Genomic DNA, 55930 nt, shown 5'->3' with positions numbered 1-55930 from the left:
TATCCCGACGTACCGCCCAACGCGCACGCCGATCCCGCTGGTGAAAGTCGACGACCGCATCGGCAGCACCGCGATTCCGATTCCGCCGGAGAAGATTGTCGCCATCGTCATCACCCAGCAGGCCGATTCGCCGTCCACCGTGTCGTCGCCGGACGTCGACACCAACGCCATCGCCGATCACCTGATTACCTTCTTCAAGCAGGAAGTCGACGCCGGGCGCATGACCAACAAGCTCGGCCCGTTGCAGGCCGGGATCGGCAACATTGCCAACGCGGTGATGTGCGGCCTGATCGATTCGCCGTTCGAAGACCTGACCATGTACTCCGAAGTGCTGCAGGATTCGACGTTCGACCTGATCGATGCCGGCAAGCTGAGTTTTGCTTCGGGCAGCTCGATCACCCTGTCGGAGCGCCGCAACAGCGACGTGTTCGGCAATCTGGAGAAGTACAAGGACAAACTGGTGCTGCGGCCGCAGGAGATCTCCAACCATCCGGAGGTGGTGCGGCGCCTGGGCATCATCGGCATCAACACGGCGCTGGAGTTCGACATCTACGGCAACGTCAACTCCACGCACGTCTGTGGCACGCGGATGATGAATGGCATCGGCGGTTCTGGCGATTTCGCGCGTAACGCGCACCTGGCGGTGTTCGTGACCAAGTCGATCGCCAAGGGCGGCGCGATTTCCAGTGTGGTGCCGATGGTTAGCCACGTTGACCATACCGAGCATGATGTCGACATTCTGGTGACTGAAGTTGGGCTGGCCGACTTGCGCGGCTTGGCGCCACGGGAACGGGCGCGAGTGATCATCGATAACTGTGTTCACCCTGATTTCCGTCAGGCATTGAACGATTACTTCACGGCGGCCTGTGCAATCGGTGGTCACACCCCGCACATCCTGCGTGAAGCCCTGAGCTGGCACATGAATCTGGAAGAAACCGGGCGCATGCTCGCTGTCTGATTCACACAGATAAACCGCCGACGCAAATACAGTTTGCGTCGGCGGATTTTTTAAGCCTCCCTACCTGACAAAAACTGTACTGCTGTACCGGTCATTTCCTACAGGCTTTACCTACTTTTCCGAGTGAATCGAGCAAAAATGCACCACTTGAGTGCGGACAAGTACAGTTTGCTCAATTTTGACCCGTACACCCCCTATAAACAGTTAACTGGTCACTCACAATACAGTTGAACTGTATCTAGAGAGACTAGGCAAACGAGAGGATCATGGGCACCAGTCAAACCACTACCTGATCCCGCCACAAGCGGAAGGATGTCAACCATGGAACGTACACTCAGTTCCGAACTGTTCTTCGAAGACAAAGCTGTAAACACCCAGGCTTCCCTGCCTCTGCGCGTTATCGCCAACCTGATGTTGTGGCAGCGCCGCATCTCCAGCCGCCACCAACTGGCTCGTCTGGATTCGCGTCTGCTGGCTGACGCCGGCATCAGCGAAGCACAACGCTACGAAGAGCTGAGCAAGCCGTTCTGGCGCTAAGTAGCGTCGCTGGCTCTGGTCGTTAGACCCACCGCCAGCAACCCGAATTGAACAAACAAAACCCGTCGTGGGAAACCGCGACGGGTTTTGTCGTTTTTGGCTCTAAAAAAGCCATACCAGTACAGTTCACATCATTCGAAATAAGACCATTACAATTGTAGGAGCTGCCGAAGGCTGCGATCTTTTGATCTTGAAAATCCAAAGCAAAAGATCGCAGCCTTCGGCAGCTCCTACAGTTTTTCGTCTGGATGCTGGTTAGGTATCGGGTTCTGCGCCTAATATCCACGCAGAACGTGGCGAATGCTGTGTCACTGGCGTCTGACTCCTCAGATACCGAGCCACCTCTCTCTACGGTTTATCCAAAGGAGTTACACCATGTCCCGTCTTCGCCTGCTCAGTGCCGCCGCCCTGTTGGCCGTGGCTGCCAACGCCAGCGCCACCAGCTTCATCGTGACCACCGACGCCGTTGTCGGCGCTCTGAAATCCTCGTCCGACGCCACGTCCGATGTGACTTCATCCTTCCGTGACGACAAAATCGTCCTCGCCGCCCGTGACGACGCTGCCAGCTTCGTGGCCAGCGAAGGTGAAATCCGTGGGGTGAAACTGGAAAGCGCACTGGATCACATCCGTCACCATGCGCCACAGTTGCAAGCCACTGACGCACAACTGGCGCAGGCCATCCTGACGATCTAAGCGCCAGGTACCCATCGGGACACGCCGGTCGTGTCCCGATGTTTCGGCGCTGGCTCTGGCCCGGGCATTGCGCTAGCCTTTGGGCTCACCAAAAATTACCGAGTCCGATGCGCTTTCTTCCAAATCTACTGATTCCCTCCGTATTGTTCACCGCCTGCTGGACGGCGCCGGTCAATGCCTTTGATGCTTTCAACGCGTCGACCCAAGGCACCGTCGTCAGTGGTTACGCCACCAGCATGGTGTCTTCCGCACCGTTCGACCGTAAACTGCTGCTCGCCGCCCATGATGACGCGGCTGCATTTGTTGCCAGTGACGGTGAATGGCGAGGTGCTCGTCTGGAATCTGCGTTGCATTACCTGCGCAAAACCCGGCCGAAACTTCATGTCAGCGACCTTGAACTGGCAGAAGCAATTCTCGTCCAATAGTTATCCTGTACCCCAGTTATCCTTGCCCTTCCGGAGTCGTTCCATGCGTAGCCCGCTGATTGCTGCCGCCCTTGGCCTGTTTTTGTTGGCCGACGTGGCCCAGGCGCACACCCTGGTAGCCACCAGTAACATCATCGTTCGTGCCTCCCAGCGCACCATCGATTTCACCTCCGACACCACCACGTCGATTCGCGATTCGAAAATCATCCGCGAAGCCCACGACGACGCTGCCAGTTTCGTTGCCACTAACGGTGATATCCGTGGCGCGCATCTGGAAGCCGCGCTCAATACCCTGCGCACCCGTGTGCCGGAAGCGCGCGACGCCAGTGATCAGGTTCTCGCCGAAGCCATCCTCGCACTGTGAAGTCACTCGGCACCTGGCTGCTGGCCGGGGCGTTGTTGCTGCTTGGCAACAACGCCCACGCCGGCCTGCAACTGCGGCTCAAGACCGACGGTCTGAGTCCCGCCCAACAACAGGCCAGCCAGGCGCTGATCGATGAGGCAATGCAAAAGTTGCCGCCGAGCTTTATCGAGCGGCTGGATCGGCGCATCGATGTCGGCTGGACCGACGACATGCCGAGCAACGCCTATGGCCAGGCCACGCTGGTGGCCGAACTCGATCTGAATCGCAAACTGCTCGCCAGCCTGACTGACGGCAGCGCAGCCAAAGAAAAAACCAATCGCCCCCACGGCACTGTGCGTCAGGAACTGCTCGCCACGGTGCTGCATGAAATCACCCACATTTATGATCGCGCGCGCCTGTGGCCGAGTGCCGAGCGCACGCTGATCCAGCGTTGCACTCGACGGTTCAACAGCGCCGGGCTGATCGGCATCCCCGATGAATGCCGTGGCCAGAACGGCCGTCGCTTCACCCTCAGCGATGATCCGCGCCTGCTCGACCTCGCCGGTTGGCAGCAATACGTCGGTCGTCGTGGTGAACGCGAACAACACAACCGGCAGATCGCTCGTAGCCCGGACCTGTACGAAATCTCCAGCCCGAAGGAGTTCGTCGCGGTCAACATGGAGTACTTCCTCCTCGATCCGAGCTATGCCTGCCGTCGCCCGGCGCTGTATCGCTATTACCAGGAGCACTTCGGCTGGGCGCCGCCGGCCAAAGACGCCTGCAGCAAAACTTTCTCGTTCCTCAATGCCGGCAACGACTTCGCCAAGCAACCCTTGGGGCAGGTCGATCCCGAGCGGGTGTATGCCGTCGACTATCTGCTGGCCGAGGCCAATCAGAACTGGGTCAGCCGTTGGGGCCACAGCATGTTGCGTCTGGTGATCTGCGCACCGGGCCGCCCGCGCGGGCCGGATTGCCGACTCGATCTGGACCAGCATCTGGTGTTGTCCTACCGCGCCTTCGTCGGCGATGTGCAGCTGTCGAGCTGGGATGGACTGGTCGGCAAATACCCATCACGGCTGTTCGTACTGCCGCTCGCGCAGGTCATCGACGAATACACCAAGACCGAATTGCGCAGCCTCGCCTCGGTGCCGCTGAACCTGTCCCGCGACGAGATCGAAGGCGTAGTCGAGCATGCGGCCGAGATGCACTGGAGCTATGACGGCAACTACTTCTTCCTCTCCAACAACTGTGCAGTGGAAGGTTTGAAACTGTTGCGCAGCGGCAGTAACAACAACCAGTTCGTGGGTCTGGACAGCATCATGCCCAACGGTTTGCTGGAAGTGATGAAGGGCCGTGGTCTGGCGGACACCAGTGTGCTGGATGATCCGAAAGAAGCCTTGCGTCTGGGCTATCGCTTCGACTCGTTCCGCGATCGCTATCAGGCGATGTTCGATGTGCTGAAGAAGCAATTGCCGATCAAGCAGAACACCGTCGAAGAATGGCTTTCACTGACAGCCGAAGAACGCCGTGAGTGGTTTGAGCGCGCCGACTTGCGCACCAGCGCCGCGTTATTGTTGCTAGAGCAGGCGAGTTATCGCCGCCAGTTGTTGCTGGCTCAGGATGAGGTCAAGCAACGCTACCTCGGCGCGCGGGAGCTGGAAAACGGCGGCATGGACAAGGCCAACGCGACCTTGCAGGAAATCCTCGCCAATAGCGGGTTCCTCAGCCGTCCGGCGGAATTGCTCGACGCCAAGGGTTACGGATTGCCACAGCCGACCGAGTTCACTCGACTGGAAGCGGAGAGCAGTCAGCGGCAGAAGAAGCTGCTGGCACTGTCGGGTGATCTCGACGCCGAAGTGCGCAAGTTGCTGGAGCCCAAGCGGGCTGCGGAGATTGCGGCCAGCGAAGAGAACGTGAAGCAGATTGGCGCGCATCTGCGCAAACTGCACAAGGCCTCCGGCGGACTGGAACTGCCCTGAAAAAAAGACCGCAGCCATTGGCTGCGGTCTTTTTTATTGCCTGCGGATCAATACAAAACGCCATCGAGAATTTCGTAGACGATCCCGGTGCCCACCGCGATCAGCACGATATCGCCCCCCGCCCGACGCCATTCGTAGCCCGGATACACCGGCAAACGACCTAACGCCCGATTATCCAGACGCTCGCCGTAATAGCCATGCGGCAACGGTCGCCCACGCTCCAGATGAATCCCCGGAGGTGGCGGCGCACCGCGGACAAAGTAGCCATGATTGTCACGAATGGTCTGGCGTAAAGGCCCGAAGTCGTGAGGCGGCGGACCACCACGGTGATCATTCTGTGGGCCACGGTGGTCGTCACCGTGATTGTCGCCGCGGTTATCGTGCTGGCCCTGCTGTGGGCCGCCGTGGTCGTGATCGTCGCGCTGATCAGCGCTGGCCAGCAGCGGAGTCGCACTGATCAACAGCACGCCCAGTCCGGCTATCAGACATTTCGGCATTTTCATCGGGTCTTTCCTCACGGCACAAACAGCAAAAAGGGACTCAGAACCTGGTTCTGAATCCCTCGGTCTTGCTCATTTAGTCTGTGCCTCGAAGCGCTAATTCCTCTGTATCAGGAACTTTACCTTCAGCTGACGCGGGCCTTACGCACGCCTTCCGACAGTGCCGAGCACAAGCTCAATACGCCGTCGACGGCTTGAGCAGGCGTGGTCGCATTGGCGATGTGATCGATCAACGCCGAGCCCACCACCACGCCGTCGGCCAGACGTGCGATGGACGCTGCTTGCTCCGGCGTACGGATACCAAAACCGATGCTGATCGGCAGATCGGTATGCCGACGCAGACGGGTCACCGCTTCCTCAACGTGTTCCAGCGTTGCGGCGCCAGCACCGGTGACACCGGCCACCGACACGTAGTAAACGAAACCGGAGCTGCCATTGAGCACCTTCGGCAGACGTGCGTCGTCAGTGGTCGGCGTGGTCAGACGGATGAAGTCCAGACCGGCAGCCTGCGCCGGATCGCACAGCTCAGCGTTGTGCTCAGGCGGCATGTCGACCACGATCAGGCCATCGACGCCGGCCTCTTTCGCGTCAGCGATGAAGCGTTCAACGCCATACATGTGGATCGGATTGAAGTAGCCCATCAGTACCAGCGGCGTATCGCTGTTGCCTTCGCGGAACTCGCGAACCATTTGCAGGGTTTTCACCAGGTTCTGCTTGGCGCCCAAGGCACGGATGTTCGCCAGTTGAATCGCCGGGCCGTCGGCCATCGGGTCGGTAAACGGCATGCCCAGCTCGATCACATCGGCGCCAGCACCCGGCAAGCCTTTGAGGATCGCCAGCGAAGTGTCGTAGTCCGGATCACCGGCAGTGACGAAGGTCACCAGCGCGGCGCGGTTCTGTTCTTTGAGGTCGGCAAAACGGGTTTGCAGGCGGCTCATCAGTGTTTCTCCTGCTTGGATGGCTCTTGTTGAGAGTTTTCCATATGGTGCATGACGGTCTGCATGTCTTTGTCGCCACGGCCCGACAGGTTGACCACCATCAGGTGATCCTTCGGCAGCTTCGGTGCACGTTTGAACACTTCAGCCAGAGCGTGAGCGCTTTCCAGGGCAGGAATGATCCCTTCGAGGCGGCAGCATTTGTGGAACGCGTCGAGGGCTTCGTCGTCGGTCACCGAGGTGTATTGAACGCGGCCGATGTCATGCAACCAGGCGTGCTCAGGACCAATGCCGGGGTAATCGAGGCCAGCGGAGATCGAGTGAGCGTCGATGATCTGGCCATCGTCGTCCTGCAGCAGGAAGGTGCGGTTACCGTGCAACACACCCGGAACACCGCCATTCAGGCTGGCTGCATGCTTACCGGTTTCGATGCCGTAACCGGCGGCTTCAACGCCGATGATCTCAACGCTCTTGTCGTCGAGGAACGGGTGGAACAGGCCCATCGCGTTGGAACCGCCACCGATGCACGCCACCAGGCTGTCCGGCAGACGGCCTTCCTGAGCCTGCAACTGATCACGGGTTTCCTTGCCGATCACGGCCTGGAAGTCGCGAACCATCGCCGGGTAAGGATGCGGGCCGGCCACGGTGCCGATCAGGTAGAAGGTGTTGTCGACGTTGGTTACCCAGTCACGCAGGGCTTCGTTCATCGCGTCTTTCAGGGTGCCGGTACCGGCCACCACAGGAATCACTTCAGCGCCCAGCAGCTTCATGCGGAAGACGTTGGCCTGCTGACGTTCGATGTCAGTGGTGCCCATGTAGATCACGCAATCCAGACCGAAACGCGCAGCGACGGTGGCGGTGGCCACGCCGTGCATGCCAGCGCCGGTCTCGGCGATGATGCGTTTCTTGCCCATCCGCCGCGCCAGCAGGATCTGGCCGATGCAGTTGTTAATCTTGTGCGCGCCGGTGTGGTTCAGCTCTTCGCGCTTGAGGTAGATCTTGGCGCCGCCGCAGAACTCGGTCAGACGTTCAGCGAAATACAGCGGACTCGGACGGCCGACGTAATCACGCTGGAAGTAGGCCAATTCTTCTTTGAATGCCGGATCTTCCTTGGCCGCTTCGTATTCGCGGGCCAGATCGAGGATCAACGGCATCAGGGTTTCCGCCACGTAGCGGCCACCGAACGAGCCGAACAGGCCGTTATCGTCCGGGCCGTTACGCAGATCAGAGGTGTTCGAAGTCTGGGTCATGAGTCGCTCCAGGTGAATTCGGGTCAAAAGACAATGACGACCACTCTACCCCTGACGTTCCAGACTGAAAACCGATAAGATCGCCACAACCTGTCAGGAAAACTCACAGATACCATGAGCCACGACCTTCCTCCGCTGAACGCATTGCGTGCGTTCGAAGCGACCGCCCGATTGAACAGCGTCAGCCAGGCTGCCGAGCAGTTGCACGTCACGCATGGCGCGGTCAGTCGTCAGCTCAAAGTGCTGGAAGAGCACTTGGGCGTCAGTCTGTTCGTCAAGGATGGGCGCGGCTTGAAACTCACAGATGCCGGCATGCGTTTGCGCGATGCCAGTGGCGAGGCGTTTGACCGGTTGCGCAGTGTTTGCGCGGAATTGACGCAAAGCACGGCGGATGCGCCTTTCGTACTGGGTTGCTCGGGAAGTCTGCTGGCGCGCTGGTTTATCCCGCGCTTGGGGCGATTGAATGCCGATCTGCCGGATTTGCGCCTGCATCTGTCGGCGGGTGAAGGCGATCTCGATCCACGACGTCCGGGACTGGATGCTTTGCTGCTGTTCGCCGAGCCACCATGGCCTGCGGACATGCAGGTCTATGAACTGGCCGCAGAACGCATCGGTCCGGTCATGAGTCCGCTGTTCAGCGGTTATCAGCGCTTGGAAACCGCGCCAGCCTCGGCGCTGCTCAATGAACCACTGCTGCACACCACTTCGCGTCCGCAAGCCTGGCCGAGTTGGGCGCAGCAGAACGCACTCGACGCAAAAGCGTTGAAGCTGGGGCAAGGTTTCGAGCATTTGTATTACTTGCTGGAAGCAGCAGTGGCAGGCCTTGGCGTGGCCATCGCGCCGGAGCCGCTGGTAACAGAAGATTTGAAGGCCGGTCGCCTGGTTGCACCATGGGGCTTCTGTGAAACCCCGGCGCAACTGGCGTTGTGGCTACCCAAGCGCGCCGCAGACGGGCGCGCCCGGCAACTGGCGCAATGGCTCAAGAACGAGCTGCGCCAGAGCGATCACTCGCCGCGCTTGAACAGCAAGTAAGCCGCGAGCAGACCGATTGCACCGACCGCCACACCGGCCGTCGTCCACGGATGTTCCTGCGCGTAATCACGGGTGGCGATCCCGGTTTCACGGGTTTTAACCTTGACTTCTTCATAGGCATCGCTGAGCAGGTGACGCGAATGTTTCAGCGCACTTTCGGCATTGCTTTTCAGCGCCTTGAGGGTCTTGCGCGACTCGTCCGAAGCGTCGTCCTTCAAGCTTTCCAACGATTTGAGCAGACTCTCGATCTCGGCTTCCATGCTTTGCAACGAGGCTTTACGTAAAGAGGTGTTGGCCATGGTGGCTCTCCTGCATTGGTGATGAGTGGCGTGTGTTGGTTGGGACTTCAGCGGTTTGAGAAAGTGCAGAAAATCTGAACTTCGCTTGCGCAAAGCCGCCGAAATCAACAGTGCAGATTCACTGCTAGTCTCAATTCCACACGCCAAGGAGATCGTTATGAGTGACCATCACACGTACAAGAAAGTCGAGCTGGTCGGTTCGTCCGCCAGCAGCATCGAAGACGCCATCAACAACGCGCTGGCCGAAGCCAACAAGAGCATCAAGCATCTTGAGTGGTTTGAAGTGGTCGATACCCGTGGCCACATCAAGGACGGCAAGGCTGCGCACTTTCAGGTGACGCTGAAAGTCGGCTTCCGCATTGCCAGCAGCTGAGTTTGGTCTAGTCTTCTGAACTTGCGCGCTGGCCGAGTGCCATAGGAATGGCAAAGCGCTACAGGGTGAGTGCATCGGGTGGATGACCTGATGCCCGCCTCTTTCAATCCGACCAGGGAGTGCGACCGATGAAGAAGTTCATGTTGGCAGTAGGTTTGTTGAGCCTTGCGGGTGGTGCGTTTGCTGCCGGTAAGCCATGTGAAGAGCTGAAAAGCGAGATTGCGGCGAAGCTGGATGCCAAGGGCGTTTCCGGGTATTCGCTGGAGATTGTTGATAAGGGCGCAGCGTCTGACGGCAAAGTCGTTGGCTCCTGCGAGGGCGGCGCCAAGGAAATCGTCTACAAGCGCGGTTGATCGTGACTGAAATGCAAAAGCCGACGTGAAGGCGTCGGCTTTTTTGTGTCCGGGATTTGGGATTTTTGGTGGATTTGAAATCGAACCCCCTCACCCCAGCCCTCTCCCCCCAGGGGGGCGAGGGGGAAAGGGAGCAGATCGGGGGTTGTTCAGAGCCTGAGTACGACTGGATTTTTCAGGTCGGCGTATCTCGAACAGTCAACCCGGTCAGTCCCCTCTCCCTCCGGGAGAGGGTTAGGGTGAGGGGCTTTTCAGCCCTTCATCACCTGCGCCAACAACTCGTACGAATGCACTCGATCAGCGTGTTCGTAGAGATCACTGGTGAAAATCAGCTCGTCGGCCTGCGTCTGCTCAACCAGCACCTCAAGCTTGGCGCGGATCTTCTGCGGGCTCCCCACCATCGCCAGCCCCAGGAAATCCCCCACCGCCTCACGCTCATGCGGTAGCCACAGCCCGTCCATGGTCTTCACCGGCGGACGCTGCACCAGACTCTGCCCACGCATCAACGCAAGAATGCGCTGGTACACCGAAGTCGCCAGGTAATCGGCTTGTTCATCGGTATCGGCGGCCACCAGCGGCACGCCGAGCATCACGTACGGTTTGTCGAGCACCGCCGAAGGCTTGAAGTGATTGCGATAAACGCGGATCGCCTCATGCATGAAGCGCGGAGCGAAATGCGAGGCGAAGGCGTAAGGCAAGCCGCGCTCACCAGCCAATTGCGCGCTGAACAGGCTGGAACCCAGCAGCCAGATCGGCACATTGGTGCCGGTGCCCGGCATCGCGATCACCCGCTGATCCGGAGTACGCGGACCGAGGTAGCGCACCAGTTCGGCGACGTCCTCGGGGAAATCATCAGCGCTACCAGAGCGCTCACGGCGCAAGGCACGAGCGGTCATCTGATCGGAACCGGGAGCACGGCCCAGGCCGAGGTCAATCCGGCCCGGGTACAGACTTTCCAGTGTGCCGAACTGCTCGGCAATCACCAGCGGCGCATGGTTGGGCAGCATCACGCCGCCGGAGCCGACACGAATCGTCGACGTACCGCCAGCCAGATAGCCGAGCAGAACAGACGTCGCAGAACTGGCGATGCCGTCCATGTTGTGGTGTTCGGCCACCCAGAACCGCGTGTAGCCGAATTTCTCGACGTGCTGCGCCAGATCCAGCGAATTGCGCAGCGATTGCGCCGGGCTGCCGTTCTCGCGTACCGGTACCAGATCGAGGGTGGAAAATTTTACGTCGGACAGTTGCTTCATAAACCTGCGTCTCCGAGTGAGGAGGCAGGCTTTTCTTGCGAACGAAAACCTGCCAAATCCATAAGCGTGTTTTGTGCAATGAGGGCATATACCCGAGTTTCAATAGCAGCGATGAAATTTCCTACTAAAAAAGTCAACGATTCAGCCGGGCTGAACTTTGCTGCGGCGTCTATCCTCAGAAGCCTTGCAAGCAAAACCACGACGGCGCGGCGTTTCCGCGCCAGATATTGAGGAGGCAGACATGGCTATCGTGAAGAAAGCATCCGCACATTGGGCTGGTGATCTGAAAACCGGTATCGGCTCGATTTCCACCGAAACCGGTGTCCTCAGAGAAGCGCCCTACGGCTTCAAGGCCCGCTTCGAGGGCGGCAAAGGTACCAACCCGGAGGAACTGATCGGCGCCGCGCATGCCGGCTGCTTCTCCATGGCGTTTTCGATGATTCTGGGCGATGCGGGCCTGAAGGCCGACAGCATTGATACTCAGGCTGAAGTGACTCTGGATCAGGTGGATGGCGGGTTCGCGATTACCGCGGTGAAGCTGATTCTCAAGGCGAAAATCCCGGGGGCGACGCAGGAGCAGTTTGAAGAGCTGAGCAACAAGGCCAAGGAAGGGTGCCCGGTGTCGAAAGTGCTGAATGCGAAGATTACCCTTGAGGCTTCGCTGGTCAGTTGATTCGACGCTGACCGCTCTGATGCCTTCGCGAGCAGGCTCGCTCCCACAGGGATTCGTGTGGCACACAGTTCCAAATGTGGGAGCGAGCCTGCTCGCGAAGGCAATTTCAAAATCAACACAAGGTTTGAAACCTTCAGCACAACTTGTGAGCGAAGTCAGAACCCTCGCTGTAAAAATATGGTCGAATAAGTAACAGCAGCTTCAGCGCACCCCCGTGCGCGCTGCCTCAGGGAGCTTCACTCATGAAACGTATTGGCTTGGCGATCCTCTGCAGTGCACTGGCCACCTCGGTAATTGCTGCACCCAAAGACTGCGAAGAATTGAAGAACGAGATTGAGGTCAAGATTCAGGCCAAAGCAGTGCCGTCCTACACACTGGAAATCGTAAGCAAGGAAGAAGCCGCAAAACATGACATCGCCATGGTGGTCGGTTCATGCGAGAACGGCACCAAAGCGATCATCTATCAGAAGAACGACAGCTGAGTCGCCTCAGATAATGCAGTTGTAGTCGTAGTCCTCGGCGACGATTTCGCGCTTGGCGTTGTACAGCCGGGCACTCGGGGTGAACGCCAGCGAACGGCCCTCCAGCGTGTAACGCTGACCGGCCTCGAAATGGTCATAGCGGATGTACATGTAACACAACCGCTCTACCGGGCTGTTCATCAAACTGCCGCCACCACCAAACACTTCGAAATCGAACCGCACGCGCAATTCGTGGCTGCCGGGGGTGACCTGGAAGAAGCGCCCGTCATTCAGTCGTTGTTTGTCGAGGCGCTCGGCCATCAGCACCTTACCGCCGGGTGTCGGCGTCGAAAAATCGACCCAGGCCATCTGCGGATCGACCGGTGGCAACGGCGTCTGACAACCGGCCACAAGACTGGCAACGAGCAACAACAGCAACTGGCGCATGATGGATATCCACAGATCTGAATATTCAGCATAGCGCCGATCAGCTGCTCTGACAGCCTGCCGGCGTGCCCTGGCCTACTACTTTGCGCTGCTCGTCATAGAGCTTGGCCCACGGCCTGAAGCCGATACTGCCAGCCTGCAACTGATAACGCTGGCCGGCATTGAAGTCCTTGAATTTCACGTTCAACTGGCAATCGCGCCACAGCGGCTCAGCGTCAGGACCGATGTTGGTCGCGGCCACCGGAAACTGATAACGCACCTTCAATTCATGGCTGCCGGGCTGCACTTCGAAGTAGCGTTTGTCGTCGGTCACGCTGCTATCGACCTTCATCGCTTGCAAGGTCGTGTCCTGTTGCCGGGCATCGAGGTCGATCCAGGCTTGCGAAGGGTCGGGATCGGGCATTCCGAATCCGGCACAACCGGCCAGCGTCAGCAGGCCTCCTGACAGCATCAACATGCGCATAGCGGTGCTCCTTAAGGCGGGATAGTCTTGCGGGCAGACTCTCCGGGGGATTTCTTATTTTGAGCAGGCCGTTTCCAAGCCTTGGGTTACTTGATCGCGTTTTTCGGGTTTTGTTTCCGGGTGTGTTGTTTTTGTTGCTCAACGGTTGCGCCAGCGTCAGCTATTACGCTCAGTTGGCCAGCGGTCAGTTGCAATTGCTGCGGGCCCGAGAGCCTGTGGAAAAGGTGATTGCCGATCCGACCCGCGATGCCACTTTGCGAGCGCATCTGGCCCAGTCACAAAAAGCCCGCGCTTTTGCCAGCGAACATCTGCACCTGCCCGATAACCAGAGCTATCGCCTTTACGCCGATATCCATCGCCCGTACGTGGTGTGGAATGTGTTCGCCACTCAGGAGTTCTCCCTGACGCCACAGAATCATTGCTTCCCGATTGCCGGCTGCGTGGCCTATCGCGGTTATTACAGTCAGAGTGCCGCGCGAGGCGAAGCGGCGATCCAGCGCCTGCAGGGCATGGACGTGTCGATTGGCGGTGTTGAAGCTTATTCGACGCTCGGCTGGTTCAACGACCCGATCCTCAATTCGATGATGGGTTGGGGCGATGAGCGTCTGGCCACGCTGATCTTTCACGAGCTGGCGCACCAGCGTTTCTATGTCAAGGACGACACCGAATTCAACGAATCCTTTGCCACGTTTGTCGAGCAGGAAGGCACGCGGCAGTGGCGGGCGTTTCGTGGGTTGCCGGCGGACACCGATTCACGGCTGAAGCAGCGCGATCAGTTTATTGAATTGGTCCTCGATACCCGCTCACGGCTGGAAAAGCTCTACGCGCAGTCAATACCGGTTGAGCAAATACGCGAACACAAAGCAGCCGAGTTCGAACAGTTTCGCCGCGAATACCGAATGATGAGGGACAGCCAGTGGGCCGGGGACAAGCGTTATGACGCTTGGGTGAATACGCCGTTGAACAATGCGCGGTTGTTGCCGTTTGGGCTGTATGACCAATGGGTACCGGCGTTTGCGGCGTTGTTCAAGCAGGTTGGAGGGGATTGGCTGAGGTTTTATGCGCAGGTTGAGCGGTTGGGTGGGTTGCCGGTGGCTGAGCGCAAAGCGGCTTTGAAAATGTTGGCAGATCCAAACAGTTGAGTTGATTGGGAGTAAGTCATCGCGAGCAGGCTCACTCCTACAAGGGAATGCGTTCCAAATGTAGGAGTGAGCCTGCTCGCGATTGCAATCTAATCAGCGCTGCAAAAAGGCCTGATGCAACTGATCCAGTGTCTCGAAGTGATAAGCCGGCGCTTCGGCATTCAATTCTTCAAAACTGCCAAATCCATAACCGACCGCCGCCGCATCCAGACCGTTGCTGCGCGCACCGATCAGGTCATGCTTGCGGTCGCCGATCATCAGCGTATCCGCCGGATCCAGCCCTTCTTCCTTGATCAGATGCGCAATCAGCTCAACCTTGTTGGTCCGCGTACCATCCAGTTCACTGCCGTAGATCACCTTGAAGTGCCGGGCGAAGTCGAAGTGCCGGGCAATCTCGCGAGCAAATTCCCACGGTTTCGAAGTGGCAATATACAGCTGCCGGCCTTGGCCACTTAGGGTTTCCAGCAACGGCGTAACACCCTCAAACACGCGGTTTTCATACAGGCCCGTTACCTTGAAGCGCTCACGATAGAAATTCACCGCCTGCCACGCCTTGGCTTCATCAAAATCGTAGAACTGCATAAACGCCTGCAACAACGGCGGGCCGATGAAGTGTTCCAGCTTGGTCAGATCCGGCTCATCGATACCGAGCTTGGCGAGGGCGAACTGGATGGAGCGGGTGATGCCCTCACGCGGGTCGGTCAGGGTGCCATCAAGGTCGAACAGTACGGTTTGGTAATGCATGAGAAATCCTGATCAGGTGTAAGGCGATTCAGAGCTGGTCGTAGCCTTCGGCCAGATGCAGGTCCTTGAGCTTCACGTAGTTGGCGGCGCTGTAGGTGAAGAAGGCTTTTTCCTTGTCGGTCAGCGGGCGAATCTGTTTCACCGGGCTGCCGACATACAGGAAGCCAGTTTCAAGGCGCTTGCCCGGCGGCACCAGGCTGCCGGCGCCAATGATCACATCGTCTTCAACCACCGCGCCGTCCATGACGATGCTGCCCATGCCGATCAACACGCGGCTGCCGACGGTGCAGCCATGCAGCATGACTTTGTGGGCGACGGTCACGTCGTCGCCGATCAGCAGCGGGAAGCCGTCCGGGTTGAACGGGCCGGCGTGGGTGATGTGCAGCACGCAGCCGTCCTGGACGCTCGTGCGCGCACCGATGCGGATACGGTGCATGTCGCCACGGATCACGGTCAGCGGCCAGACCGAGCTGTCTTCGCCGATTTCGACGTCGCCGATAACCACCGCAGAGGCGTCGACAAATGCGCCTTTGCTCAGGCTGGGGGTGTGATTCTGGTACTTGCGAACGGACACGATAATTTCTCTCTCTGTCGCCGATAGCTGCGGATGATGCCGATTGTAATTAAGATGGGGCAATGTTTCCCCAGCCAAGGTGCCAACCGTGAGCGTGAACAACCCTCTGCTGCAGTCCTATGACCTGCCACCGTTCTCCACGATCCGTGCCGAACACGTCCTGCCCGCCATCGAAACGATCCTGGCGGACAACCGCGCCGCCATTGCCGACATCCTCAAGAGCCAAGGCCAGAACCCGACCTGGGCCGGCCTGGTATTGGCGATGGACGAACTCAATGACCGCCTCGGCGCTGCCTGGAGCCCGGTCAGCCACCTCAACGCCGTGTGCAACAGCGCCGAACTGCGCGAAGCCTACGAGTCGTGCCTGCCAGCCCTGAGCGCCTACTCCACCGAAATGGGCCAGAACCGCGAACTGTTCCAGGCTTATGAAGCACTGGCCAACAGCCCTGAAGCCGCCGGTTTCGACGTGGCGCAAAAGACTATTCTGGAACACGCCCTGCGTGACTTCCGTCTGTCGGGTATCGACCTGCCGGAAGCCGAGCAGAAACGCTACGCCGAAGTGCAAAGCAAACTGTCCGAGCTGGGCAGCCGCTTCTCCAACCAACTGCTCGACGCCACTCAGGCGTGGACCAAACATGTCAGCGACGAAGCCGCGCTTGCCGGCCTGACCGATTCGGCCAAGGCGCAAATGGCTGCTGCGGCACAAGCCAAAGGCCTCGACGGCTGGCTGATCACTTTGGAATTCCCGAGCTACTACGCAGTAATGACCTACGCGCAAGACCGTGCGCTGCGTGAAGAAGTCTACGCCGCCTACTGCACCCGCGCCTCGGATCAAGGCCCGAATGCTGGCCAGAATGACAATGGCCCGGTGATGGAAGAGATCCTCGACCTGCGTCAGGAACTGGCCAAACTCTTGGGTTTCGCCAGCTTCTCCGAGCTAAGCCTGGCCACCAAAATGGCTGAATCCAGCGATCAGGTGCTGAGCTTCCTGCGCGATCTGGCCAAGCGCAGCAAACCGTTCGCCGCACAGGATCTGCAACAGCTGCGCGCCTACGCCGCCGAACAGGGCTGCGCCGATCTGCAAAGTTGGGACAGCGGTTTCTACGGCGAAAAGCTGCGTGAACAACGCTACAGCGTCGCCCAGGAAACCCTGCGCGCCTACTTCCCGATCGACAAAGTACTGGGCGGTCTGTTCGCCATCGTGCAGCGCCTGTACGGCATCGAAATCGCCGAGCAGAAAGGCTTCGACACCTGGCACCCGGATGTTCGCCTGTTCGAAATCAAGGAAAACGGTCTGCACGTCGGCCGCTTCTTCTTCGACCTCTATGCTCGCGCCAACAAGCGTGGCGGTGCGTGGATGGACGGCGCCCGCGACCGTCGTCGCACCGTCGACGGCGTGCTGCAAAGCCCGGTGGCCAATCTGGTGTGCAACTTCACCCCGGCCGACAGCGGCAAACCTGCGCTGTTGACCCACGATGAAGTGACCACGCTGTTCCACGAATTCGGCCATGGCCTGCATCACCTGCTGACCCGCGTTGATCACGCCGGTGTTTCCGGCATCAACGGCGTGGCGTGGGACGCGGTCGAGCTGCCGAGCCAATTCATGGAAAACTGGTGCTGGGAGCCGGAAGGCCTCGCGCTGATTTCCGGTCATTACGAAAGCGGCGAGCCGCTGCCGCAGGATCTGCTGGAAAAAATGCTCGCGGCGAAAAACTTCCAGTCCGGCCTGATGATGGTCCGTCAGCTGGAGTTCTCGCTGTTCGACTTCGAACTGCACGCCACCCACGGTGACGGCCGTAGCGTTGCGCAGGTGCTGGAAGGCGTGCGTGACGAAGTTTCTGTCATGCGTCCACCGGCCTATAACCGCTTCCCGAACAGCTTCGCGCACATCTTTGCCGGCGGTTACGCCGCGGGTTACTACAGCTACAAGTGGGCGGAAGTGCTGTCGGCGGATGCCTTCTCGAAGTTTGAAGAAGACGGCGTGCTCAACGCAGAAACCGGCCGTGCCTTCCGCGAAGCGATTCTGGCGCGCGGCGGTTCGCAGGCACCGATGGTGCTGTTCGTCGACTTCCGTGGCCGTGAGCCGTCGATTGACGCACTGTTGCGCCACAGCGGCCTGAGTGAGGACGCGGCAGCATGAGTGAGGGGCCTGTGATTACCAAGAAACGCTTTATCGCCGGGGCGGTCTGCCCGGCGTGCAGCGAGCCGGACAAGTTGATGATGTGGAACGAAGACAGCGTGCCGCACCGTGAATGTGTGGCTTGCGGTTACTCCGACACGCTCAACGAGCAAGGTCTGTCGGTACCGAAAGAGCTGGGCACGCGGGTCAACACCAGCGCGCTGAACAAGCCTGCGCCGGACAAGACCGTGCAGGCGGTGCAGTTCTTTCCGAATCCGAAGCTGAAGAAGAAATCCGAAGACTGAGCGGCGGCTTGAAAACCTTCCACGATGCAATGTCGTGGAAGGTCGCGGATTACTTCAGATTGACGGACTGAAACCAGCTCTTCATCGAGCAAGTGGCGAACGCGCTGGTGCTGCAATCGCCATTGGCCAGCGCCGTGCGCAGCTTGTCGACATCGGCCTGCATCACATAGCGCACGCTGTCGCGGAAGTGCCCGCTCTCGCCGAATCCGCCCTGGGTCATCTCGCTCAAGGCATCCTCTTTGCTCCAGCCCTGAACCACCACGCGGTACATCGCCGCCATCAGACCCGTGCGGTCGGAGCCGTGCTTGCAGTGCATCAATACCGGACCGTTGGCTTCGGCAGACTGAATAGCCCGCAAGGTCTTGAGCACATCGGCGTCGTCAACGTGGTTGGTGCGATATGGCAGTTGCACCTGGTTAATGCCGGGCTCGGACAACCAGTTGCTGTCAGCTTCCGGGAGGAAGTTGATCACCGTGGCAACTTTGAGATTTTTCAGCAACGGCACGGCGCCGCCATCCGGTAACGCGCTTCGATAGAGCGTCGGCGACATCTGGAACAGGTTGTATTGCACTTCGACCGGTTGCGCCCAATCAGCGGGACGGGCCGTCGCGGTTGCCGCAGCCTGGGCCGGCAGCCAGTGCAGCAGTGCTACAAGTGATAAACACAAAACAGGGAAAAAACGCACTCGGGACATGCTGGGGTAACCGTGTCGGGGTTCATCGGTGATAGGAACCGCAGCTTCGGCGTTGCGCGGTCAAAGCCCTGTGAGGCGCTTGTCAAAGAATCGTGAATCGGCATGGTTTCATTCACCGTCACGCAGAAAACCGCTGTTTTTTTCCGATGAATCGGTTCATCCAGAAGCTTAGCCTGCTACCATTTGTCACATGATGTTGCAGGCGCGTCGCCTCCCGGGTCAGACCGCTGTCGTCGCGACGAAAAATCCTCAAGCCGTTCGCAGAAGCGGCTGTCCCCTAATGCCTGATGAGGTGCACCCCCATGTCTGATGAAGATCGAGACAACCCGCGGCGTGAGTTTTTGCGCAAATCCCTGACCCTGATTCCAGTGGTCACCCTGGCCGGCACCGGTCTGGGCAGCAGCGTCCTGCAAGCAGCGCCTGAAGCGGCACCGGCTGCGCCCGCACCACAACCGGCTCGTGCTGACGCCAGCGTCTACCAACCGAGTTATTTCACCGCCGAAGAGTGGGCGTTTATCAACGCCGCCGTCGCGCAGTTGATCCCCAACGATGCCCAAGGCCCGGGCGCGCTCGAAGCCGGTGTGCCGGAATACATCGATCGCCAGATGAACACGCCGTACGCCGCCGGCGCCCTGTGGTACATGCAAGGCCCGTTCAATGCCGACGCCGCTCCGGAAATGGGCTGGCAGAGCAAACTGGTGCCCAAAGAGATCTATCGCCTCGGCATCGCCGCCACGGATCAGTGGGCAAAATCCCTCAACGGTAAAGTATTTGCTGAGCAAGACAGCGCTACCCGAGACGATTTGCTCAAGCAACTCGAAGCCGGCAAACCTCAGTTTGACGCCGTTCCAGCGAAGATTTTCTTCAATCTGCTGCTGCAAAACACCAAGGAAGGGTTCTTCTGCGACCCGATCCACGGTGGCAACAAAGGCATGGTCGGCTGGACCATGATCGGCTTTCCCGGCGCCCGCGCCGATTTCATGGATTGGGTGGAACGCAACGAGCAATACCCCTTCCCGGCAGTTTCGATTCGCGGCGAGAGGGCGTAAGCATGGCAACGGTAATGAAGAAGGTTGACGCAGTGATCGTCGGTTTCGGCTGGACCGGCGCGATCATGGCCAAAGAGCTGACCGAAGCGGGTCTCAACGTGCTGGCGCTGGAGCGCGGGCCGATGCAGGACACTTACCCCGACGGCAACTATCCACAGGTGATCGACGAACTCACCTACAGCGTGCGCAAAAAACTTTTTCAGGACATCTCGAAAGAAACCGTCACCATCCGCCACAGCGTCAACGACATCGCCCTGCCGAACCGCCAGTTGGGCGCGTTCCTGCCGGGTAATGGTGTGGGCGGCGCCGGCCTGCATTGGTCGGGCGTGCACTTCCGGGTCGACCCGATCGAGTTGCGCATGCGCAGCCACTATGAAGAGCGCTACGGCAAAAGCTTTATCCCCAAGGACATGACTATCCAGGACTTCGGCGTCAGCTATGAAGAGCTGGAGCCGTTCTTCGATTTCGCCGAAAAAGTCTTCGGCACCTCCGGCCAGGCCTGGACCGTGAAAGGCCAACTGGTCGGTCAGGGCAAGGGCGGCAACCCCTACGCGCCGGATCGTTCCAACCCGTTCCCGCTGGAAGCGCAGAAGAATACGGTCTCCGCACAGCTGTTCGGCAAAGCGGCTATGGAAGTCGGTTACAAACCCTACAACCTGCCGTCCGCGAATACGTCAGGGCCGTACACCAATCCCTACGGCGCGCAGATGGGCCCATGCAACTTCTGCGGCTTCTGCAGCGGTTACGTCTGCTACATGTACTCCAAGGCTTCGCCAAACGTGAACATTCTGCCGGCGCTGAAACCTTTGCCGAATTTCGAGTTGCGGCCTAACTCGCACGTACTGCGGGTCAACCTCGACAGCACGAAATCCAAAGCCACCGGCGTGACCTACATCGACGGACAGGGTCGCGAGATCGAGCAACCGGCGGATCTGGTGATCCTCGGCGCGTTCCAGTTGCACAACGTGCGTCTGATGCTGCTCTCCGGCATCGGCAAGCCGTACGACCCGATCAGCGGCGAAGGCGTGGTCGGGCGTAACTTCGCCTACCAGAACATGGCGACCATCAAGGCGTTCTTCGACAAGGACACTCACACCAACAACTTCATCGGCGCCGGCGGCAACGGCGTGGCGCTGGACGACTTCAACGCCGACAACTTCGACCACGGCCCGCACGGCTTCGTCGGCGGCTCGCCGATGTGGGTCAACCAGGCCGGCAGCCGGCCGATTGCCGGCACCTCGAACCCGCCGGGCACACCCGCGTGGGGCAGTGCCTGGAAACGCGCGACCGCCGATTACTACACCCATCAGGTGTCGATGGACGCCCACGGCGCGCATCAGTCCTACCGGGGCAACTACCTCGATCTCGATCCGGTGTACCGCGATGCCTACGGTTTGCCGCTGCTGCGGATGACCTTCGACTGGCAGGAAAACGACATCAAGATGAACCGCTTCATGGTCGAGAAAATGGGCAAGGTCGCTGAAGCGATGGGGCCGAAAGCGATTGCGGTAATCGGCAAGAAAGTCGGCGATCACTTCAATACGGCGTCGTACCAGACCACTCACCTTAACGGTGGCGCGATCATGGGCACCGATCCGAAGAAGAGCGCGCTGAACCGCTACTTGCAGAGCTGGGACGTGCACAACGTTTTCGTTCCGGGTGCCTCGGCATTCCCGCAAGGCCTCGGTTACAACCCGACCGGGCTGGTTGCCGCACTGACCTACTGGTCGGCGAAGGCGATCCGCGAGCAGTACCTGAAAAACCCCGGCCCGCTGGTTCAGGCTTAAGGAGCGATGACCATGAAAAATCTTGTTATCGCGACCCTGGCGCTGCTCGGCAGTGCCTCAATTCATGCGGCTGAAGTTGATCAAAGTCTGATCAAACAGGGCGAATATCTGGCACGCGCCGGTGACTGCGTGGCCTGCCACACCGCCAAGGGCGGCAAACCGTTCGCCGGTGGCCTGCCGATGGAAACCCCGATCGGCACGATCTACTCGACCAACATCACCCCGGACAAAACCGGCGTCGGTGAATACAGCTTCGAGGACTTCGACCAGGCCGTACGCCATGGCGTCGCCAAAAACGGTAGTACGTTGTACCCGGCGATGCCGTATCCGTCCTACGCGCGTGTCAGCGAAACCGACATGCAAGCGTTGTACGCGTACTTCATGCACGGCGTAGAACCGGTGGCGCAAGAGAACAAGGCCAGCGACATTCCGTGGCCACTCAGCATGCGCTGGCCGCTGATGGGCTGGCGCTGGATGTTTGCGCCAAAGGTCGAGGACTACAAAGCAACCGGTGACGACGCGGTCATCAACCGTGGCGCGTATCTGGTCGAAGGCCTCGGCCATTGCGGTGCCTGCCATACGCCGCGCGCCTTGACCATGCAGGAAAAATCCCTGAGCGCGGCCGATGGCAAAAACTTCCTCGCCGGCAGTGCGCCGCTGGAAGGCTGGATCGCCAAAAGTCTGCGCGGTGATCACAAGGATGGCCTCGGTAGCTGGAGCGAAGAGCAACTGGTGCAGTTCCTCAAGACCGGTCGCAGCGATCGCAGCGCCGTGTTCGGCGGCATGAGCGATGTGGTCACCCACAGCATGCAATACATGACGGATGCCGACCTGACGGCGATTGCCCGCTACCTCAAGTCGTTGCCGGCCACTGATCCGAACGATCAACCGCATCAGTACGATGAAAAAGCCGCCAAAGCGCTGTGGAACGGCGATGACAGTCAACGTGGCGCTGCGGTCTACATCGACAACTGCGCAGCGTGCCACCGCACCGATGGCCACGGTTACACCCGGGTATTCCCCGCGCTGGCAGGTAATCCGGTGCTGCAATCGGAAGACCCGACTTCGTTGATCCACATCGTGCTCAAGGGCGGCACGTTGCCGGCGACACACACGGCACCGTCGACCTTCACCATGCCCGGTTTCGCCTGGCGCCTGTCGGATCAGGAAGTGGCGGATGTGGTGAGTTTCATCCGTGGCAGTTGGGGCAACAAAGGTGCGCCGGTCAGTGCCAAAGAAGTTGCGGAGTTACGCAGCGACGATATGAAAACAACGTCCACTGATGATCTTGGCCAAATAACAGATCATCATTAAAAACTGAAACCCTGCATGAACCATTCATGCAGGGTTTTTTAATTACAGATATCGCAACAAACTTCAATCTTACGGATTAACGATACTTACATAGGTTTTGGCCAGGGAAATCAATTTTGCCTTGTCGTCGTTATCAATATCGCCATCACCGTCTACATCTTTCTTGTTGGTGCGAATAGTGAATGTCTTGCCACGGTCGCTGGACACCGCCACCACGTAGATCGAGTCGACCAGCGTCTCGGTGGGCAGCTCCTGCTCGGCGTTCCAGCCCAGCTCCTTACGCGCAAGTTGCATCGAAACAACAGTATTGGGCTCCGATGCATTGGGCAACATCAGTTGCATAAAGACGCCACGCTGATTGAGATAAGACATGAATTAAATCCTTTTAATCTAGTTATCGGACAAGTACCGATGGAAGTGGCCAAGACTATATTCGATAACTTGTCGCGACAATGGAACATATGTATCTCGGGTTGTATTTATCCTTCGCACCTCTATATAAACTTTTGAATTCAAAAAGATCCCATCGCTGAACGGTACTGGATCACACCGGGCACGCTCAGGTACTGTATGCATATACAGATCAGGAGCCCGCCCAATGATCAATCCTCTCCCGCCCCGCGGTCGCGGCACCGCGACCAACCCGCACAACCGCTTCGCGCCGAACCGTTCTGTGGCCGAGGATGACGGCTGGTATCAGGAAGTGCCTGAGACTCAGGGCACCGAGGTGATGATCGAAACCGCAAAAACCATCATCACTCGCAACACTTCACCGGATCTGCCTTTCGACCGCTCGATCAATCCTTATCGCGGCTGCGAACATGGCTGCATCTATTGTTACGCGCGGCCCAGCCATGCCTATTGGGACATGTCACCCGGGCTGGATTTCGAAACCAGGCTGATCGCCAAGACCAACGCCGCGCAAGTGCTGGAAGAACAGCTCGGGAAAAAGGGTTATCAATGTGCGCCGATCAACCTGGGTTCCAACACCGACCCGTATCAGCCGATCGAGCGTGAGCACAAAATCACCCGCCAGATCCTCGAAGTGCTGCTGCGCTATAAGCACCCGGTGACCATCGTCACCAAGGGCTCACTGATCCTGCGCGACCTCGACTTGCTCAGCGAACTGGCGCAGCAACGGCTGGTGGCGGTGATGATCAGCCTGACCACGCTGGACGACGAACTCAAACGCATCCTCGAACCGCGCGCCGCTGCCCCTAAAGCGCGGTTGCGCGCCATTCGGGTGATGCGCGAGGCCGGCATTCCAGTCGGCGTGCTGTGTTCGCCGATGATTCCGATGATCAACGACAGCGAAATCGAGAGTCTGCTCAGCGAAGCCCACGCCGCCGGCGCACAAAGCGCGGCCTACATGATGCTGCGCCTGCCGCTGGAAGTGGCGCCGCTATTTGAAGAATGGCTCGCCGCGCACTATCCACAGCGGGCCGCGCACGTGCTGAGCCTGATCCGCCAGAGCCGTGGCGGCGAACTCTACGACAGCCGTTTTGGTGCACGCATGCGCGGCGAAGGGGTATTCGCCGATCTGCTCGCGCAGCGGTTTGCCAAAGCGATCAAGCGTCTTGGCTTGAATCATCGCGAGGGCTATAACCTCGATTGCACCGCCTTCTGTCCGCCGGGTCGCCAGATGTCTTTGATTTAGCGACAATTGGCCTATGGTTGAGGGGTTGGAATCCTTCCGCCGAAATCACTCAGTCACGTTTTTTGTGACCTGGAACACACGTTCTAGAGCGTTTGATTCAGTTTGAGTTAAGTTTCGGCGGCTACCTTGTTCATCGAGTGACTGACGGGTCGGGATGACCCGGATGTTTAAACAGCCACTGGCTTCATACCGGAATACATGGGAATGACTCCCCTAATCCGCCAAAGAGGATGAATCATGAGTGACAAGGATAAACAGCCGTTGGCTGCGTCGGCGCAAACCCCTGAAGCGGAATCCGCCGATGCAGCGCTGCGACAGATCGTAGACGGCTTTTTGCATTTTCATCATGAGGTCTTCCCACAGCAGGAAGAGCTCTTCAAGAAACTTGCCACGGCCCAGGCGCCCAAGGCGATGTTCATCACCTGCGCCGACTCGCGCATCGTCCCCGAGCTGATTACTCACAGTTCGCCCGGCGATCTGTTCGTGACCCGTAACGTCGGCAACGTCGTGCCGCCTTACGGGCAGATGAACGGCGGCGTTTCCACCGCAATCGAATACGCGGTACTGGCGCTCGGCGTGCAGCACATCATCATCTGCGGCCACTCCGATTGCGGCGCCATGCGTGCAGTGCTCAATCCGGACAGCCTGGAAAAAATGCCGACAGTCAAAGCCTGGCTGCGCCACGCTGAAGTCGCGAAAACCATGGTGCATGAAAACTGTAACTGCGCCGACGAAAAAGAAAGCATGCCGATCCTCACCGAGGAAAACGTCATCGCCCAACTGCAGCACTTGCGTACCCATCCTTCGGTAGCCTCGCGCATGGCGAACGGTCATTTGTTCATCCATGGCTGGGTCTACGATATCGAAACCAGCGAAATCAAAGCTTACGACGCGGATCAGGGACGTTTCCTGCCGCTCGACGGCAGCCATCCGATTCCGGTGGCGACGCCTAAAGCGCGCTTCTAAATCCTCCTAAACATCTGTGTGGTTTGACGCCGGTCGCTGATTCAGCGACCCGGCCTCGCCATGCCTGAAGAAAACTTCGGGAGAATCGCCATGCGTGCGGCTCAATTGAAAGCGGTGTTGCCACGGGAGCTGCTCGCTTCAGTGGTTGTGTTTCTGGTCGCCCTGCCGCTGTGCATGGGTATTGCGATCGCCTCAGGGTTGCCACCGGCCAAAGGGCTGATCACCGGGATCATCGGTGGTCTGGTGGTCGGTTGGCTGGCGGGTTCGCCGTTGCAGGTCAGCGGGCCGGCGGCAGGTCTGGCGGTGTTGGTGTTCGAACTGGTGCGCCAGCACGGAATCGAAATGCTCGGGCCGATTCTGTTGCTTGCCGGTTTTCTGCAACTGGTCGCCGGCCGCTTGAAACTCGGTTGTTGGTTTCGGGTCACGGCGCCAGCGGTGGTGTACGGGATGCTGGCGGGGATTGGCGTGTTGATCGTGCTGTCACAGGTGCATGTGATGCTTGATGCGTCACCCAAGCCTTCAGGGCTGGATAACCTCACGGCGTTCCCGGCTGCTGTGGCGCAGGCCTTGCCGTCGTTCGGCTGGCAGGCCGGGCTGCTCGGGCTGTCGACGATTGCGGTGATGTGGCTGTGGGAGAAGTTTCGCCCGCATTCGCTGCGCTTCGTGCCCGGGGCATTGCTCGGTGTCGGGCTGGCGACAGGCGCGAGTCTGCTGCTGGCGTTGCAGGTGAAACGTGTTGAAGTGCCGGCGAATCTGGCCGAAGCCATCGATTGGCTGAAACCGGCGGACCTGCTCAGTCTGGCCGATCCGACGCTGTTGATCGCCGCCTTCGCGGTAGCGTTTATTGCCAGCGCGGAAACCCTGCTGTCCGCCGCAGCGGTGGATCGCATGCACAGCGGCGTACGTTCGGACTTCGACCGCGAACTGTCGGCGCAAGGGGTCGGCAACATGCTCTGCGGTCTGCTCGGGGCGCTGCCGATGACCGGGGTGATCGTGCGCAGTTCGGCCAACGTCCAGGCCGGCGCGACCACGCGTTACTCGACGATCTTCCATGGCCTGTGGCTGCTGGCATTCGTGCTGTTGCTGTCGAGTGTGCTGCAAAGCATTCCGGTGGCGAGTCTGGCCGGTGTGCTGGTTTACACCGGGTTCAAACTGGTCGATCTCAAAGCGTTTCGAGGTCTGGGTCGTTATGGGCGCATGCCGATGTTCACCTACGCGGCGACAGCGCTGGCAATCATCTTCACTGACCTGCTGACGGGCGTGTTGATCGGTTTCGGTCTGACGATGTTGAAACTGGCGTTCAAGGCGTCGCGGTTGAAGATCAGCCTGATCGATCTGCCGCAGGACGGTGAGATGGAGTTGCGTCTGATCGGCGCGGCGACATTCCTCAAGGTGCCGGCGCTGACGCAAGTGCTGGGCAGTATTCCGCAGGGGACGACGGTGCATGTGCCGCTCAACAATCTGAGCTACATCGACCATTCGTGTCTGGAGTTGCTGGAGGAGTGGGGCCGGGCAAATGCGGCGAAGGGCTCGAAGCTGTTGATTGAGTCGCGGGGGTTGAAGCGCAGGCTTGAGGGACGGATTCGCACTACCACCGGGATCGGTGCGGCCGGCTAAATTTGCTGGTTGAACTCAACCCCTGTAGGAGTGAGCCTGCTCGCGATGGCGGTGGGTCAGTCAACAGAGATGTTGAATGATCTATCGCCATCGCGAGCAGGCTCACTCCTACATTGGATCGTGTGAACTCAGGCAGCAGGCTGGTCCAGTTCCAGGCCCACACCCAGTCGGCGGCCCATGCACGGCCAGCGTTTCCACGCGGCGCCGGTGTCCGGGCTGCTGAGTTTGTCGCGGTAAACCTCTACCGACTCCAGCGCAAAACTCTCGTCGTTGAGCATCTCGTCGATCGCGTGATGCACCGCTTCGTCCAGTTGGTTGGCAAATTCCTCACCGATCAATTGGTGAGCAATCAAGTTGGCGACCGTCATGTCCAAGGGGATCAGTGGCTGGCCGAAATGCTTGATGTACAGGTCGTTGACCTCTTCGACAAAACGGTGCGCCAGATAGGCTTCGTCGAGCAGGCTGTCCAGGCCAACGTGCCCGGCCATGATGGCTGGCGGCTGGAGGAAATACTGCTCGGCGATTTTCAGCACCGGTTTGATCTGCGATTCGATTCCCGCTTCCCTGGCAACTTCATTGGCTGCATCCAGCAGGTCTGGCACTTCATCGATATAGGCGGCGACAAAACGCGTCAGCACACCATTGGCGTCGGCTTCCGGCAATTGGATCGCCGGGTGTAAATGAGGCAGCTTGCTTTCCAGCTGACGGGTCAGCAGGCCGGTTTCTTTTTCGTGTTGTTGGGCTTTTTGGATCTGCTCGCGCAATGCGGCGGTGTTCATGAAAACTCCAGGAAACAAGGCAATGAAATAGGGAAGACATAACTTAGCTGGCTTACGAAAAATGCTAAGACGCATTTGTCATAATTATTTCATCCTTGATGCACCTGCGTTATATCGGTTTGCCACCACTCGTCTGCATCCTTCTCCATTCGTGCCCTTGAACGCAAGTGCCAGCTGTTTCAGTTGATTTACGTGCGCACATTGCAATTTCCCGTCGCTGTCTATACTCGCCAGTGAATGGAGTTAGCTGATGACGCCCGACTGCACCCGCAGCAAGGCCCGGCGATTCAAGTTCGTAGTCTGATGCAGCCGCTCCCTTGCCGCAGGCGAAAGCCGGCGGGATAACAAGAACGATAAGGGGAACCCGCAATGATGCGACATCCACACGTCTGGATGGGCCTCCTGTTGTGGTCGATTTTCAGTCCTGCGCACGCCGCCTGGACTGTGAATATGGCGCCTGGAGCGACTGAAATCAGTCACGCAGTATTCGACCTGCACATGACCATTTTCTGGATCTGTGTGGTGATCGGGATCATCGTCTTCGGCGCCATGTTCTGGTCGATGATGGTGCACCGCCGTTCTACCGGGCAGGTCGCCGCAAAATTCCACGAAAGCACCACCGTCGAGATTCTCTGGACCGTCGTACCGTTCCTGATTCTGGTAGCGATGGCCGTGCCGGCGACCGCCACCCTGATCAAGATGTACGACACCAGTGAGCCGGATATCGATATCCAGATCACCGGTTATCAGTGGAAGTGGCACTACAAATACCTGGGCCAGGACGTCGAGTTCTTCAGCAACCTGGCCACCCCCGCCGAACAGATCCACAACAAGGAAACCAAGGGCGAGCACTATTTGCTCGAGGTCGATAAGCCGCTCGTGCTGCCGACCGGCGCCAAGGTGCGCTTCCTCGTGACCTCGGCCGACGTTATCCACTCCTGGTGGGTGCCGGCCTTCGCGGTGAAACGCGATGCGATTCCGGGGTTCGTCAACGAGGCGTGGACGCGCATCGACAAGCCCGGAATCTACCGTGGCCAGTGCGCCGAACTGTGCGGCAAGGATCACGGCTTCATGCCGATCGTGGTCGAGGTCAAGGACAAGGCCGACTACGACAAGTGGCTCGCCGAGCGTAAAGCCGAGGCCGCGCAGCTGAAAGAGCTGACCAGCAAGGAATGGACCCTCGACGAACTCAAGGAACGTGGCGACAAGATCTATCACACCACCTGCGTTGCCTGTCACCAGGCCGAAGGTCAGGGCCTGCCGCCGATGTTCCCGGCGCTCAAGGGTTCGAAAATCGCCACCGGACCGAAAGAAGGCCACCTGAGCATTGTCTTCCACGGCAAGCCCGGCACTGCCATGGCGGCGTTCGGCAAACAGCTGTCGGAAGTCGATATCGCAGCGGTCGTGACCTACGAACGTAACGCCTGGGGCAACAACAAGGGCGACATGGTCACGCCAAAAGAAGTGCTGGAGCTGAAACAGGCGGAAAGCAAATGAGCCGGTCTATCGCGTACCTCGTGAACCGGCCGGGGCAGCGCGCCCCGGCCTGCCCCACCCACTCACGTAAAGGAGACCGGCCATGAGCGCTGTCATTGATGACCACGGTCATGCCGACCACGCCCACGGCCCCGCCAAAGGCCTGATGCGCTGGGTGCTGACCACCAACCACAAGGACATTGGCACCCTGTACCTGTGGTTTGCGTTCTGCATGTTCCTGCTCGGCGGTACGTTCGCGATGGTGATTCGCGCCGAACTGTTCCAGCCTGGATTGCAGATCGTCGAGCCGGCGTTCTTCAACCAGATGACCACCATGCATGGTTTGGTGATGGTCTTCGGGGCGGTGATGCCAGCGTTCGTCGGCCTCGCCAACTGGATGATCCCGTTGATGATCGGCGCGCCGGACATGGCCCTGCCCCGGATGAACAACTTCAGTTTCTGGCTGTTGCCGGCGGCGTTCCTGATCCTGGTGTCGACCCTGTTCACCCCCGGTGGCGGGCCGAACTTTGGCTGGACGTTCTATGCGCCGCTGTCGACGACGTATGCGCCGGAAAGCGTGACCTTCTTTATCTTCGCCATCCACTTGATGGGCATCAGTTCGATCATGGGTGCGATCAACGTGATCGCGACCATCCTCAACCTGCGCGCTCCGGGCATGACGCTGATGAAAATGCCGCTGTTCGTCTGGACCTGGCTGATCACCGCGTTCCTGCTGATCGCGGTGATGCCGGTGCTGGCCGGGTGCGTGACGATGATGCTGATGGATATTCACTTCGGCACCAGTTTCTTCAGTGCCGCCGGTGGCGGTGACCCGGTGTTGTTCCAGCATGTGTTCTGGTTCTTCGGGCATCCCGAGGTGTACATCATGATCCTGCCGGCCTTCGGCGCCGTCAGCTCGATCATCCCGACCTTCTCGCGCAAGCCGCTGTTCGGCTACACCTCGATGGTCTACGCGACGGCGAGCATCGCCTTCCTGTCGTTCATCGTCTGGGCGCACCACATGTTCGTGGTCGGCATTCCGTTGGTGGGCGAGCTGTTCTTCATGTACGCCACGCTGCTGATCGCGGTGCCGACCGGGGTGAAGGTGTTCAACTGGGCCAGCACGATGTGGCAAGGCTCGCTGACCTTCGAGACGCCGATGCTGTTTGCCGTGGCGTTCGTGATCCTGTTCTCCATCGGCGGTTTCTCCGGGCTGATGCTGGCCATCGCCCCGGCGGACTTCCAGTATCAGGACACCTACTTTGTGGTCGCACACTTCCACTACGTGCTGGTGCCGGGGGCGATCTTCGGGATCTTCGCCTCGACCTACTACTGGCTGCCGAAATGGACCGGCCACATGTACGACGAAACCCTCGGCAAGCTGCATTTCTGGCTGTCGTTCGTCGGCATGAACCTGACCTTTTTCCCGATGCACTTTGTGGGACTGGCGGGGATGCCGCGACGGATTCCGGACTACAACCTGCAGTTCGCCGACTTCAACATGGTCTCCTCGATTGGTGCGTTCATGTTTGGCGCGACGCAGATTTTCTTCTTGTTCATCGTGATCAAGACCATTCGCGGCGGCCCGCCAGCACCGGCCAAACCGTGGGATGGTGCGGAAGGTCTGGAGTGGAGCGTGCCGTCACCGGCGCCGTATCACACCTTCACCACGCCGCCGGAAGTGAAATGAAACGCCTGACTTTTGTAGGAGTGAGCCTGCTCGCGATGGCGGTGTGTCAGGCACACCGCGGTGGACCCATCGCGAGCAGGCTCACTCCTACAGGGTTTGGTGGGGAGGCATGAACCATGGCTGACTCGATCTCGCTGAAAAAACTGGTCACCCGCCTGCTCGGGGTGGTGGTGGCGATGTTTGTCTTCGGCTTTGCCCTGGTGCCGATCTACGACGTGATGTGCAAGGCCTTCGGCATCAACGGCAAGACCGGTGGGCAGTACGAGGGTGAGCAAGTGGTCGACACTTCTCGCCAGATCCGTGTGCAGTTTCTGTCGACCAACACCGCCGACATGCCGTGGGATTTCTACCCCAAGCATGACGAACTCACTGCCAACCCCGGCGCGGTCAACGAGATGATCTTCATCGCGCGCAATCCCACCGACAAACCGATGAGTGCGCAAGCCGTGCCGAGCATCGCGCCGAGTAACGCGGCGGCGTATTTCCACAAGACCGAATGCTTTTGCTTTACCCAGCAGGTGCTGCAGCCCGGTCAGCAGATCGAGATGCCGGTGCGCTTCATTGTTGACCGCGACATGCCCAAGGATGTGAAGCACCTGACGCTGTCCTACACGCTGTTCGATATCACCGCCCGACATCCGCCGGTGGCTGTAAACACTGGCGGTTGAGCGTGCCCGATAAGGAGAACAATAAATGGCAACTCATGAGCACTATTACGTTCCGGCCCAGAGCAAATGGCCGATCATCGCGACCTTCGGCATGGCCATTACCGTGTACGGCCTCGCCACCTGGTTCAACGATCTGAAGGCGGCGCGCCCGGAATCCCACGGCCCGTACATCTTTTTCGTCGGTGGCCTGTTGCTGGCGTACATGCTGTTCGGCTGGTTCGGTACGGTGATCAAGGAAAGCCGCGCGGGCCTTTACAGCGCACAGCTGGATCGCTCGTTTCGCTGGGGCATGAGTTGGTTCATCTTCTCCGAGGTGATGTTCTTCATCGCCTTCTTCGGCGCGCTATTTTACGTGCGGCACGTCTCCGGACCGGCGCTCGGCGGTGAAGGCACCAAGGGCATCGCGCACATGCTCTGGCCAAACTTCCAGTTCACCTGGCCGCTGCTGCACACGCCGGATCCGAAACTGTTCCCGCCACCGAAGGAAGTCATCAGCCCGTGGGGCCTGCCGCTGATCAACACGATTCTGCTGGTCAGCTCCAGCGTGACCATCACCATCGCCCACCATGCCTTGAAAAAGGGCCATCGCGGCGCGTTGAAAATCTGGCTGGCGATCACCGTGCTGCTGGGTTGCGCGTTTCTCGGTTTCCAGGCTGAGGAATACATGCACGCCTATCACGAACTGGGCCTGACCCTCGGTTCGGGCATTTATGGCGCGACGTTCTTCATGCTCACCGGTTTCCACGGCGCCCACGTGACCATCGGCACGATCATTCTGTTTGTGATGCTGATGCGCATCATGAAGGGCCATTTCGACAACGAGCACCAGTTCGGCTTCGAAGCGGCGAGCTGGTATTGGCACTTCGTCGACGTGGTGTGGATCGGCCTGTTTATCTTCGTCTACGTACTCTGAGAATCAACGCTACCAAGGCGCATGCGACACCAGTTGGCCGCTATAAAAGCCCCAGGCGATCAAGCCGACGGTGCCAGCGGCCAATGCCACCCGAACACTCAAGGCGATGACCAGGCGATTGGAACTGCTGTCGTCCTTGACCAGGAAAAACAGGCCGCTGAACAGGCTGATCACCGTGGCAATCAGCATCAGGACGATGGCTGTTTTGAGCATGGGAAGAACTCCGGGGGACAGGCGATGCAGTTGAGTATAGCGATCGCGACGACTGACTTTGTGGCGCAGCCATGAAGCGCTTTCGTCCGGGCGTGATTCCGACCGTGGTGGTGGCGTTGTTGCTGCCGCTGCTGGTGTCGCTGGGCTTCTGGCAACTGAGCCGGGGCGCTGAGAAAACCGCCCTGCTCGCCAGTTACGCCGAACGCCGCGCCGCCGAACCAATGGCCAGCAGCGAGTTGCTGAGCAGCGCCGACCCGGCGTATCGCCGCGTGCATCTGCAAGGCCAGTTCGAAGCCGCGCACAGCTTGCTGCTGGATAACCGCCAGCGCAACGGAAAGGTCGGCGTCGAGCTGCTGCAACCGTTTCAGGACCAACGCACCGGCCTGTGGCTGCTGGTCAATCGCGGCTGGTTGCCGTGGCCGGATCGCCGCGTGCCGCCGCAATTCACCACGCCTTCCGAAGCATTGAATGTCGACGCCTGGGTCTACGTCGCCCCCGGCGCGACCTTCCAGTTGCACGCCGACCCGGTCAGCAGCACCTGGCCGCAAACCATCACCGCCGTCGACCCGGCCAAGCTGTGGAAAACCCTTGAGCGCGACGGCTTCGCCTATGAATTACGCGCCGAACCCGGCCCGGCCAGCTACGAGGCCGATTGGCCGGTGGTTGCCATGGGCCCGGAAAAACACCTCGGTTACGCCGTGCAGTGGTTCGCCATGGCCACCGCCCTGCTCGGCCTCTACGTCTATTTGGGCTTGCACAACGCAAAGGAGAAACACCATGGGAACGGCCATGAATCCACCCAGCATGTCTGAGGCGAAACCTGCCGCCACCCGCCGTCGCGGGCGCATTCAGTTGCTGCTGATCCTGCTTGGCGTGATCGGCCCGATGGTGCTCGCCACCGGCATGTACAAATTGCAGTTCTGGGTGCCGGAAGGTCGCAGCTATCACGGCGAACTGATCGGCAACGGCCAGACCCGCGCCGACCTCGGCGTGCAAGCCGATGAAGAACGCTGGCAGATCCTGGTCACCGCGCCGAAGGATTGCGCGGTGGATTGCCAGCAACTGGTGTATCTGGCGCGGCAGATCCAGATCGGCCTCGGTCGCGACGCCGGCCGCGCCAGCCATGCACTCGCTGCTGCGCAACCGGTGAGCGCCGATTACGACGCCAAACTGACCCGCGAATATCCACAGCTGCAACGTTATCCGCTGGACGCTACGACGTTCAGCAAAACCACGGGCGACAAGGCCACGCCGCAACTGTGGATCATCGACCCTCACGGCAACCTCGTGCTGCGTTACGAGCCGAATGTGAAAGGCAAGGATCTGCTCAACGACCTGCGTCACCTGCTGAAACTGTCGAACATCGGATAAGGGCATCGTCATGGCCAAACCTGGATTTCGCCTCGCGTTGTTTGCCACCCTGCTGGCACTGATTGTGGTGCTGCTCGGCGCCTATACGCGCCTGACCCACGCCGGCCTCGGCTGTCCGGACTGGCCGGGCTGCTACGGGTTTATCAGCGTGCCGAAAAGCGAAGCGCAACTGGCCCATGCCGAACTGCATTACCCCGACTCGCCGGTGGAGGCGCACAAGGGCTGGAACGAGATGATCCACCGCTACTTCGCCGGCACCCTCGGCCTGCTGATTTCGATTCTGGCCGGGCGCGCGTGGGTCAACCGTCGTCATCCGGGACAGCCGTTGAAGCTACCGCTGTTTCTGCTGGCGGTGGTGTTTGCGCAAGCGGCGTTCGGCATGTGGACGGTGACGCTCAAGCTTTGGCCGCAGGTGGTCACCGGGCATTTGCTCGGCGGGTTTGCGACCTTGAGTCTGCTGTTTTTGCTGACGTTGCGATTGTCCGGAGTGTTGCCGGCGCTGACCGTGCCCAAGCGTCTGCAGTATTGGGCGACGGCGGGATTGTTGCTGGTGATTGGCCAGATCGCGCTGGGTGGCTGGGTCAGTTCCAACTACGCGGCGGTGGCCTGCATCGACTTCCCGACCTGCCACGGGCAATGGCTGCCGCCGGCGGATTTCGCCAATGGCTTTCATCTGACTCAACACATCGGCCCGAACTATCTCGGCGGGCAACTCGACAGTGATGCGCGCACGGCGATTCACCTGACTCATCGCATTGGTGCGCTGCTGGTGACATTGGTTTTGCTCGGTCTGGCCTGGCAATTGAAAGTGGTCGGCATGACTCGCTTGGCCGGTCTGGTGCTGATTGCCCTCGCGGCGCAGATCAGCCTCGGCATCAGCAATGTCTTGTTCCATCTGCCGCTGCCGGTGGCGGTCGCGCATAACGCTGGCGGTGCGGCGCTGTTGCTGACCATGGTGCTGGTCAATTACCACGCGCGCACCAGTCTGGTCCGGGTCAAACAACCGGTGCTCGCGCGCTGGCGCCTGAGCCCGCGTAAACACTCGGCCGCGCCCATCACTATTAAAGGAGAAACGCCGTGGCGATTCTGATTGGCGAACGTCCCGCCCAAGCGCTGTGGCGAGACTATCTGGAACTGACCAAACCGAAAGTCGTGGTGCTGATGCTGATCACCTCGCTGGTCGGCATGTTCCTCGCGACCCGTGCCGGGGTGCCGTGGACGGTGCTGGTGTTCGGCAATCTGGGGATTGCGTTGTGTGCCGGCGGTGCGGCGGCGGTCAATCATGTGGTGGATCGGCGCATTGATGCGGTGATGGCGCGCACGCATAAACGGCCACTGGCCGAGGGCCGGGTTTCGCCGGCGGCGGCGCTGACCTTTGCGTTGGTGTTGGCCCTGCTCGGTCAGGCGTTGTTGCTGACCTTCACCAATCCGCTGACCGCTTGGCTGACCCTCGCTTCGCTGCTCGGTTATGCGGTGATCTACACCGGTTTCCTCAAACGCGCGACGCCGCAGAACATTGTCATCGGTGGCCTCGCCGGCGCCGCACCGCCACTGCTGGGCTGGACCGCCGCCACCGGTCACGTCAGCGCCGAACCGTTGTTGCTGGTGCTGATCATCTTCGCCTGGACGCCGCCGCACTTCTGGGCGCTGGCGATTCATCGCAAGGAGGAATACGCCAAGGCCGACATCCCGATGCTGCCGGTCACCCACGGCGAGCACTACACCAAGGTCCATATTCTGCTGTACACGTTTGCGCTGCTGGCGGTGAGTCTGCTGCCGTACGTGATTCACATGAGCGGCATGCTCTACCTGATTTGCGCACTCGCCCTCGGTGCAAGGTTTCTGCAATGGGCCGTGGTGCTGTACCGTGGCACTCGGCCGCACGCGGCGATCAACACCTTCAAGTACTCTATTTGGTACTTGTTCCTGCTGTTCATCGCCCTGCTCGTAGACCACTACTTACTGTTGAACCTATGACTCGAACCCAGAAAACCGTCTTCATCCTCGTCGCCGTGATCGCGCTGATCCTCGGCCTGACCGTCAACAAAGTGCTGAGCGGCAAGGGCCAGGGCGACCCCACTGCGCTGATCGACGCCGGCATCATTCTGCTGCCGCAGAGCCGTAATTTGCCGGACGTGACGATGACCGATCAGGACGGCAAACCGGTGGCGATCAATGAGCTCAAAGGTAAGTGGAGCCTGCTGTTTTTTGGCTACACCTTCTGCCCGGACATCTGCCCGACCACCCTCGCCCAGTTGCGGCAGATCAAGAGTGAACTGCCCAAGGACGCTGTGGACAAGTTGCAGATCGTGCTGGTCAGCGTCGACCCGAACCGCGATAACCCCAAGCAGTTGAAGCAGTATCTGGGTTACTTCGATCCGCAGTTCGTTGGCCTGACGCCGACTTCGATTGAAGAGCTGCAGAAGGTCGCGAACGCGGTGAGTATTCCGTTTATTCCGGCGGATACCAGTAAGCCGAATTACACCGTGGATCACAGCGGAAACCTAGCGGTGATCGGGCCGGATGGCACTCAGCGTGGGTTTATTCGGGCGCCGTTGAACAACGTCAAACTGGTTGCGCAGCTGCCGGTGATGCTTAACCGTAAGTGACAGTTTAAAAGCCAAGAGCCCCTCACCCTAGCCCTCTCCCGGAGGGAGAGGGGACTGAATGGGGGATGCTGTAGAAATACGCCGACCTGTAAGCGCTGTGCTGAATCCATAATCGTCAAGATCGTATAGGTCGATGTGCTGTGCCGAATCCATAATCGACTGGATCTTTCAGGTCGATGTAGAACGCAAGACACCTCGGTCGGCCCCCTCTCCCTCGGGAGAGGGCTGGGGTGAGGGGCGGGTTCACAGCAGGTCCAAAGCCAAACACCAGACACAAAAAAGGGGACGCACATGGCGTCCCCTTTTCGTTGCAGCAATCTAAATCAGAACGCCGGCAATACTGCGCCTTTGTACTTCTCGGTAATGAATTGCTTCACTTCCGGGCTGTGCAGCGCAGCAGCGAGTTTCTTCATCGCGTCGCTGTCCTTGTTGTCCGCGCGGGACACGAGGATGTTCACGTACGGCGAATCATTACCTTCAATCACCAGCGCATCCTTGGACGGATCGAGCTTGGCTTCCAGCGCGTAGTTGGTGTTGATCAGCGCCAGATCGACCTGGGTCAGCACGCGCGGGATGGTCGCGGCTTCCAGTTCACGGATTTTCAGGTCTTTCGGGTTGGTCGCGATGTCTTTGACGGTCGACAGGATGTTGGTCGGATCCTTCAGCGTGATCACGCCAGCCTTGGCCAGCAGCAACAGCGCACGGCCGCCGTTGGTGGCGTCGTTCGGGATGACCACGTTGGCGCCGCTTGGCAGGTCCTTCAGATCCTTGAGCTTGCTCGAGTAGGCGCCCAGTGGCTCCAGGTGCACGCCGGTCACGGCGACCAGATTAGTACCCTTGGCCTTGTTGAACTCATTGAGGTAAGGCTGATGCTGGAAGAAGTTGGCGTCCAGACGTTTTTCCGCGACCTGTACGTTCGGCTGAATATAGTCGGTGAAGACCTTGACCTTCAGATCCACACCTTCTTTGGCCAGCGCCGGCTTCACGAACTCGAGGATTTCTGCGTGCGGCACCGGAGTGGCGGCAACGGTCAGGGTTTCGGCGTGGGCCGAGAATGCTGCAACGGCAGCAAAAGCAGCGATCAGTTTTTTCATTCAGCTAACTCCTTATGAGGCGCCCGTCTGGCGCCTGCCAGCGAATGGCCGGCTCATCTGTTCAATACAAAACTGCTTATTTGCGCGAGAAATGCACGACCAGTCGATCACCGACCATCTGCAGCACTTGCACCAGAATCAACAGCAACACCACGGTGACGATCATCACGTCAGTCTGGAAACGCTGGTAACCGAAACGGATGGCCAGGTCACCCAGACCACCGGCACCGACTACACCGGCCATCGCCGTGTAGGACACCAGTGTAATCGCCGTCACCGTAATCGCCGCGAAGATGCCCGGGCGGGCTTCCGGCAGCAAGGCGTTCATGATGATCTGCCGCGTGGTCGCGCCCATCGACTGGGTCGCTTCGATGATGCCGCGATCGACTTCACGCAGCGCGGTTTCCACCAGACGCGCGAAGAACGGTGTGGCACCAACGACCAACGGCGGAATCGCACCGGCCACGCCCAGCGACGTGCCGGTGATCAGCACGGTGAACGGGATCATCACGATCAACAGAATAATGAACGGCAGCGAACGCAGGATGTTCACCGCCAGCGACATGAATGCGTAGAGGCCACGGTTTTCCAGCAACTGACGCGGGCTGCAGAGGAACAACAACACGCCCAGCGGCAGGCCGAGCAGCACGGTGAACAGCAGCGAACCGCCAAGCATCAGCATGGTGTCGCCGGTGGCCAGCCAGATTTCGTACCAGTCGATATTGGTGAAGAAACTGATCAGGTCTTCCATTAGCGCAATACCTCCATGTGAACGTCAGCGGCGGTGAAGCGGGCGAAGGCCGCTTCCATGTCGCCACCGGTGACGGCGAGGGTCAATTGCCCGTACGGAATGTCTTTGATGCGGTCGATGCGACCGGCGAGGATGCTGTAGTCGACGCCGGTTTCCCGGGCGACAGTACCGAGCAGCGGCGCGTAGGTCGCTTCACCTTGGAAGGTCAGACGCACGATGCGGCCCGGCACGTGCGCGAAGTCATCACGCTGTTCACTCTCGTCGATCTGCTCGCTTTCCTGAACGAAACGCTTGGTGGTCGGGTGCTGCGGATGCAGGAACACATCGGCCACCGAACCTTGCTCGACGATCACGCCGGCATCCATCACCGCCACCTGATCGCAGACGCGACGGATGACATCCATCTCGTGGGTGATCAGGACGATGGTCAGTTTCAGCTCGCGGTTGATCTCGGCCAGCAGTTGCAGGACCGACGCGGTGGTCTGCGGGTCGAGGGCACTGGTGGCCTCGTCGCACAGCAGAATTTTTGGCTTGGTCGCCAGGGCGCGGGCGATGCCGACGCGCTGTTTCTGACCGCCGGACAATTGCGCCGGATACTTCTTGGCGTGGTCGGACAGACCGACCCGCGCCAGCAACTCGGCCACACGCTTGTCGATCTCGCTGCCCGACAGTTCGCCGGCCAGGGTCAGCGGCAACGCAACGTTGTCGGCCACAGTCTTGGAGGCGAGCAGGTTGAAGTGCTGGAAGATCATCCCGACTTGCTGGCGGAAACGGCGCAGGCCGTTGGCGTCCAGCGCGGTGACTTCTTCGCCGTCGACGATGATCTTGCCGCCACTGGAGTTCTCCAGGCGATTGATCAGACGCAGCAGGGTACTTTTGCCCGCGCCGGAATGGCCGATGAGGCCGAACACCTGCCCGTTCTCGATAGTGAGACTGGTCGGGTGCAGCGCGGGAATGTCCTTACCGGCGACGCGGTAAGTCTTGTGGACGTTTTGAAACTCGATCACGTAGCGAACCTTGTGGGGCGCGTTAGAAAAGGATCAGCGGTTAGCCGGGCGCGCATTTTAGCCTGTCCGTATAGAGGTTCTTAGCATTTATTTCGCAATTAACCTTCGATTTGGCAATAACAAGATCAAAGGTCATAAAAAAGGAACGCCCCAAGTGCCTCATCAGTCACTAAGTAAGCGACTTGAAAACCCTGGGTGCCGTGCCCGGGAACCACTCAAGAGTCCCCGGCAAACCACGGGGTCAACCGAGGAGTTTACGACTGATGAGCAAGAAGCCTACGACCGACAAAAGCCAGATGGCCGGTACCGATACCCCGGATCGCGCCAACACCAACGCCAAACTCGACAGCCTGGAAAAGTTTCGCTCCGACGCCACCGGCCAGGCGCTGCGCACCAACCAGGGCGTGAAGATCGCCGACAACCAGAACACCCTCAAGGCCGGCCCGCGTGGGCCGTCGCTGCTGGAAGACTTCATCATGCGCGAAAAGATCACGCATTTTGACCATGAGCGGATCCCGGAACGTATCGTCCACGCACGCGGCACCGGGGCGCATGGCTTCTTTCAGGCCTACGAGAACCATTCGACGCTGACCAAGGCGGGTTTCCTACAGGATCCGGGCAAAAAGACGCCGGTGTTCGTGCGCTTTTCCACCGTGCAGGGCCCGCGTGGCTCCGGCGACACCGTGCGTGACGTGCGCGGTTTCGCGGTGAAGTTCTTCACTGATGAAGGCAACTTCGACCTGGTCGGCAACAACATGCCGGTGTTTTTCATTCAGGACGCGATCAAGTTTCCCGACTTCGTTCACGCGGTGAAACCCGAACCGCACAATGAAATCCCGACTGGCGGTTCGGCGCACGATACGTTCTGGGACTTCGTTTCATTGGTGCCGGAATCGGCGCACATGGTCATCTGGGCAATGTCCGACCGCGCGATCCCGAAAAGCCTGCGCAGTATGCAGGGCTTTGGCGTCCACACCTTCCGCCTGATCAATGCAGAGGGCAAATCGCGCTTCGTCAAATTCCACTGGCGCCCTACTGCCGGCACTTGCTCGCTGGTCTGGGACGAGGCGCAGAAGCTCGCCGGTAAAGACACCGACTACCACCGTCGCGACCTCTGGGAAGCGATCGAAATGGGCGACTACCCGGAATGGGAACTCGGCGTGCAGATCATCGAGGAGGAAAACGAGCACGACTTCGATTTCGACATCCTCGACCCGACCAAGCTGATCCCCGAAGAAATCGTGCCGATCACACCGCTCGGCAAGATGACGCTGAACCGTAACCCGGACAACTTCTTTGCCGAGACCGAGCAGGTCGCGTTCTGCCCTGGCCACATCGTGCCGGGCATCGATTTCTCCAACGATCCGTTGCTGCAAGGTCGGTTGTTTTCCTACACCGACACGCAGATCAGCCGACTCGGTGGGCCGAACTTTCATGAGTTGCCGATCAACCGCCCGGTGGCGCCGTTCCACAACGGTCAGCGCGATGCGCAGCACCGCACGGTGATCGACAAGGGCCGCGCCTCCTATGAGCCAAACTCGATTGATGGCGGCTGGCCGAAAGAAACGCCGCCAGCCGCGCAGGACGGTGGTTTCGAAAGTTATCCAGAGCGCATCGATGCGAACAAGATCCGCCAGCGCAGCGAGTCGTTCAGCGATCACTTCTCCCAGGCGACGTTGTTTTTCAACAGCATGAGCGATCACGAGAAGGAGCACATCATTGCCGCTTACAGCTTCGAGCTGGGCAAGGTTGAGCGCGAGTTCATCCGTGCGCGGGAGGTGAACGAAATTCTCGCCAACATCGATCTGGAACTGGCCAAGCGCGTGGCGGCTAATCTGGGTCTGCCCGCACCTACCAAAGGCACGGTGGATGCGCGCAAGGTGTCTTTCGATCACTCGCCATCATTGAGCCAGGCTAATTTGCTGCCAGAAAACATCAAAACCCGAAAAGTGGCGATTCTTGCTGCCAACGGCGTCGATGGTGCAGCGATTGATGCGATGAAGAAAGCTTTGGCCGCTGAAGGTGCGCATGCGAAATTGCTCGGCCCGACTTCGGCGCCGGTGAAGACCGCTGACGGCAAAAGTTTGCCAGTGGATGCTTCGATGGAAGGCATGCCATCAGTGATCTTCGACGCGGTGTTCGTGCCGGGTGGCGCGGCGTCGGTCAAGGCGTTGAGCGGCGACGGCGTGGCGTTGCATTACCTGCTGGAGGCTTACAAGCATTTGAAGGCGATTGCGTTGCAGGGTGATGCCAAGCAACTGCAGGATCTGCTGAAGCTGGAAGCGGATGCTGGATTGCTGCAGGGCAAGGATGTACCGGCGCTGACCAAGCCGTTTTTTGCGGCGATCGGGCAGCATCGGGTTTGGGCGCGGGAGCCTAAGGCGAAAGCCATTCCGGCTTAAAATCTTCGTTGGCTGAAAGGACGCTTTCGCGAGCAAGCTCGCTCCCACAAGGGATCTCTGGTGAACACAGATTTTGTGTCAAGCCGGAGATCAAATGTGGGAGCGAGCTTGCTCGCGAAGCTTTTAAGGTTTACGCGGACTCAAGACCATCTGCGCCGGTACTGTGCGCAGAGTTTGCTTCTCAATCTTCAGATCAAAATCCGGATTCAATTTCTTGACCCGCTTGGTCAGCAACGTCGCCAACCACGGATAGTCATTCGTGCGTGGCGCCTGAATGGTCACCCCACACTCATAATTCACCACATCAGCGGCGATCGCATCCAGTTGTCGGCGAAGTTTGCGGCTATCAGTGATATTCAACGCCACCGTAGTGCTCTCGGCAGTCGGATCGATCACCTTGGCTTTCGGCTTCGCTTCGGCTGCCAACAGCGCCGCTTCAGCCTTTTCCAGCTCAGCCTTGCGCGCTTCAGTGATGGCACCATTCACGCCACCGGTCAGCGCCGGTGCTTTCGGCATCAACGCACGGGCACGGCTCAGCGCCGTGGCGGCAGCATTCACATCACCCTTCTGCAGCACGATCTGGCTGCGACGCAGATACGCTTCGGCAAGCTGCCGCTGGTATTGCTCAAGGGATTGATCGTTGGGGGTTTCTTTCTGCAAAGCGGCCAACTGGTCTTCGGCAGTGGCCAGTTCGCTGCTGGCCAGGCTTTGCTCCAGCTGTGCGATGGCCGTAGCCCGCGCATCGGGGACTTCAGCCACCGGCGGCGTACTTTGGCAGGCGCCCAGCAGCACTGAAAATGCGACAAGGAGCAGATAACGGGAGGCGAACGGCTTCATTCCTGCGACTCTCTATTTGCGCAAAAAGCGGCCAAGTCTACACCCCGCGACGGGGCAGAACAAAACTCAGCAGAAACAGTGCGGCCGCCGTCACAACGATTGACGGCCCGGCCGGGGTGTCCTTGAACCACGACAACGCCAGCCCGCCACACACCGCGAGCATGCCCAGCAGGCTCGCGCCCAGTGCCATCTGCTCCGGCGAGCGGGCGTGACGCTGTGCCGCAGCTGCCGGGATGATCAACAGTGAAGTAATCAGCAACACACCGACGATTTTCATCGCCACCGCGATCACCACCGCAATCAACAGCATCAGCGCCATGCGCAGGCCCGCGACCGGCAGGCCTTCGACCTTGGCCAACTCTTCATGGACGGTGATCGCAAGCAAGGGCCGCCACAGTGTCACCAGCAAGACCAACACCGCCGCGCTGCCGCCGAGGATCCACGCCAGATCAGTCGGGCTGATCGCCAGCAGGTCGCCGAACAGATAGGCCATCAGGTCGATCCGCACTTCATGCATGAAGCTTAGTACCACCAGGCCGAGAGAGAGCGTGCTCGGTGCGAGAATTCCCAAAAGCGTGTCGGACGCCAGCGGTTGGCGCTGTTGCAGCGTGACCAGCAGCACCGCCAGCAACAGACAGCCTACGGTGACCGCAACGGTCGGGCTGACATCCAGCAAAAAGCCCAGCGCCACGCCGAGCAGCGCGGCGTGGGACAGGGTATCGCCGAAATAGGCCATGCGCCGCCAGACCACGAACGAACCCAGCGGACCTGCAACGATCGCCAGCGCCAGACCTGCAAGCAGGGCATACAACAGAAAATCAGCCATGCTTGCAGTTGTCTCCGTGAACGTGGGGTTGGCCAATAACCGGCCCTTTGACCACCGAACCGTGCAGGTCGTGAGCGTGGTCGTGATGGTGGTGATAGACCGCCAGGCTCTGCGCGTTCTTGCCGAACAGTTCGACAAACGCCGGATCGCCGCTGACCTGCTCGGGATGCCCGGAGCAGCAGACGTGACGGTTGAGGCAGACCACCTGGTCGGTGGTGCTCATCACCAGATGCAAATCGTGGGACACCATCAACACGCCGCAACCATGGCGATCGCGCAGACGGGTGATCAGGCTGTACAGCTCGGCCTGGCCGGCAACGTCGACGCCTTGTACCGGCTCATCGAGCACCAGCAGTTCCGGTTCACGCAGCAGCGCCCGCGCGAGCAGCACACGCTGCATTTCACCGCCGGAAACGCTTTGCACCGGGCTGTCGATAACGTGTTCGGCACCAACTTCTTTCAATGCGCCCAGCGCACGCGGACGATCAACACCCGGCACCAGCCGCAGAAAGCGCAGCACCGACAGCGGCAGGGTCGGATCGACGTGGAGTTTTTGCGGCATGTAGCCAACACGCAGTTTCGGCTTGCGCCAGACGCTGCCGCTGTCTGGTTTCAACAGCCCGAGCACGGCGCGCACCAGCGTGGTCTTGCCGGCGCCGTTGGGACCGATCAGGGTGACGATCTGCCCCGGCTCGACACTCAGCTCGATGTTGTCCAGCACGGTCTGCCCGGCAAATGTGACGGCGACCTGCTCCAGACGGATCAGCGCATTGCTCATCAAGCCCCCTGGCAACCGGAGCACAGGCCGACGACTTCGACGGTCTGCGCTTCGACAATGAAACCAACGTCTTTGGCGCTGTTGATGATCGCGTCGCTGATCACTTTTTGTTCAAGCTCGATGGCGGCGTGGCAATCGCGGCAGATCAGGAACTGGCCCTGATGCGCGTGTTCCGGATGCACGCAGCCGACAAAGGCGTTGAGCGAGGAGATGCGGTGCACCAGGCCGTTTTCCAGAAGGAAATCCAGCGCACGGTACACGGTCGGCGGCGCGGCGCGGCGGCCGTCCTGCTCGCTCAACACGGCAAGAATGTCGTAGGCGCCCAGCGGTTTGTGGCTCTGCCACACCAATTCCAGCACCCGGCGGCGCAACGCGGTCAGGCGCAAGCCTTTCTGGGCGCACAAGGTATCGGCCTCGGACAAAGCGCTGTGCACGCAATGTGAGTGGTCGTGGGGACGGCTGGCAATCGGTGTAATAGGCATGGGCGGCGACGAGTTTTGATAGAGACGTTATTATGTTACCCGTTCTCGCCTCCTTGAGTGGTCATCGTGTCCCGACTTTTTTCTGTTTTTGTGGCTTTTGTCGCCAGTTTCCTGCTGATCGGTTCGGCTCAGGCCGAGGTCAAAGTCCTCACCAGCATCAAACCGTTGCAGCTGATTGCAGCGGCCGTGCAGGACGGCGTGGCGATTCCCGAAGTGCTGCTGCCGCCGGGCGCGTCGCCACACAATTACGCCCTGCGCCCATCCGACGTACGGAAGGTGCAATCGGTGGATCTGCTCTACTGGATCGGCCCGGACATGGAAGGTTTCCTGCCGCGCGTGCTGAACGGTCGTACGCTGCCGAGCGTCGCCGTGCAGGATTTGCCGGGGATGAAGCTGCGGCGTTTTGCTGAAGACAGCCATTCCCACGCCGAAGAGGCTGACGAGTATGATCACGATCATCGTCCGGGCACGCTGGATGCGCATTTGTGGCTATCGCCGGTGAATGCGCGGGTGATTGCCGACAAGATGGCCGCTGACTTGAGCACCGCAGACCCGGCGAATGCCGAGCGCTATCAGAGCAACGCCAAGGCGTTTGATGAGCGTCTGGATGCGCTGGATCAGCGTTTGAAGAAGCGTCTGGCCAGTGTTGAAGGCAAGCCGTACTTCGTCTTCCACGAGGCGTTTGATTACTTTGAAGAAGCTTATGGCCTGAAGCATGCCGGTGTGTTCAGCGTGGCCGCCGAAGTGCAGCCCGGTGCGCAGCATGTTGCGGCGATGCGCAAGCGATTGCAGGAAGTGGGCAAGACTTGTGTGTTCAGTGAGCCGCCATTGCGGCCGCGTCTGGCGGAGACGCTGGTGGCGGGTTTGCCGGTGAAACTGGCTGAGCTGGATGCGTTGGGCGGGTACACCCCGGCAACGGCTCAGGGCTATGAGCAGGTGTTGGAGAAGTTGGGTAACGATTTGGCGGGATGCCTGGAATCGTTGTAACAACTCAATAAATGTGGGAGCGGCCTGCTCGCGAAAGCGGTGTGTCAGTCAATATAGAGACTGAATGTACCGACGTCTTCGCGAGCAGGCTCGCTCCCACATTAGATTTGTGCCCGGCCCAGAACCAATGTGGGAGCGAGCCTGCTCCGGGCGGCGTTCCGACGAAGCTTTTAAAGGGCGAAAGGCAACGGTGTACTGACCTGCTGCCGCTGCGCCAAGCGCTGCTCAAACTCCTGCGGATCGTGAATCAACACGTCCTGCCCGGCGAACTGCTCCGCCGCGATCAACCGCGACAGCCAGAACCGCACACACGCCACGCGCAGCATGGTCGGCCACAACTCAGCCTCCGCCGCCGTAAACGGTCGCAACGCCGCATAGGCGCCGAGAAACGCGCGGGCACGCGGGCCATCAATCAAACCTTCCTCGTCCGAACACCAGTCATTCAAGGCAATCGCCACGTCGTACAGCATCGGCCCTGAGCAGGCGTTGTAGAAGTCGATCAGCCCGGTCAGGTGCGTGCCTTCGAACATCGCGTTGTCGCGAAACAGATCCGCATGAATGTTCGCCCGAGGCAGCGCAAGAATCTTGTCTTTGCGCTCGGTGATTTCATCCAGCGCCTTTTGCAGCAAGGCACGCGGTTCATCGCTCAGGTGCGAAAGAAACTCCTTGCCCTCCTCCAGCATCCAGTCGAGGCCACGATCGGTCTTGCGCTTGATCATGCGCTCGCCCTGGGTCGCCAGGTGCAGATGCGCCTGCAACTCGCCGACCTGCGCGCAATGCTGGGCATTGGCGACCTTGATGTGCTTGCCGGACAGGCGCGGTTGCAACAGTGCCGGCTTGCCTTTCAGCTCACGCAACGCCACGCCGTCGGTGGTGCGCAGTGCGTAAGGCACCGGCAAGTCGGCTTCATGCAACACGTCGAGCAGGTCGATGAAGAACGGCATCTCCTGCACCGGGCCGCGCTCGACCAGGGTCAGGACGAATTCGCCCTGCTCCAGGCTTATAAAGAAATTGGTGTTTTCGCTGCCGGCGGCGATCCCCTGGAAATCAAGCAGACGGCCAAGCCCGTAAGGGGCGAGAAAGGTTTCCAGCTCGGGCCGAGCCAGGGGAGTGAACACAGACATGGTTAAAAACTGCTCAGTTCAGGCGTCGCGGTCAGGCGACGCCGATTAAAAGTCGGGAAACTTACTTCCAGGTAAAGATTTCCCACGACGGAATCAGCATATCCGGCTGGTCGGAGCGAATGTAGTTCGCGTCCGTGCCATCGGCGCGCACCAGGAAATACGGTTTGCCACCCTTTGGCGTGACCTTGATCGCATAGACGAAGCCACTGCGACTGTATTCCTGGATGACCTTGTCGCCTTCCGTGTGCGTGTTGATCGTAACTTCCGGCTCCGAGGCAGGCGCATCATCCGCCGCCATCGCGGCCATAGGTGAGACAGCAATCAGACCGACCAGCAGCAAGCGATTTAACGTACGCATGATAACCTTGTCCCTTTGTCGTCAACGGTCCCGCTATTCTAGCGCCGGACCCGCCGAAAAGGTTGATCCTGCTCATGAGCCAAGCCCCCCTCGTCCTGGTGGACGGTTCGTCTTACCTGTACCGCGCGTTTCACGCATTGCCACCACTGACCACCTCCAAAGGCCTGCCGACCGGTGCGGTCAAAGGCGTGCTGAACATGCTCAAGAGTCTGCGCAAGCAGTACCCGGACAGCCCGTTCGCCGTGGTGTTCGACGCCAAGGGTGGGACATTTCGCGATGAGATGTACGCCGAATACAAAGCCAATCGCCCAAGCATGCCCGACGACATGCGCGTGCAGATCGAGCCGCTGCACCAGAGCGTGATCGCTCTTGGTTTCCCGCTGCTGTGCGTGGAAGGCGTCGAGGCCGACGACGTCATCGGCACCCTCGCCCGCAGCAGCGCGGCGGCGGATCGCCCGGTGGTTATCTCCACCGGCGACAAGGACATGGCGCAACTGGTCGACGGCCACATTACCTTGGTCAACACCATGTCCGGTAGCTCGATGGACGTGGAAGGCGTTAAGGAGAAATTTGGCGTCGCACCGGAGCAGATCATCGATTATCTGGCGCTGATGGGCGATTCGTCCGACAACATTCCGGGCGTTCCGGGCATCGGCCCGAAAACTGCCTCCGGCCTGTTGGTCGGGGTCAATGGCGGGCTCACCGAGCTGTACGCCAATCTCGACATCGTCCCGACCCTGCCGATTCGCGGCGCGAAAACCCTGCCGGCCAAGCTCGAAGAGCACAAGGAGATGGCGTTCCTCTCCTATCAACTGGCGACCATCAAAGTCGACGTGCCGCTGGACGTCGAACTCGACGACCTGCAAATGGGCGCGGAAGACTCGGCCAAGCTCTACGAGTTGTACTCGCTGCTCGAATTCAAAAGCTGGATCAATGATCTGGATCGCGACGCCAAACGTCTGGAACTGAGCGCAGCCAGCGAGCCTGCGCCGGCCGGCGATCTGTTCAGCGCGCCAGCAGAAGAAGCGCCCGCCGCTCCCGCTGAGGCTGCCTACGAAACCATCCTCGATCAGGCACGTTTCGACGTCTGGCTGGAAAAACTGAAGAACGCCAAACTGTTCGCCTTCGATACTGAAACCACCGGCATCGACGCACAGCAGGCGCAACTGGTCGGTCTATCGTTCGCCGTGCAGGCCAACGAAGCCGCGTACATCCCGCTGACCCACTCCTACATCGGCGTGCCGGAACAGCTGGATCGCGACACCGTACTGCGCGCGCTCAAACCGATTCTCGAAGACCCGAGCAAGCTCAAGGTCGGCCAGCACGCCAAGTTCGACATGAATATTCTGGCCAACTGCGCCATCGGCGGTGACCAGAACCAAGGCATCAACGTGCGCGGTATCGCCTTCGACACGATGCTTGAGTCCTACGTGCTCAACTCCACCGCCACCCGCCACGACATGGACAGCCTCGCGCAGAAGTACCTGGATCACACCACCGTGAGTTTCCAGGACATCGCCGGCAAAGGCGCCAAGCAGCTGACCTTCGACCAGATCGCACTGGAGCAGGCCGGGCCGTACGCCGCCGAAGACGCCGACATCACCCTGCGTCTGCACCAGACTTTGTTTGAAAAGCTCAGCGCCATCCCGAGCCTGGCCAGCGTGCTGACCGACATCGAAATCCCGCTGGTGCCGGTGCTGGCGCGTATCGAACGCCAAGGCGCGTTTGTCGACGCTGAGCTGCTCGGCATCCAGAGCATCGAGTTGGGCAACAAAATGGTCGCGCTGGAGCGCGAAGCGTTCGAGATCGCCGGGGAAGAATTCAATCTTGGCTCGCCGAAGCAACTGGGCGTGATTCTCTACGAGAAACTCGGCCTGCCAGTGCTGAAGAAGACCGCCAAAGGTCAGCCGTCCACTGCTGAAGAAGTGTTGGCGAAACTCGCCGAAGACGATCACCGCTTGCCGAAAGTGCTGATGGAGCACCGTTCGATGAGCAAGCTGAAAAGCACCTACACCGATCGCCTGCCGGAGCAGATCAACCCGCGCACCGGGCGTATTCACACCTCGTATCATCAGGCTGTAGCGTCGACCGGGCGTTTGTCCTCCAGCGATCCGAACCTGCAGAACATCCCGGTGCGTACCGCTGAAGGCCGGCGCATCCGTCAGGCCTTCGTCGCGCCGAAAGGCTACAAACTGCTGGCGGCGGACTATTCGCAGATCGAACTGCGGATCATGGCGCACCTGTCCAAGGACGAAGGCCTGATGAACGCCTTCCGCAACAATCTGGACGTGCACACCGCGACCGCAGCCGAAGTGTTCAAGGTCGAGCTCAACGAAGTGACCTCCGACCAGCGCCGTGGCGCCAAGGCGATCAACTTCGGCCTGATCTACGGCATGGGCGCGCAGAAGCTCGGCAAGGACATCGGCGTCGACACCAAGACCGCCAAGGCTTACATCGACACCTACTTCGCCCGCTATCCAGGCGTGCGTGAGTACATGGATCGCACCCGCGCGCAGGCGGCGGATCAGGGTTATGTAGAGACGTTCTTCGGTCGTCGTCTGTATTTGCCAGAGATCAACTCGAACAAACCGCAAGAACGCGCTGCCGCTGAGCGCACGGCGATCAACGCGCCGATGCAAGGCACGGCTGCGGACATCATCAAGAAAGCCATGGTGGCGGTGGATAACTGGCTGGCGACGTCGGGGCTGGACGCCAAAGTCATCCTGCAGGTGCACGATGAACTGGTGCTGGAGGTTCGCGAGGATCTGGTCGACCAGGTCAGCGCCGAGATTCGCGTGCACATGAGCGAAGCGGCGAAGCTGGATGTACCGCTGCTGGTCGAAGTGGGTGTGGGCAACAATTGGGATGAGGCTCACTGAGCCATTTGATCTCGGTCTGCCGCGACCTGTTGTCGCGGCAACGCCGGTAAAACCTGCTTATTTCGAAAAGCGCTTGGGATTATTCCAAAGCTTTTTGAAAAAATTCTGAACTAATCTGGAAGGACACTACTCAGAGATACTGAATGGCTGGTGAAGCCCTTCGATGCTCCTATGTTGTGTTAAGTGTTGGCAGATATCTGAACCCCGCCCTAGCGGTTCGGAACTTAAACCCCGGAATTTCTCCCTCCCCAATGAAATCCGGGGCTTTTTTTGCCCAAAAATTGGCTGTAGCGCGGCCATGCTGCGTTAAAGGCGCTACTCAAAATGCTCATTTAGGTCCCCTAAACTCCGCTTTTTAGCTGTGCTTTCGCCTTGCCTGAGCGCACCACAGCCAATTTTCTAATCCCTGTTTACTCAGCCGCCTCGGCACCCTTATCAGCCAGTTCCATCCAGCCGGCCAGTACAGTGTAGGCCTCTTCCAGGCCCATGCGTTTTGGCGCCGAGAACAGCTGGATGGTGACCAGGTCGCCCCAACCCTTGCGGATTTCCGACTGCACTTTGAGCAGGGTGTTCTTGGCTGCGCCGTAGGTGAGCTTGTCGGCCTTGGTCAGCAGGATGTGCATCGGCATGCCGGCCGCAACGGCCCAGTCGAGCATCAGCAAGTCGAAGTCGGTCATTGGATGACGGATGTCCATCATCAAAATCAAACCCTTCAAACTCTCACGGCCACCGAGGTAAGCCTCAAGGTGACGCTGCCAGTGCATCTTCAGCGGGATCGGTACTTTTGCGTAACCGTAGCCCGGCAGGTCGACCAGACGACGATCTTCGTCTAGCTTGAAGAAGTTCAACAGCTGTGTGCGACCCGGGGTTTTCGAGGTACGCGCCAGACTGGCGTGAGTCAAAGTGTTCAGTGCGCTGGATTTGCCGGCGTTGGAACGACCGGCAAACGCCACTTCGAAGCCTTCGTCGTCAGGGCATTGATCGACTTTGGCGGCACTGAGCATGAATGTGGACTGTTGGCACAGGCCGAGGATGGGATTCTTGAGTTGCATGGGATTTCCGATGTGGGCGGCGCCGGGATTGGGCGCGGAACGCGGTGTCGCTTCCGTTTCAGTGACGCCAGTATATAATGCCGCAGATTTTGTGTGTGCTTTGTCCCAGCGTAGGATGAAGTTCACGAGAGCGACAGACCTTGATTGCGCATTAGAACGCAGAACGCTCTCAACCCTGAAAAGGTCGTTTTATGACGAAATGGCTGCTGGCTGCCGGAGTCTTGATGCCGCTTTACAGCGCACAGGCTACACAGGATCCGGAAGCTGTGTACAACCGTGTTTGTGGTGCCTGTCATTCCGGCCAACTACCCATGGCGCCCGAAAGAGGCGATCAGGAAGCTTGGACGCCGAGGTTGGCGAAAGGTATGGGGACGCTGGTGCAACACGTGACCCAGGGTTTCAAGGCGATGCCGCCGCGTGGTTTGTGCATGGACTGCAGTGCCGAGGATTACCAAGCCATCATCCTGTGGATGAGCGAGTAAACCCGGTCCATAACTTAACCCTTAGCCGTAGTTGGATTAGCTGATGAACAAATTGATCGTGAGTCTGCTGTTGACCGTGGGAATCTCAGGCTTCGCCCATGCTGCCGGTGATGCCGCAGCAGGCCAGGCAAAAGCCGCCGTATGTGGAGCCTGCCATGGCCCGGACGGCAACAGCATGGCGCCAAACTTTCCGAAACTGGCCGGTCAAGGTGAACGCTACCTGACCAAGCAACTGCACGACATCAAGTCGGGCAAGCGCACCGTTCTGGAAATGACCGGGCTGCTGACCAACCTGAGCGATCAGGACCTGGCCGACATCGCCGCCTACTTCGCCAGCCAGAAAGGCAGCGTCGGCGCCGCCGATCCGAAGATCGTCGCGCGCGGTGAAGCGCTGTTCCGTGGCGGCAACCTCGCCAAGGGCCTGCCAGCCTGCACCGGTTGCCACTCGCCGAACGGCGCCGGCAACGCCGCTGCCGGTTTCCCACACCTGGGTGGCCAACACGCTCAATACATCGCCAAGCAACTGACCGATTTCCGCAAGGAAGAAGGCGGCCGCAACAACGACGGCGACACCATGACCATGCAGACCATCGCCAAGCGCCTGAGCGACGAAGACATCGCAGCGGTCTCCAGCTACATTCAGGGTCTGCACTAAGGCCTACGGATCGAGCACCGCAGGCGATGGACATCTCCTGCAACGTTAACGCCCGATTAATCCGTCGCAGCAAGTATAAAAAGGGTGGCTTTGGCCGCCCTTTTTTGTGGCCGCTACCGTTACACTACAGAACTCATGCCCGCCAGGATCTGTCTGAAAACAGGTCGCGCGAGGCGACCAAAATTGTCCAGGAGTAAAGCATGCGTAATCTGATCATCAGCGCCGCTCTCGTCGCTGCCAGCCTGTTCGGCGTGACCGCTCAAGCCGCCGAAGCACCTGCCGCCCCTTACGTGGAACTGGCCAACCCGGTGCCGGTTGCAGAGCCTGGCAAGATCGAAGTGGTCGAGCTGTTCTGGTACGGCTGCCCGCACTGCTACGCCTTCGAGCCGGTGATCAATCCTTGGGTTGAAAAACTGCCCTCCGACGTCAACTTCGTGCGCATCCCGGCCATGTTCGGCGGCCCGTGGGACGCTCACGGTCAAATGTTCCTGACCCTGGAAGCGATGGGTGTCGAGCACAAGGTTCACAACGCCGTGTTCAACGCAATCCAGAAAGAACACAAGAAGCTGACCGACAAGAACGACATGGCTGACTTCCTCGCCACCCAAGGCGTGGACAAGGACAAGTTCCTCGCCACCTTCGACTCGTTCGCCATCAAAGGTCAGATCGTAAAAGCTCGCGAACTGGCCAAGAAGTACGAAATCACTGGCGTGCCAACCATGATCGTCAACGGCAAGTACCGCTTTGACATCGGCTCTGCCGGTGGCGCCGAGCAGGCACTGAAACTGGCTGACGACTTGGTCGCCAAAGAGCGAGCGGCAACCAAGGCTGCTGCCAACTAAGCGCGGCAACCGCCATGCGCCGCTGGAAGTCTGAACGCATCGTTGGCCTGCATGATCCGCAGGTCAACGAGCATCACCTGGAGTCCACGGGCCTGCCCGCAGACCAGCGTTTGCGTCTGCTCAGTTTCAATATCCAGGTCGGCATCAGCACCGAGCGCTATCGGCATTACCTGACCCGTAGCTGGCAGCACCTGCTGCCGCACACCGGCCGCTCAGGCAATCTGCAAAAGATCGGTGACTTGCTGGGCGACTTCGATCTGGTCGCTCTGCAGGAAGCCGATGGCGGCAGCCTGCGTTCGGGCTACGTCAATCAGGTCGAACATCTGGCGCAACTCGGCGCCTTTCCCTACTGGTATCAACAACTCAATCGCAACCTCGGCCGACTCGCTCAGCACAGCAATGGCGTGCTCAGTCGTCTGAAACCGTCGGCGATTGAAGATCACCCGCTGCCCGGCCCGAAAGGTCGTGGAGCGATTCTGCTGCGTTTCGGCGAAGGCCCGGAAGCGCTGGTGGTGGTGATGATGCACCTGGCCCTTGGCGCGCGAACCCGCAGCCTGCAACTGGCCTATATTCGTGAGCTGATCGGTGGCTATAAACACCAAGTGTTGATGGGTGACATGAACACCCACGCCAGCGATCTGCTACAACATTCTCCGTTACGCGATCTCGGCCTGCTGGCCCCGCAGGTGGAAGCGACTTTCCCCAGCTGGCGCCCACAGCGTTGCCTTGATCATATTTTGCTCAGCCCGACCCTGACCCTGGAAAAGGTCGAAGTGCTGGCACAACCGATTTCCGATCACCTGCCGGTCGCGGTAGAGATTCGTCTGCCGGGTTCGCTCACGGCCGATGCATTGCCCGCGTTGAGTCCTGCCCCTCGCGGAACCCCTGAATGAGCGACGACGCCCAGCGCTGGAAAGAGAAGTACCTCAAAAGCATCGAACAACAGGACAAACTTGAACGCCGCTGGGCCGCCAGGCTCGATTTGCTGCGTCGCGGTCTGGTGCGCAGCACATTGGCGGCTGAAGGCACCGACAAGGCCGTTGATCAATGCATGAAAGAGATGCGCGACGTGGTGCGCACCGATGACATGGACGCCGGCCTCGCCGCCTTGCTGCCGCGTCTGGAAAAAGCCGTGCTCGATTCCGAGCAGCGTCGCGAAACCCGCATCGATCAGGTCAGCACCGCGCTGACGTCGCTAGTCACCCAGTTGCAGGCGTTGCCGCTGCCGCGTGAAGTCGCTCAGCCACTGAAGAAGTTCGCCAAACAGCTGGACAGCCGCGTCGGGTCTGCGCGGGAAATGCCATTGCTGCTGAGTGAACTCAGCGGCTTGCAGGGCAAGGCGTTGAGTCAGCTGGAAACGCCCGCAGAGCCGGGTCGCCCGGGTCTGCTGCAACGGCTGTTTGGTAGCCGCGACAGCGAAGAAGCGCCAGCGACAGAATCACCCGCGCCGCTGCAAGCCACGCCGCCGCAACCGCTTGCCCCATCGGCGCCCGAACCAGAAGCCGCACAGCCCGCCCCTGTCGCGGCGATCGAAGCCGTGACGGCAGCGCCTGCCATAGAAGCACCTGCAACTGCCGAAACAACGACGCCAGCCACCCCGGCTCAATTGGCACCGGAACCGGCAGAAGTGTTTACCTTTGTGCCACCGAAGGTCGTCAGCACAGTCGGCAACCCTCCGCTCGAACCGCAGGCTGAGCACTTCGAGCCCGAGCCTGTTTTCGCCGCAGTTCCAGCTCAGACGCCCATCGCGCCTGCCGCCATCAATCCTGATGAACTGATCCACCCCGGCGATCCGACACCGCTGATCCTCGACAGCCTGCCGCTGCCCGGGCCAATTGCCCAAGCGCTGGCCGCCATCGACCCGGAGCAGCCCGAGCACGACATCCTGTTCGCCCTGCCGGACACCCCCGAGCCATCCTATAGCTCCGTGGCCAAACACATCGAAGACACCCTGATCGGGCTGCTCGACGACCTGACCCTGCCGGAACGTCACCGTCCACAAGCCGAAGCCATGCGTGAAAGGTTGAAACATGGCTTGAACTGGTACGAACTGATCCCGATCCTCGACGATCTTACGACGTTGATGCTGGCGATTACCGACAGCGGCCAGCACGAATTCGAAGCCTACCTGCAACAGCTCAACGAGCGCCTCGAAGCGTTCCAGAGCAATCTGCAAGCCGCCAGCGAAGGGCATGCCGACAACAGCTCGGCGGCGCGGGCCATGGACACGCAGATCCGCGAGCAAGTCGACGGCCTGCAGACCAGCGTGCAGGAAGCGGCGGATCTGGAAGACCTCAAGCACGTGTTGGAGAACCATCTCGAAGGCCTGCTCGGCACCATGGACCAGCACCAGAAGCAGCGCGATGCCCGCGAACAGGAAGTCGCCACGCGACTGAAAAGCCTGTCCGAACGCGTGGCGCATATGGAGCAGGAAGCCCAGGGTTTCCGCGAACATCTTGAAGTACAAAGGCAGAAAGCCTTGATCGATCCGCTCACCGGCCTGCCCAATCGCGCCGCATGGAGCGAACGCCTCGAGCACGAGATCAAGCAGTGGCAGCAGCACGGCAACACCTTGAGCCTGGCCATGCTCGACCTCGATCACTTCAAACGCATCAACGACAACTACGGCCATTTGGCCGGCGACAAGGTGCTGAAGATCATTGCCACCGTGTTGCGCAAACGCCTGCGCGGCTCGGACTTCATTGCCCGTTTC

Annotated in this window: 60 protein-coding genes (2 of these 60 only partly in view); 37 read left to right on the top strand and 23 right to left on the bottom strand. The window is 59.6% G+C overall.

Translation table 11 applies throughout. The annotated features are described in order from the left end of the window. The 6 genes from VY732_RS00555 to VY732_RS00530 all read left to right on the top strand — a co-directional run. Positions 1-958, top strand: the 3' portion of a protein-coding gene (locus VY732_RS00555; protein ID WP_134178487.1) for an acetyl-CoA hydrolase/transferase family protein. The gene continues 536 nt to the left of window position 1, outside the view; 958 of the gene's 1494 nt are visible here — the last part of the coding sequence; its start codon lies off the left edge, out of view; its stop codon occupies positions 956-958. Positions 959-1279: 321 nt separating this feature from the next. Continuing rightward, positions 1280-1495 (top strand): DUF1127 domain-containing protein, encoded by a 216-nt coding sequence (locus VY732_RS00550; protein ID WP_007911656.1) that lies wholly within the window; start codon positions 1280-1282, stop codon positions 1493-1495. 375 nt (positions 1496-1870) lie between these two features. After that, positions 1871-2188, top strand: a complete 318-nt coding sequence (locus tag VY732_RS00545; protein WP_331693355.1) for a DUF2388 domain-containing protein — start codon at positions 1871-1873, stop codon at positions 2186-2188. A gap of 107 nt (positions 2189-2295) precedes the next feature. Continuing rightward, complete coding sequence (locus VY732_RS00540) at positions 2296-2613, top strand: DUF2388 domain-containing protein (protein WP_077575231.1); 318 nt, start codon at positions 2296-2298, stop codon at positions 2611-2613. Between the two features lie 43 nt (positions 2614-2656). Next, positions 2657-2977, top strand: a complete 321-nt coding sequence (locus VY732_RS00535; RefSeq protein ID WP_007911662.1) for a DUF2388 domain-containing protein — start codon at positions 2657-2659, stop codon at positions 2975-2977. Further along, a complete protein-coding gene (locus VY732_RS00530) occupies positions 2974-4935 on the top strand; it encodes a DUF7844 domain-containing protein (RefSeq protein ID WP_212620668.1) in 1962 nt (653 codons plus the stop codon). The genes VY732_RS00535 and VY732_RS00530 overlap by 4 nt, the downstream gene beginning before the upstream one ends. A 47-nt stretch (positions 4936-4982) precedes the next feature. Here VY732_RS00530 and VY732_RS00525 read toward each other — a convergent pair whose 3' ends face one another. From VY732_RS00525 to trpB, 3 genes are all read right to left on the bottom strand, one after another. Beyond that, positions 4983-5438, bottom strand: a complete 456-nt coding sequence (locus tag VY732_RS00525; protein WP_331693353.1) for an anti-virulence regulator CigR family protein — start codon at positions 5436-5438, stop codon at positions 4983-4985. A 122-nt stretch (positions 5439-5560) separates the two neighbouring features. Further along, on the bottom strand, positions 5561-6373 hold the full coding sequence (trpA, locus tag VY732_RS00520) for a tryptophan synthase subunit alpha (protein WP_137219441.1): 813 nt from the start codon (positions 6371-6373) through the stop codon (positions 5561-5563). Further along, on the bottom strand, positions 6373-7620 hold the full coding sequence (gene trpB / locus VY732_RS00515; RefSeq protein ID WP_077575227.1) for a tryptophan synthase subunit beta: 1248 nt from the start codon (positions 7618-7620) through the stop codon (positions 6373-6375). The genes trpA and trpB overlap by 1 nt, the downstream gene beginning before the upstream one ends. A 114-nt stretch (positions 7621-7734) precedes the next feature. Between trpB and VY732_RS00510 the strand changes: the two genes are divergently transcribed. Next, positions 7735-8652 (top strand): LysR family transcriptional regulator, encoded by a 918-nt coding sequence (locus VY732_RS00510; protein WP_034152276.1) that lies wholly within the window; start codon positions 7735-7737, stop codon positions 8650-8652. On the opposite strand, the gene VY732_RS00505 is transcribed toward VY732_RS00510, so the two are convergent. Further along, a complete protein-coding gene (locus tag VY732_RS00505; protein WP_007911686.1) occupies positions 8625-8951 on the bottom strand; it encodes a DUF883 family protein in 327 nt (108 codons plus the stop codon). The genes VY732_RS00510 and VY732_RS00505 overlap by 28 nt on opposite strands. 157 nt (positions 8952-9108) lie before the next feature. Between VY732_RS00505 and VY732_RS00500 the strand changes: the two genes are divergently transcribed. Further along, positions 9109-9324 (top strand): dodecin, encoded by a 216-nt coding sequence (locus VY732_RS00500; RefSeq protein WP_007911688.1) that lies wholly within the window; start codon positions 9109-9111, stop codon positions 9322-9324. Between the two features lie 128 nt (positions 9325-9452). Beyond that, the gene (locus VY732_RS00495) at positions 9453-9677 is read left to right on the top strand and encodes a DUF1161 domain-containing protein (protein WP_116028659.1); all 225 of its coding nucleotides are present in this window, start codon (positions 9453-9455) and stop codon (positions 9675-9677) included. Positions 9678-9928: 251 nt separating this feature from the next. On the opposite strand, the gene VY732_RS00490 is transcribed toward VY732_RS00495, so the two are convergent. After that, positions 9929-10930 (bottom strand): LLM class flavin-dependent oxidoreductase, encoded by a 1002-nt coding sequence (locus tag VY732_RS00490; protein ID WP_034152274.1) that lies wholly within the window; start codon positions 10928-10930, stop codon positions 9929-9931. Positions 10931-11171: 241 nt separating this feature from the next. Here VY732_RS00490 and VY732_RS00485 point away from each other — a divergent pair, with 241 nt between their 5' ends. After that, on the top strand, positions 11172-11603 hold the full coding sequence (locus tag VY732_RS00485; protein ID WP_007911695.1) for an OsmC family protein: 432 nt from the start codon (positions 11172-11174) through the stop codon (positions 11601-11603). Positions 11604-11845: 242 nt separating this feature from the next. Next, positions 11846-12085 (top strand): DUF1161 domain-containing protein, encoded by a 240-nt coding sequence (locus VY732_RS00480; protein WP_077575224.1) that lies wholly within the window; start codon positions 11846-11848, stop codon positions 12083-12085. A 6-nt stretch (positions 12086-12091) separates the two neighbouring features. Here the strand turns inward: VY732_RS00480 and VY732_RS00475 are convergent, their stop codons facing one another. Continuing rightward, entirely contained in the window at positions 12092-12511 is a 420-nt protein-coding gene (locus VY732_RS00475) for a PA0061/PA0062 family lipoprotein (protein WP_331693351.1), read from the bottom strand. 40 nt (positions 12512-12551) lie between these two features. Next, positions 12552-12974, bottom strand: coding sequence for a PA0061/PA0062 family lipoprotein (locus VY732_RS00470; RefSeq protein ID WP_116028658.1), 423 nt, complete (start codon positions 12972-12974; stop codon positions 12552-12554). Between the two features lie 59 nt (positions 12975-13033). Here VY732_RS00470 and VY732_RS00465 point away from each other — a divergent pair, with 59 nt between their 5' ends. Then, entirely contained in the window at positions 13034-14116 is a 1083-nt protein-coding gene (locus tag VY732_RS00465; RefSeq protein WP_331693349.1) for an aminopeptidase, read from the top strand. A gap of 93 nt (positions 14117-14209) precedes the next feature. Here VY732_RS00465 and VY732_RS00460 read toward each other — a convergent pair whose 3' ends face one another. Then, complete coding sequence (locus VY732_RS00460; protein ID WP_331693348.1) at positions 14210-14860, bottom strand: HAD family hydrolase; 651 nt, start codon at positions 14858-14860, stop codon at positions 14210-14212. 28 nt (positions 14861-14888) lie between these two features. Then, positions 14889-15434: a gamma carbonic anhydrase family protein gene (locus VY732_RS00455; protein ID WP_331693347.1), complete on the bottom strand. Its 546-nt coding sequence runs from the start codon at positions 15432-15434 to the stop codon at positions 14889-14891. Positions 15435-15522: 88 nt separating this feature from the next. Here VY732_RS00455 and prlC point away from each other — a divergent pair, with 88 nt between their 5' ends. Together prlC and VY732_RS00445 are read left to right on the top strand one after the other, a co-directional pair. Further along, positions 15523-17574 carry an oligopeptidase A gene (gene prlC / locus VY732_RS00450; RefSeq protein ID WP_331693345.1) on the top strand — a complete coding sequence of 684 codons (2052 nt, stop codon included), beginning with the start codon at positions 15523-15525 and terminating at the stop codon, positions 17572-17574. Continuing rightward, complete coding sequence (locus VY732_RS00445; RefSeq protein WP_077575217.1) at positions 17571-17858, top strand: YheV family putative zinc ribbon protein; 288 nt, start codon at positions 17571-17573, stop codon at positions 17856-17858. Before prlC ends, VY732_RS00445 begins: the two co-directional genes overlap by 4 nt. A gap of 49 nt (positions 17859-17907) precedes the next feature. Here the strand turns inward: VY732_RS00445 and VY732_RS00440 are convergent, their stop codons facing one another. After that, positions 17908-18552, bottom strand: a complete 645-nt coding sequence (locus VY732_RS00440; protein WP_077575216.1) for a dual specificity protein phosphatase family protein — start codon at positions 18550-18552, stop codon at positions 17908-17910. 302 nt (positions 18553-18854) lie between these two features. Between VY732_RS00440 and VY732_RS00435 the strand changes: the two genes are divergently transcribed. From VY732_RS00435 to VY732_RS00425, 3 genes are read left to right on the top strand one after another with little or no spacing between them, the layout of a single operon-like run. Beyond that, positions 18855-19601, top strand: a complete 747-nt coding sequence (locus tag VY732_RS00435; RefSeq protein ID WP_077575215.1) for a gluconate 2-dehydrogenase subunit 3 family protein — start codon at positions 18855-18857, stop codon at positions 19599-19601. Between the two features lie 2 nt (positions 19602-19603). Next, on the top strand, positions 19604-21388 hold the full coding sequence (locus VY732_RS00430; protein ID WP_331693343.1) for a GMC family oxidoreductase: 1785 nt from the start codon (positions 19604-19606) through the stop codon (positions 21386-21388). A 12-nt stretch (positions 21389-21400) separates the two neighbouring features. Beyond that, positions 21401-22702 carry a c-type cytochrome gene (locus tag VY732_RS00425; protein ID WP_331693342.1) on the top strand — a complete coding sequence of 434 codons (1302 nt, stop codon included), beginning with the start codon at positions 21401-21403 and terminating at the stop codon, positions 22700-22702. 69 nt (positions 22703-22771) lie between these two features. Here the strand turns inward: VY732_RS00425 and VY732_RS00420 are convergent, their stop codons facing one another. After that, positions 22772-23074, bottom strand: a complete 303-nt coding sequence (locus VY732_RS00420; RefSeq protein ID WP_331693340.1) for a hypothetical protein — start codon at positions 23072-23074, stop codon at positions 22772-22774. Positions 23075-23300: 226 nt separating this feature from the next. Between VY732_RS00420 and VY732_RS00415 the strand changes: the two genes are divergently transcribed. The 3 genes from VY732_RS00415 to VY732_RS00405 all read left to right on the top strand — a co-directional run bounded on the left by VY732_RS00415 (position 23301) and on the right by VY732_RS00405 (position 26942). Continuing rightward, positions 23301-24359: a PA0069 family radical SAM protein gene (locus tag VY732_RS00415; RefSeq protein ID WP_331693338.1), complete on the top strand. Its 1059-nt coding sequence runs from the start codon at positions 23301-23303 to the stop codon at positions 24357-24359. Between the two features lie 237 nt (positions 24360-24596). Continuing rightward, positions 24597-25325, top strand: a complete 729-nt coding sequence (locus VY732_RS00410) for a carbonic anhydrase (RefSeq protein WP_007911720.1) — start codon at positions 24597-24599, stop codon at positions 25323-25325. A gap of 90 nt (positions 25326-25415) precedes the next feature. After that, a complete protein-coding gene (locus VY732_RS00405; protein WP_116028651.1) occupies positions 25416-26942 on the top strand; it encodes a SulP family inorganic anion transporter in 1527 nt (508 codons plus the stop codon). A gap of 128 nt (positions 26943-27070) precedes the next feature. Here VY732_RS00405 and VY732_RS00400 read toward each other — a convergent pair whose 3' ends face one another. Beyond that, a complete protein-coding gene (locus VY732_RS00400) occupies positions 27071-27721 on the bottom strand; it encodes a hypothetical protein (RefSeq protein ID WP_038365058.1) in 651 nt (216 codons plus the stop codon). Between the two features lie 369 nt (positions 27722-28090). On the opposite strand from VY732_RS00400, the gene coxB reads away from it, so the two are divergent. The 4 genes from coxB to VY732_RS00380 all read left to right on the top strand — a co-directional run bounded on the left by coxB (position 28091) and on the right by VY732_RS00380 (position 32468). Then, a complete protein-coding gene (gene coxB, locus VY732_RS00395) occupies positions 28091-29218 on the top strand; it encodes a cytochrome c oxidase subunit II (RefSeq protein WP_077575211.1) in 1128 nt (375 codons plus the stop codon). Positions 29219-29300: 82 nt separating this feature from the next. Then, positions 29301-30887 carry a cytochrome c oxidase subunit I gene (gene ctaD, locus VY732_RS00390; protein ID WP_016986466.1) on the top strand — a complete coding sequence of 529 codons (1587 nt, stop codon included), beginning with the start codon at positions 29301-29303 and terminating at the stop codon, positions 30885-30887. Positions 30888-31003: 116 nt separating this feature from the next. Further along, positions 31004-31555, top strand: coding sequence for a cytochrome c oxidase assembly protein (locus VY732_RS00385; protein ID WP_077575210.1), 552 nt, complete (start codon positions 31004-31006; stop codon positions 31553-31555). A gap of 25 nt (positions 31556-31580) precedes the next feature. Next, positions 31581-32468, top strand: a complete 888-nt coding sequence (locus tag VY732_RS00380) for a cytochrome c oxidase subunit 3 (protein WP_137219426.1) — start codon at positions 31581-31583, stop codon at positions 32466-32468. A gap of 9 nt (positions 32469-32477) precedes the next feature. On the opposite strand, the gene VY732_RS00375 is transcribed toward VY732_RS00380, so the two are convergent. Next, on the bottom strand, positions 32478-32681 hold the full coding sequence (locus VY732_RS00375) for a twin transmembrane helix small protein (protein WP_016986462.1): 204 nt from the start codon (positions 32679-32681) through the stop codon (positions 32478-32480). A 71-nt stretch (positions 32682-32752) separates the two neighbouring features. Here VY732_RS00375 and VY732_RS00370 point away from each other — a divergent pair, with 71 nt between their 5' ends. From VY732_RS00370 to VY732_RS00350, 5 genes are read left to right on the top strand one after another with little or no spacing between them, the layout of a single operon-like run. Then, positions 32753-33493, top strand: coding sequence for an SURF1 family protein (locus VY732_RS00370; RefSeq protein WP_331693334.1), 741 nt, complete (start codon positions 32753-32755; stop codon positions 33491-33493). Further along, entirely contained in the window at positions 33459-34052 is a 594-nt protein-coding gene (locus VY732_RS00365) for a hypothetical protein (protein WP_331693332.1), read from the top strand. Before VY732_RS00370 ends, VY732_RS00365 begins: the two co-directional genes overlap by 35 nt. A gap of 10 nt (positions 34053-34062) precedes the next feature. Next, positions 34063-35142 (top strand): COX15/CtaA family protein, encoded by a 1080-nt coding sequence (locus VY732_RS00360; RefSeq protein ID WP_116028648.1) that lies wholly within the window; start codon positions 34063-34065, stop codon positions 35140-35142. After that, positions 35130-36029 carry a heme o synthase gene (gene cyoE / locus VY732_RS00355; RefSeq protein WP_064389739.1) on the top strand — a complete coding sequence of 300 codons (900 nt, stop codon included), beginning with the start codon at positions 35130-35132 and terminating at the stop codon, positions 36027-36029. Before VY732_RS00360 ends, cyoE begins: the two co-directional genes overlap by 13 nt. Beyond that, positions 36026-36661, top strand: a complete 636-nt coding sequence (locus VY732_RS00350; RefSeq protein ID WP_034152246.1) for an SCO family protein — start codon at positions 36026-36028, stop codon at positions 36659-36661. Before cyoE ends, VY732_RS00350 begins: the two co-directional genes overlap by 4 nt. 323 nt (positions 36662-36984) lie before the next feature. Here VY732_RS00350 and VY732_RS00345 read toward each other — a convergent pair whose 3' ends face one another. The 3 genes from VY732_RS00345 to VY732_RS00335 form a co-directional block, all read right to left on the bottom strand. Next, positions 36985-37755: a MetQ/NlpA family ABC transporter substrate-binding protein gene (locus VY732_RS00345; RefSeq protein ID WP_077575205.1), complete on the bottom strand. Its 771-nt coding sequence runs from the start codon at positions 37753-37755 to the stop codon at positions 36985-36987. A 76-nt stretch (positions 37756-37831) separates the two neighbouring features. Beyond that, positions 37832-38506 carry a methionine ABC transporter permease gene (locus VY732_RS00340; protein WP_016986455.1) on the bottom strand — a complete coding sequence of 225 codons (675 nt, stop codon included), beginning with the start codon at positions 38504-38506 and terminating at the stop codon, positions 37832-37834. Continuing rightward, entirely contained in the window at positions 38506-39513 is a 1008-nt protein-coding gene (locus VY732_RS00335) for a methionine ABC transporter ATP-binding protein (protein ID WP_116028647.1), read from the bottom strand. The genes VY732_RS00340 and VY732_RS00335 overlap by 1 nt, the downstream gene beginning before the upstream one ends. Positions 39514-39773: 260 nt before the next feature. Here VY732_RS00335 and katE point away from each other — a divergent pair, with 260 nt between their 5' ends. After that, on the top strand, positions 39774-41915 hold the full coding sequence (katE, locus tag VY732_RS00330) for a catalase HPII (RefSeq protein WP_331695904.1): 2142 nt from the start codon (positions 39774-39776) through the stop codon (positions 41913-41915). A gap of 123 nt (positions 41916-42038) precedes the next feature. Here the strand turns inward: katE and VY732_RS00325 are convergent, their stop codons facing one another. From VY732_RS00325 to VY732_RS00310, 4 genes are read right to left on the bottom strand one after another with little or no spacing between them, the layout of a single operon-like run. Then, on the bottom strand, positions 42039-42752 hold the full coding sequence (locus tag VY732_RS00325) for a PA5502 family lipoprotein (RefSeq protein ID WP_331693328.1): 714 nt from the start codon (positions 42750-42752) through the stop codon (positions 42039-42041). Positions 42753-42789: 37 nt separating this feature from the next. After that, positions 42790-43578 carry a zinc ABC transporter permease subunit ZnuB gene (znuB, locus tag VY732_RS00320; protein ID WP_007911758.1) on the bottom strand — a complete coding sequence of 263 codons (789 nt, stop codon included), beginning with the start codon at positions 43576-43578 and terminating at the stop codon, positions 42790-42792. Next, entirely contained in the window at positions 43571-44356 is a 786-nt protein-coding gene (gene znuC / locus VY732_RS00315) for a zinc ABC transporter ATP-binding protein ZnuC (protein ID WP_137218420.1), read from the bottom strand. The genes znuB and znuC overlap by 8 nt, the downstream gene beginning before the upstream one ends. Further along, positions 44356-44838, bottom strand: coding sequence for a Fur family transcriptional regulator (locus VY732_RS00310; protein WP_007911760.1), 483 nt, complete (start codon positions 44836-44838; stop codon positions 44356-44358). Before VY732_RS00310 ends, znuC begins: the two co-directional genes overlap by 1 nt. 66 nt (positions 44839-44904) lie before the next feature. Here VY732_RS00310 and VY732_RS00305 point away from each other — a divergent pair, with 66 nt between their 5' ends. Beyond that, positions 44905-45825, top strand: coding sequence for a zinc ABC transporter substrate-binding protein (locus VY732_RS00305; protein ID WP_331693326.1), 921 nt, complete (start codon positions 44905-44907; stop codon positions 45823-45825). Between the two features lie 170 nt (positions 45826-45995). Here the strand turns inward: VY732_RS00305 and VY732_RS00300 are convergent, their stop codons facing one another. Together VY732_RS00300 and VY732_RS00295 are read right to left on the bottom strand one after the other, a co-directional pair. Then, positions 45996-46949 carry a homoserine kinase gene (locus VY732_RS00300; protein WP_331693325.1) on the bottom strand — a complete coding sequence of 318 codons (954 nt, stop codon included), beginning with the start codon at positions 46947-46949 and terminating at the stop codon, positions 45996-45998. Between the two features lie 61 nt (positions 46950-47010). Continuing rightward, a complete protein-coding gene (locus tag VY732_RS00295) occupies positions 47011-47307 on the bottom strand; it encodes a DUF2782 domain-containing protein (RefSeq protein ID WP_077575200.1) in 297 nt (98 codons plus the stop codon). Between the two features lie 74 nt (positions 47308-47381). Here VY732_RS00295 and polA point away from each other — a divergent pair, with 74 nt between their 5' ends. Beyond that, the gene (polA, locus tag VY732_RS00290) at positions 47382-50186 is read left to right on the top strand and encodes a DNA polymerase I (protein WP_331693322.1); all 2805 of its coding nucleotides are present in this window, start codon (positions 47382-47384) and stop codon (positions 50184-50186) included. Between the two features lie 410 nt (positions 50187-50596). Here the strand turns inward: polA and yihA are convergent, their stop codons facing one another. Then, positions 50597-51238 (bottom strand): ribosome biogenesis GTP-binding protein YihA/YsxC, encoded by a 642-nt coding sequence (gene yihA, locus VY732_RS00285; protein ID WP_007911767.1) that lies wholly within the window; start codon positions 51236-51238, stop codon positions 50597-50599. Positions 51239-51429: 191 nt separating this feature from the next. On the opposite strand from yihA, the gene VY732_RS00280 reads away from it, so the two are divergent. From VY732_RS00280 to VY732_RS00260, 5 genes are all read left to right on the top strand, one after another. After that, entirely contained in the window at positions 51430-51720 is a 291-nt protein-coding gene (locus VY732_RS00280; RefSeq protein ID WP_016986444.1) for a c-type cytochrome, read from the top strand. 43 nt (positions 51721-51763) lie between these two features. Further along, positions 51764-52375, top strand: coding sequence for a c-type cytochrome (locus VY732_RS00275; protein WP_016986443.1), 612 nt, complete (start codon positions 51764-51766; stop codon positions 52373-52375). 200 nt (positions 52376-52575) lie between these two features. Continuing rightward, positions 52576-53217, top strand: a complete 642-nt coding sequence (locus VY732_RS00270) for a thiol:disulfide interchange protein DsbA/DsbL (protein ID WP_137218424.1) — start codon at positions 52576-52578, stop codon at positions 53215-53217. A 14-nt stretch (positions 53218-53231) separates the two neighbouring features. Further along, positions 53232-54110: an endonuclease/exonuclease/phosphatase family protein gene (locus VY732_RS00265; protein WP_038364999.1), complete on the top strand. Its 879-nt coding sequence runs from the start codon at positions 53232-53234 to the stop codon at positions 54108-54110. Further along, a protein-coding gene (locus VY732_RS00260) for a GGDEF domain-containing protein (protein ID WP_331693318.1) crosses the window boundary here: on the top strand, positions 54107-55930 show its 5' portion. 249 nt of this gene lie beyond the right edge of the window; only the first 1824 of its 2073 coding nucleotides appear in the window; it begins with the start codon at positions 54107-54109; the stop codon falls past the right edge of the window. The genes VY732_RS00265 and VY732_RS00260 overlap by 4 nt, the downstream gene beginning before the upstream one ends.

It is taken from the genome of Pseudomonas sp. ZY71, assembly GCF_036542145.1.
Taxonomy (GTDB): domain Bacteria; phylum Pseudomonadota; class Gammaproteobacteria; order Pseudomonadales; family Pseudomonadaceae; genus Aquipseudomonas; species Aquipseudomonas koreensis_A.
This window is presented reverse-complemented; position numbering and strand designations above follow the sequence as displayed.

Coding starts and splice junctions, on each gene's coding strand:
- VY732_RS00550 (WP_007911656.1), top strand. CDS start 1,280: ATGGAACGTACACTCAGTTCCGAACTGTTCTTCGAAGACAAAGCTGTA.
- VY732_RS00545 (WP_331693355.1), top strand. CDS start 1,871: ATGTCCCGTCTTCGCCTGCTCAGTGCCGCCGCCCTGTTGGCCGTGGCT.
- VY732_RS00540 (WP_077575231.1), top strand. CDS start 2,296: ATGCGCTTTCTTCCAAATCTACTGATTCCCTCCGTATTGTTCACCGCC.
- VY732_RS00535 (WP_007911662.1), top strand. CDS start 2,657: ATGCGTAGCCCGCTGATTGCTGCCGCCCTTGGCCTGTTTTTGTTGGCC.
- VY732_RS00525 (WP_331693353.1), bottom strand. CDS start 5,438: ATGAAAATGCCGAAATGTCTGATAGCCGGACTGGGCGTGCTGTTGATC.
- trpA (WP_137219441.1), bottom strand. CDS start 6,373: ATGAGCCGCCTGCAAACCCGTTTTGCCGACCTCAAAGAACAGAACCGC.
- trpB (WP_077575227.1), bottom strand. CDS start 7,620: ATGACCCAGACTTCGAACACCTCTGATCTGCGTAACGGCCCGGACGAT.
- VY732_RS00510 (WP_034152276.1), top strand. CDS start 7,735: ATGAGCCACGACCTTCCTCCGCTGAACGCATTGCGTGCGTTCGAAGCG.
- VY732_RS00505 (WP_007911686.1), bottom strand. CDS start 8,951: ATGGCCAACACCTCTTTACGTAAAGCCTCGTTGCAAAGCATGGAAGCC.
- VY732_RS00500 (WP_007911688.1), top strand. CDS start 9,109: ATGAGTGACCATCACACGTACAAGAAAGTCGAGCTGGTCGGTTCGTCC.
- VY732_RS00495 (WP_116028659.1), top strand. CDS start 9,453: ATGAAGAAGTTCATGTTGGCAGTAGGTTTGTTGAGCCTTGCGGGTGGT.
- VY732_RS00490 (WP_034152274.1), bottom strand. CDS start 10,930: ATGAAGCAACTGTCCGACGTAAAATTTTCCACCCTCGATCTGGTACCG.
- VY732_RS00485 (WP_007911695.1), top strand. CDS start 11,172: ATGGCTATCGTGAAGAAAGCATCCGCACATTGGGCTGGTGATCTGAAA.
- VY732_RS00480 (WP_077575224.1), top strand. CDS start 11,846: ATGAAACGTATTGGCTTGGCGATCCTCTGCAGTGCACTGGCCACCTCG.
- VY732_RS00475 (WP_331693351.1), bottom strand. CDS start 12,511: ATGCGCCAGTTGCTGTTGTTGCTCGTTGCCAGTCTTGTGGCCGGTTGT.
- VY732_RS00470 (WP_116028658.1), bottom strand. CDS start 12,974: ATGCGCATGTTGATGCTGTCAGGAGGCCTGCTGACGCTGGCCGGTTGT.
- VY732_RS00460 (WP_331693348.1), bottom strand. CDS start 14,860: ATGCATTACCAAACCGTACTGTTCGACCTTGATGGCACCCTGACCGAC.
- VY732_RS00445 (WP_077575217.1), top strand. CDS start 17,571: ATGAGTGAGGGGCCTGTGATTACCAAGAAACGCTTTATCGCCGGGGCG.
- VY732_RS00440 (WP_077575216.1), bottom strand. CDS start 18,552: ATGTCCCGAGTGCGTTTTTTCCCTGTTTTGTGTTTATCACTTGTAGCA.
- VY732_RS00435 (WP_077575215.1), top strand. CDS start 18,855: ATGTCTGATGAAGATCGAGACAACCCGCGGCGTGAGTTTTTGCGCAAA.
- VY732_RS00430 (WP_331693343.1), top strand. CDS start 19,604: ATGGCAACGGTAATGAAGAAGGTTGACGCAGTGATCGTCGGTTTCGGC.
- VY732_RS00425 (WP_331693342.1), top strand. CDS start 21,401: ATGAAAAATCTTGTTATCGCGACCCTGGCGCTGCTCGGCAGTGCCTCA.
- VY732_RS00420 (WP_331693340.1), bottom strand. CDS start 23,074: ATGTCTTATCTCAATCAGCGTGGCGTCTTTATGCAACTGATGTTGCCC.
- VY732_RS00415 (WP_331693338.1), top strand. CDS start 23,301: ATGATCAATCCTCTCCCGCCCCGCGGTCGCGGCACCGCGACCAACCCG.
- VY732_RS00410 (WP_007911720.1), top strand. CDS start 24,597: ATGAGTGACAAGGATAAACAGCCGTTGGCTGCGTCGGCGCAAACCCCT.
- VY732_RS00405 (WP_116028651.1), top strand. CDS start 25,416: ATGCGTGCGGCTCAATTGAAAGCGGTGTTGCCACGGGAGCTGCTCGCT.
- VY732_RS00400 (WP_038365058.1), bottom strand. CDS start 27,721: ATGAACACCGCCGCATTGCGCGAGCAGATCCAAAAAGCCCAACAACAC.
- coxB (WP_077575211.1), top strand. CDS start 28,091: ATGATGCGACATCCACACGTCTGGATGGGCCTCCTGTTGTGGTCGATT.
- ctaD (WP_016986466.1), top strand. CDS start 29,301: ATGAGCGCTGTCATTGATGACCACGGTCATGCCGACCACGCCCACGGC.
- VY732_RS00385 (WP_077575210.1), top strand. CDS start 31,004: ATGGCTGACTCGATCTCGCTGAAAAAACTGGTCACCCGCCTGCTCGGG.
- VY732_RS00380 (WP_137219426.1), top strand. CDS start 31,581: ATGGCAACTCATGAGCACTATTACGTTCCGGCCCAGAGCAAATGGCCG.
- VY732_RS00375 (WP_016986462.1), bottom strand. CDS start 32,681: ATGCTCAAAACAGCCATCGTCCTGATGCTGATTGCCACGGTGATCAGC.
- VY732_RS00370 (WP_331693334.1), top strand. CDS start 32,753: ATGAAGCGCTTTCGTCCGGGCGTGATTCCGACCGTGGTGGTGGCGTTG.
- VY732_RS00365 (WP_331693332.1), top strand. CDS start 33,459: ATGGGAACGGCCATGAATCCACCCAGCATGTCTGAGGCGAAACCTGCC.
- VY732_RS00360 (WP_116028648.1), top strand. CDS start 34,063: ATGGCCAAACCTGGATTTCGCCTCGCGTTGTTTGCCACCCTGCTGGCA.
- VY732_RS00350 (WP_034152246.1), top strand. CDS start 36,026: ATGACTCGAACCCAGAAAACCGTCTTCATCCTCGTCGCCGTGATCGCG.
- VY732_RS00345 (WP_077575205.1), bottom strand. CDS start 37,755: ATGAAAAAACTGATCGCTGCTTTTGCTGCCGTTGCAGCATTCTCGGCC.
- VY732_RS00340 (WP_016986455.1), bottom strand. CDS start 38,506: ATGGAAGACCTGATCAGTTTCTTCACCAATATCGACTGGTACGAAATC.
- VY732_RS00325 (WP_331693328.1), bottom strand. CDS start 42,752: ATGAAGCCGTTCGCCTCCCGTTATCTGCTCCTTGTCGCATTTTCAGTG.
- znuB (WP_007911758.1), bottom strand. CDS start 43,578: ATGGCTGATTTTCTGTTGTATGCCCTGCTTGCAGGTCTGGCGCTGGCG.
- znuC (WP_137218420.1), bottom strand. CDS start 44,356: ATGAGCAATGCGCTGATCCGTCTGGAGCAGGTCGCCGTCACATTTGCC.
- VY732_RS00310 (WP_007911760.1), bottom strand. CDS start 44,838: ATGCCTATTACACCGATTGCCAGCCGTCCCCACGACCACTCACATTGC.
- VY732_RS00300 (WP_331693325.1), bottom strand. CDS start 46,949: ATGTCTGTGTTCACTCCCCTGGCTCGGCCCGAGCTGGAAACCTTTCTC.
- VY732_RS00295 (WP_077575200.1), bottom strand. CDS start 47,307: ATGCGTACGTTAAATCGCTTGCTGCTGGTCGGTCTGATTGCTGTCTCA.
- polA (WP_331693322.1), top strand. CDS start 47,382: ATGAGCCAAGCCCCCCTCGTCCTGGTGGACGGTTCGTCTTACCTGTAC.
- yihA (WP_007911767.1), bottom strand. CDS start 51,238: ATGCAACTCAAGAATCCCATCCTCGGCCTGTGCCAACAGTCCACATTC.
- VY732_RS00280 (WP_016986444.1), top strand. CDS start 51,430: ATGACGAAATGGCTGCTGGCTGCCGGAGTCTTGATGCCGCTTTACAGC.
- VY732_RS00275 (WP_016986443.1), top strand. CDS start 51,764: ATGAACAAATTGATCGTGAGTCTGCTGTTGACCGTGGGAATCTCAGGC.
- VY732_RS00270 (WP_137218424.1), top strand. CDS start 52,576: ATGCGTAATCTGATCATCAGCGCCGCTCTCGTCGCTGCCAGCCTGTTC.
- VY732_RS00265 (WP_038364999.1), top strand. CDS start 53,232: ATGCGCCGCTGGAAGTCTGAACGCATCGTTGGCCTGCATGATCCGCAG.